This is a genomic window from Streptomyces pseudovenezuelae (genome assembly GCF_029892565.1).
GTDB lineage: Bacteria > Actinomycetota > Actinomycetes > Streptomycetales > Streptomycetaceae > Streptomyces > Streptomyces pseudovenezuelae_A.
The window spans coordinates 1-56680 of the sequence record NZ_JARXVH010000026.1 but is presented as its reverse complement, the minus strand read 5'-3'; the positions used below and the strand labels follow the sequence as shown (position 1 = coordinate 56680).

The 56680-nt window shown below is 68.1% G+C and carries 49 protein-coding genes and 10 pseudogenes (1 of these 59 cut by a window edge); 36 read left to right on the top strand and 23 right to left on the bottom strand.

From position 1 onward, the window contains the following. Positions 1-54 carry the 5' end (the start) of a hypothetical protein gene (locus tag M2283_RS51805; RefSeq protein ID WP_348538982.1) on the bottom strand. 174 nt of this gene lie to the left of the window's left edge, so 54 of the gene's 228 nt are visible here — the first part of the coding sequence; its start codon is at positions 52-54; its stop codon lies beyond the left edge, outside the window. An 881-nt stretch (positions 55-935) separates the two neighbouring features. Here M2283_RS51805 and M2283_RS45670 point away from each other — a divergent pair. Both M2283_RS45670 and M2283_RS45665 read left to right on the top strand, forming a co-directional pair. Further along, positions 936-1784: an MBL fold metallo-hydrolase gene (locus tag M2283_RS45670; RefSeq protein ID WP_280882512.1), complete on the top strand. Its 849-nt coding sequence runs from the start codon at positions 936-938 to the stop codon at positions 1782-1784. 101 nt (positions 1785-1885) lie between these two features. Further along, positions 1886-2718, top strand: a pseudogene (locus tag M2283_RS45665) (IS3 family transposase); the annotation flags it as partial. A 64-nt stretch (positions 2719-2782) separates the two neighbouring features. Here the strand turns inward: M2283_RS45665 and M2283_RS45660 are convergent. After that, positions 2783-3274, bottom strand: coding sequence for a MarR family winged helix-turn-helix transcriptional regulator (locus M2283_RS45660; protein ID WP_280882511.1), 492 nt, complete (start codon positions 3272-3274; stop codon positions 2783-2785). A 229-nt stretch (positions 3275-3503) separates the two neighbouring features. Between M2283_RS45660 and M2283_RS45655 the strand changes: the two genes are divergently transcribed. The 3 genes and pseudogenes from M2283_RS45655 to M2283_RS45645 form a co-directional block, all read left to right on the top strand. Continuing rightward, positions 3504-4103, top strand: coding sequence for an NADPH-dependent F420 reductase (locus M2283_RS45655; RefSeq protein WP_280882510.1), 600 nt, complete (start codon positions 3504-3506; stop codon positions 4101-4103). A 463-nt stretch (positions 4104-4566) separates the two neighbouring features. After that, positions 4567-5652, top strand: coding sequence for an MBL fold metallo-hydrolase (locus tag M2283_RS45650; protein WP_280882509.1), 1086 nt, complete (start codon positions 4567-4569; stop codon positions 5650-5652). 53 nt (positions 5653-5705) lie between these two features. Next, positions 5706-6127, top strand: a pseudogene (locus M2283_RS45645) (IS5 family transposase); the annotation flags it as partial. Between the two features lie 278 nt (positions 6128-6405). On the opposite strand, the gene M2283_RS45640 reads toward M2283_RS45645, so the two are convergent. Then, positions 6406-7314 (bottom strand): LysR family transcriptional regulator, encoded by a 909-nt coding sequence (locus tag M2283_RS45640; RefSeq protein WP_280882508.1) that lies wholly within the window; start codon positions 7312-7314, stop codon positions 6406-6408. Between the two features lie 132 nt (positions 7315-7446). Between M2283_RS45640 and M2283_RS45635 the strand changes: the two genes are divergently transcribed. The 3 genes from M2283_RS45635 to M2283_RS45625 all read left to right on the top strand — a co-directional run bounded on the left by M2283_RS45635 (position 7447) and on the right by M2283_RS45625 (position 11042). Next, positions 7447-8565, top strand: coding sequence for a PrpF domain-containing protein (locus tag M2283_RS45635; protein WP_280882507.1), 1119 nt, complete (start codon positions 7447-7449; stop codon positions 8563-8565). Beyond that, a complete protein-coding gene (gene dctA / locus M2283_RS45630) occupies positions 8562-9995 on the top strand; it encodes a C4-dicarboxylate transporter DctA (protein WP_280882506.1) in 1434 nt (477 codons plus the stop codon). The genes M2283_RS45635 and dctA overlap by 4 nt, the downstream gene beginning before the upstream one ends. 555 nt (positions 9996-10550) lie before the next feature. Next, complete coding sequence (locus M2283_RS45625; RefSeq protein WP_280882505.1) at positions 10551-11042, top strand: nucleotidyltransferase domain-containing protein; 492 nt, start codon at positions 10551-10553, stop codon at positions 11040-11042. Positions 11043-11422: 380 nt separating this feature from the next. On the opposite strand, the gene M2283_RS45620 is transcribed toward M2283_RS45625, so the two are convergent. After that, on the bottom strand, positions 11423-11743 hold the full coding sequence (locus M2283_RS45620) for a hypothetical protein (RefSeq protein WP_280882504.1): 321 nt from the start codon (positions 11741-11743) through the stop codon (positions 11423-11425). A 397-nt stretch (positions 11744-12140) separates the two neighbouring features. Beyond that, positions 12141-13628, bottom strand: coding sequence for an oxidoreductase (locus tag M2283_RS45615; protein ID WP_280882503.1), 1488 nt, complete (start codon positions 13626-13628; stop codon positions 12141-12143). 2 nt (positions 13629-13630) lie between these two features. Here M2283_RS45615 and M2283_RS45610 point away from each other — a divergent pair, with 2 nt between their 5' ends. Then, positions 13631-14461 carry an NB-ARC domain-containing protein gene (locus M2283_RS45610; RefSeq protein ID WP_280882549.1) on the top strand — a complete coding sequence of 277 codons (831 nt, stop codon included), beginning with the start codon at positions 13631-13633 and terminating at the stop codon, positions 14459-14461. Here M2283_RS45610 and M2283_RS45605 read toward each other — a convergent pair. After that, positions 14458-15021: a tyrosine-type recombinase/integrase gene (locus M2283_RS45605; RefSeq protein WP_280882502.1), complete on the bottom strand. Its 564-nt coding sequence runs from the start codon at positions 15019-15021 to the stop codon at positions 14458-14460. The genes M2283_RS45610 and M2283_RS45605 overlap by 4 nt on opposite strands. A 330-nt stretch (positions 15022-15351) precedes the next feature. Between M2283_RS45605 and M2283_RS45600 the strand changes: the two are divergent. Beyond that, positions 15352-15750: pseudogene (locus M2283_RS45600) on the top strand (CocE/NonD family hydrolase); the annotation flags it as partial. Positions 15751-15830: 80 nt separating this feature from the next. On the opposite strand, the gene M2283_RS45595 reads toward M2283_RS45600, so the two are convergent. From M2283_RS45595 to M2283_RS45585, 3 genes are all read right to left on the bottom strand, one after another. Next, positions 15831-16502, bottom strand: a complete 672-nt coding sequence (locus M2283_RS45595) for a response regulator transcription factor (RefSeq protein WP_280882501.1) — start codon at positions 16500-16502, stop codon at positions 15831-15833. After that, positions 16499-17839 carry a sensor histidine kinase gene (locus tag M2283_RS45590; RefSeq protein WP_432423230.1) on the bottom strand — a complete coding sequence of 447 codons (1341 nt, stop codon included), beginning with the start codon at positions 17837-17839 and terminating at the stop codon, positions 16499-16501. The genes M2283_RS45595 and M2283_RS45590 overlap by 4 nt, the downstream gene beginning before the upstream one ends. 124 nt (positions 17840-17963) lie before the next feature. Next, positions 17964-20084 carry an MMPL family transporter gene (locus M2283_RS45585; RefSeq protein ID WP_280882500.1) on the bottom strand — a complete coding sequence of 707 codons (2121 nt, stop codon included), beginning with the start codon at positions 20082-20084 and terminating at the stop codon, positions 17964-17966. A 908-nt stretch (positions 20085-20992) separates the two neighbouring features. Between M2283_RS45585 and M2283_RS52140 the strand changes: the two genes are divergently transcribed. The 3 genes from M2283_RS52140 to M2283_RS45560 all read left to right on the top strand — a co-directional run bounded on the left by M2283_RS52140 (position 20993) and on the right by M2283_RS45560 (position 23483). After that, positions 20993-22062 (top strand): IS630 family transposase gene (locus M2283_RS52140; RefSeq protein ID WP_432423229.1). Its coding sequence is split into 2 segments (ribosomal slippage): positions 20993-21431 and positions 21431-22062, totalling 1071 coding nucleotides; the frame shifts between segments, so codons are not numbered across the junction. Between the two features lie 28 nt (positions 22063-22090). Beyond that, positions 22091-22528 (top strand): nitronate monooxygenase, encoded by a 438-nt coding sequence (locus M2283_RS45565; RefSeq protein WP_280882497.1) that lies wholly within the window; start codon positions 22091-22093, stop codon positions 22526-22528. Positions 22529-22649: 121 nt separating this feature from the next. Continuing rightward, positions 22650-23483 carry an alpha/beta hydrolase gene (locus tag M2283_RS45560; RefSeq protein ID WP_280882547.1) on the top strand — a complete coding sequence of 278 codons (834 nt, stop codon included), beginning with the start codon at positions 22650-22652 and terminating at the stop codon, positions 23481-23483. Positions 23484-23704: 221 nt separating this feature from the next. Here the strand turns inward: M2283_RS45560 and M2283_RS45555 are convergent, their stop codons facing one another. Beyond that, a complete protein-coding gene (locus M2283_RS45555; RefSeq protein ID WP_280882496.1) occupies positions 23705-24358 on the bottom strand; it encodes a 4a-hydroxytetrahydrobiopterin dehydratase in 654 nt (217 codons plus the stop codon). Positions 24359-24536: 178 nt separating this feature from the next. On the opposite strand from M2283_RS45555, the pseudogene M2283_RS45550 reads away from it, so the two are divergent. The 6 genes and pseudogenes from M2283_RS45550 (at position 24537) to M2283_RS45520 (ending at position 28880) form a co-directional block, all read left to right on the top strand. Continuing rightward, positions 24537-25867, top strand: a pseudogene (locus M2283_RS45550) (IS701 family transposase). Positions 25868-25929: 62 nt separating this feature from the next. After that, a pseudogene (locus M2283_RS45545) lies at positions 25930-26679 on the top strand (IS630 family transposase); the annotation flags it as partial. Positions 26680-26756: 77 nt separating this feature from the next. Continuing rightward, entirely contained in the window at positions 26757-27599 is an 843-nt protein-coding gene (locus M2283_RS45540) for a helix-turn-helix domain-containing protein (protein WP_280882495.1), read from the top strand. Between the two features lie 86 nt (positions 27600-27685). Further along, complete coding sequence (locus tag M2283_RS45535) at positions 27686-28147, top strand: hypothetical protein (RefSeq protein WP_280882494.1); 462 nt, start codon at positions 27686-27688, stop codon at positions 28145-28147. Positions 28148-28334: 187 nt separating this feature from the next. Further along, positions 28335-28559 carry a hypothetical protein gene (locus M2283_RS45525; protein ID WP_280882492.1) on the top strand — a complete coding sequence of 75 codons (225 nt, stop codon included), beginning with the start codon at positions 28335-28337 and terminating at the stop codon, positions 28557-28559. 126 nt (positions 28560-28685) lie between these two features. Then, positions 28686-28880 (top strand): hypothetical protein, encoded by a 195-nt coding sequence (locus tag M2283_RS45520; protein ID WP_280882552.1) that lies wholly within the window; start codon positions 28686-28688, stop codon positions 28878-28880. Between the two features lie 181 nt (positions 28881-29061). On the opposite strand, the gene M2283_RS45515 is transcribed toward M2283_RS45520, so the two are convergent. After that, a complete protein-coding gene (locus M2283_RS45515; RefSeq protein WP_280882491.1) occupies positions 29062-29562 on the bottom strand; it encodes a hypothetical protein in 501 nt (166 codons plus the stop codon). Positions 29563-29811: 249 nt separating this feature from the next. On the opposite strand from M2283_RS45515, the gene M2283_RS45510 reads away from it, so the two are divergent. The 3 genes from M2283_RS45510 to M2283_RS45500 all read left to right on the top strand — a co-directional run bounded on the left by M2283_RS45510 (position 29812) and on the right by M2283_RS45500 (position 31788). Continuing rightward, the gene (locus M2283_RS45510) at positions 29812-30792 is read left to right on the top strand and encodes a helix-turn-helix domain-containing protein (RefSeq protein ID WP_280882490.1); all 981 of its coding nucleotides are present in this window, start codon (positions 29812-29814) and stop codon (positions 30790-30792) included. A gap of 90 nt (positions 30793-30882) precedes the next feature. Then, positions 30883-31248, top strand: a complete 366-nt coding sequence (locus M2283_RS45505; protein WP_280882489.1) for a hypothetical protein — start codon at positions 30883-30885, stop codon at positions 31246-31248. A gap of 228 nt (positions 31249-31476) precedes the next feature. After that, entirely contained in the window at positions 31477-31788 is a 312-nt protein-coding gene (locus tag M2283_RS45500; protein WP_280882488.1) for a hypothetical protein, read from the top strand. An 85-nt stretch (positions 31789-31873) separates the two neighbouring features. On the opposite strand, the pseudogene M2283_RS45495 reads toward M2283_RS45500, so the two are convergent. Then, a pseudogene (locus tag M2283_RS45495) lies at positions 31874-32526 on the bottom strand (IS5 family transposase); the annotation flags it as partial. A 114-nt stretch (positions 32527-32640) separates the two neighbouring features. On the opposite strand from M2283_RS45495, the gene M2283_RS45490 reads away from it, so the two are divergent. Beyond that, the gene (locus M2283_RS45490) at positions 32641-32793 is read left to right on the top strand and encodes a hypothetical protein (protein ID WP_280882487.1); all 153 of its coding nucleotides are present in this window, start codon (positions 32641-32643) and stop codon (positions 32791-32793) included. Positions 32794-33129: 336 nt separating this feature from the next. Further along, positions 33130-33651, top strand: a complete 522-nt coding sequence (locus tag M2283_RS45485) for a hypothetical protein (protein ID WP_280882486.1) — start codon at positions 33130-33132, stop codon at positions 33649-33651. Between the two features lie 21 nt (positions 33652-33672). Here the strand turns inward: M2283_RS45485 and M2283_RS45480 are convergent. Continuing rightward, positions 33673-33807: pseudogene (locus M2283_RS45480) on the bottom strand (hypothetical protein); the annotation flags it as partial. A gap of 271 nt (positions 33808-34078) precedes the next feature. On the opposite strand from M2283_RS45480, the gene M2283_RS45475 reads away from it, so the two are divergent. From M2283_RS45475 to M2283_RS45465, 3 genes and pseudogenes are all read left to right on the top strand, one after another. Continuing rightward, positions 34079-34663: a hypothetical protein gene (locus M2283_RS45475; protein WP_280882484.1), complete on the top strand. Its 585-nt coding sequence runs from the start codon at positions 34079-34081 to the stop codon at positions 34661-34663. 354 nt (positions 34664-35017) lie between these two features. Then, positions 35018-35260: pseudogene (locus M2283_RS45470) on the top strand (HNH endonuclease); the annotation flags it as partial. 49 nt (positions 35261-35309) lie between these two features. Further along, positions 35310-35813: pseudogene (locus M2283_RS45465) on the top strand (IS630 family transposase); the annotation flags it as partial. A gap of 29 nt (positions 35814-35842) precedes the next feature. Here the strand turns inward: M2283_RS45465 and M2283_RS45460 are convergent. The 7 genes from M2283_RS45460 to M2283_RS45430 all read right to left on the bottom strand — a co-directional run bounded on the left by M2283_RS45460 (position 35843) and on the right by M2283_RS45430 (position 45729). After that, positions 35843-36940, bottom strand: a complete 1098-nt coding sequence (locus M2283_RS45460; RefSeq protein ID WP_280882483.1) for an integrase core domain-containing protein — start codon at positions 36938-36940, stop codon at positions 35843-35845. 80 nt (positions 36941-37020) lie between these two features. Continuing rightward, complete coding sequence (locus tag M2283_RS45455) at positions 37021-37293, bottom strand: hypothetical protein (RefSeq protein WP_280882482.1); 273 nt, start codon at positions 37291-37293, stop codon at positions 37021-37023. A 231-nt stretch (positions 37294-37524) separates the two neighbouring features. After that, positions 37525-38631 carry a ricin-type beta-trefoil lectin domain protein gene (locus M2283_RS45450; RefSeq protein WP_280882481.1) on the bottom strand — a complete coding sequence of 369 codons (1107 nt, stop codon included), beginning with the start codon at positions 38629-38631 and terminating at the stop codon, positions 37525-37527. Between the two features lie 368 nt (positions 38632-38999). Further along, on the bottom strand, positions 39000-40499 hold the full coding sequence (locus M2283_RS45445) for a non-reducing end alpha-L-arabinofuranosidase family hydrolase (protein ID WP_432423228.1): 1500 nt from the start codon (positions 40497-40499) through the stop codon (positions 39000-39002). 243 nt (positions 40500-40742) lie between these two features. Beyond that, positions 40743-42227, bottom strand: coding sequence for an arabinofuranosidase catalytic domain-containing protein (locus M2283_RS45440; protein ID WP_280882544.1), 1485 nt, complete (start codon positions 42225-42227; stop codon positions 40743-40745). Positions 42228-42444: 217 nt separating this feature from the next. Then, positions 42445-43872: a non-reducing end alpha-L-arabinofuranosidase family hydrolase gene (locus M2283_RS45435; protein WP_280882480.1), complete on the bottom strand. Its 1428-nt coding sequence runs from the start codon at positions 43870-43872 to the stop codon at positions 42445-42447. A gap of 663 nt (positions 43873-44535) precedes the next feature. Then, positions 44536-45729, bottom strand: a complete 1194-nt coding sequence (locus M2283_RS45430; RefSeq protein ID WP_280882479.1) for an RNA-guided endonuclease InsQ/TnpB family protein — start codon at positions 45727-45729, stop codon at positions 44536-44538. Positions 45730-46019: 290 nt separating this feature from the next. Between M2283_RS45430 and M2283_RS45425 the strand changes: the two genes are divergently transcribed. Beyond that, entirely contained in the window at positions 46020-46361 is a 342-nt protein-coding gene (locus M2283_RS45425) for a YrdB family protein (RefSeq protein WP_280882478.1), read from the top strand. Between the two features lie 87 nt (positions 46362-46448). Here M2283_RS45425 and M2283_RS45420 read toward each other — a convergent pair whose 3' ends face one another. Beyond that, positions 46449-46823, bottom strand: coding sequence for a transposase domain-containing protein (locus tag M2283_RS45420; RefSeq protein ID WP_280882477.1), 375 nt, complete (start codon positions 46821-46823; stop codon positions 46449-46451). 421 nt (positions 46824-47244) lie between these two features. On the opposite strand from M2283_RS45420, the gene M2283_RS45415 reads away from it, so the two are divergent. After that, the gene (locus tag M2283_RS45415) at positions 47245-48309 is read left to right on the top strand and encodes a bifunctional class I SAM-dependent methyltransferase/NUDIX hydrolase (protein WP_280882476.1); all 1065 of its coding nucleotides are present in this window, start codon (positions 47245-47247) and stop codon (positions 48307-48309) included. Positions 48310-48364: 55 nt separating this feature from the next. Further along, positions 48365-48739 (top strand): annotated as a pseudogene (locus M2283_RS52135) (helix-turn-helix domain-containing protein); the annotation flags it as partial. 323 nt (positions 48740-49062) lie between these two features. Here the strand turns inward: M2283_RS52135 and M2283_RS45410 are convergent. Next, entirely contained in the window at positions 49063-49890 is an 828-nt protein-coding gene (locus tag M2283_RS45410; RefSeq protein ID WP_280882475.1) for an oxidoreductase, read from the bottom strand. 95 nt (positions 49891-49985) lie between these two features. On the opposite strand from M2283_RS45410, the gene M2283_RS45405 reads away from it, so the two are divergent. After that, positions 49986-50438: a MerR family transcriptional regulator gene (locus tag M2283_RS45405; protein WP_280882474.1), complete on the top strand. Its 453-nt coding sequence runs from the start codon at positions 49986-49988 to the stop codon at positions 50436-50438. 310 nt (positions 50439-50748) lie between these two features. On the opposite strand, the gene M2283_RS45400 is transcribed toward M2283_RS45405, so the two are convergent. After that, positions 50749-51984, bottom strand: coding sequence for an IS110 family transposase (locus M2283_RS45400; RefSeq protein ID WP_432423227.1), 1236 nt, complete (start codon positions 51982-51984; stop codon positions 50749-50751). A gap of 219 nt (positions 51985-52203) precedes the next feature. On the opposite strand from M2283_RS45400, the gene M2283_RS45395 reads away from it, so the two are divergent. The 5 genes from M2283_RS45395 to M2283_RS45375 form a co-directional block, all read left to right on the top strand. Further along, positions 52204-53109 carry an NADP-dependent oxidoreductase gene (locus M2283_RS45395; protein ID WP_280882472.1) on the top strand — a complete coding sequence of 302 codons (906 nt, stop codon included), beginning with the start codon at positions 52204-52206 and terminating at the stop codon, positions 53107-53109. A gap of 83 nt (positions 53110-53192) precedes the next feature. Next, positions 53193-54254 (top strand): alkene reductase, encoded by a 1062-nt coding sequence (locus M2283_RS45390; protein WP_280882471.1) that lies wholly within the window; start codon positions 53193-53195, stop codon positions 54252-54254. 11 nt (positions 54255-54265) lie between these two features. Continuing rightward, positions 54266-54745 carry a MarR family winged helix-turn-helix transcriptional regulator gene (locus M2283_RS45385; RefSeq protein ID WP_280882470.1) on the top strand — a complete coding sequence of 160 codons (480 nt, stop codon included), beginning with the start codon at positions 54266-54268 and terminating at the stop codon, positions 54743-54745. A gap of 258 nt (positions 54746-55003) precedes the next feature. Continuing rightward, positions 55004-55924, top strand: coding sequence for an SDR family oxidoreductase (locus M2283_RS45380; protein WP_280882469.1), 921 nt, complete (start codon positions 55004-55006; stop codon positions 55922-55924). 272 nt (positions 55925-56196) lie between these two features. Then, the coding region (locus M2283_RS45375) for an IS5 family transposase (protein WP_348538981.1) at positions 56197-56680 on the top strand (484 nt) is incomplete at its 3' end.

The window sequence follows — 56680 nt, the reverse complement described above, 5'->3', positions numbered from 1 at the left end:
ACGGTTCACGCTGACACTGCCGACCTTGTCGGCGACCTCGATCTCTTCGGGCATGGCATCCACCACCCACCGCAGGGCCGGGGCACGGCCCCGCGGCCGTGACAAGACCCGGCCTGCTTCTGGGACCGAGAGTCAGACCATAAGTCCTATGATCACAACGAACGACCACAAGTGACCGGAACCTGACCGAAGTTGTAGTTCAGATGCGTTCGCGATGCGGTCACTGTGACCGTTCGCCGAACGTTTCCTTCCGAGCCCGCCAGGCCCTCGTGACGCACCGCCGCGAGCAGTAGACGGCGTTCGAACGCCGCTCCACCCCGGCCACCCAAGTGGTCCCGCATTCGGGGCACTTGGCCTGGCCGACGCCGCTCAGCTCCGCAGTCACACGCTTGCGCAGCCGGCGGTCCCGGCGCCACTGCCTGGAACGACATGCCGCCGAGCAGTACACGGCCGCGGGCCGTGCTTCCAGCCTAAGCCGCTCACCGCAGCCTGCGCACACCCGCTCTCCGGCTTGCCCGGCGCCCTCGGACACCCAGCCAGCCTAGGCCCCAAAGCTACTCAAAACCCGGGATCAGAAACAGGCACCAAGAGCTCGTAACGTCTGGCTCGAACAGCATTCACTTGTTGCCGTGATGGGCGGACATGAGGGCGGCCCGGTCGTGATCCTGACTCTGCGAGGAGATCAAGGAATCGACGACTGGGTGGTGCCGATGACTGTCTGCTCAAAGTGGGTGACGCGGGTCTGCTGCGGGACCTTCTAGTTGAGTTGCCGCTGCCCCGCTTCGAGGAGCGGATCGTGCTCTCGCCTCGGCCGTGGACCACGTCTACGTGGGCGCGGCGATCGCGGCGGAGCTGGTGCTCGCTACAGTTGCGCCGAAGCGCTTCCCTCTCGCCGTGAGGAGCTGGCGGCACTTCGGGCGGAGGCGGGGCGGGCGATGGCAAGCTGGATCGAGGTCGGCGACAGGGTCTACCAGCGGCGGTACGACCCCTGCGACGTGAACGTCTCCGTCGTCGTCGGCTCGGACGGCCTGCTGGTCGCCGACCCCCGCTGCAGCCTCGCCGAGGCGCGGGAGCTACGCGACCACCTGCGCGAGCTGTCCGCGGAACCGGTGCGGTGGGTGGTCAACACCCACATCCACTGGGACCACGTCTGGGGCAACGCGGAGTTCGTCTCCCCCCGGCAAGTGCCTCCGGCGGAGGTGTGGGGCAGCGCGCCGATGGCCGCGATGATGCGCGGCGCAGCAACGAATCCGGAGGCGGCCGAGTTCAAGGAGTGGATGACCGGCCGCAGCCCCGAGTGGGCGGCGAAGATGGCCGAGCTGGAGGAGTACGCCCCCGACCACGAGGTCGACGGCGCCCACGACCTCGACCTCGGCGACGGCCGGGTGGTCGCGCTGCGGCACCTCGGCCGCGGCCACACCGACGGCGACCTGGTCCTGCACATCCCCGACGCGGTCGTGCTGGTACTCGGCGACCTGGTCGAGCAGTCGGCGCCGCCGGCCTTGGGCCCGGACTCCTTCCCCCTCGACTGGGCCCCTACGCTCGACGCCGCGCTGGCCCTCGCCGGACCGGACGCACGGTACGTGCCGGGGCACGGCGAAACGGTGGGCGCGGAGTTCGTGCGGACCCAGGCGGAGGCGATTCGCGCTGTCGCGGAGCAATGCAGAGCGTTGGAAGCGGCGGGCGTCTCGTCGGAGGAGGCCCTGACGGCAGGCGAGTGGCCGTTCTCGCCGGAGGCCCTGACCCACGCCATTCCGAGGGCGTATCAGCAGCTCCAAGGGTGAGTTGCAACATCCAGGGGTGGGGGGAACTGTGCAGGACGAGCCACCTGTACGGATGGCCCTGCTCGTTGGGGACCATCTGCCCGTCGGAGGCTTGTCGCGCAGTCGCCCGCTCCAGCTTTTATTACTGGCGTCGGACGGCCGCGGACCGGGCCACCCGGCAAGCGGCCGACGCCCGCCTCGCCGCCCGGATACAGGCCATGCACCACGAGTCGGACGACACCTACGGCGTCCCCCGGATCACCGCCGAACTCCGCCACGACGGCGAGCGAATCAACCACAAGCGGATCGCGCGGGTGATGCGCAGCATCGCCCTGGCAGGCGTGCGGCTGCGTCGCAGGCACCGCACCACTGTTGCGGATCCGGCCGCGGCGAAGGCCCCGGACCTGATCGGCCGCGACTTCACGGCAAGCGAGCCGAACACGAAGTGCGTCGGGGACATCACTTATCTCCCGCTGGACGGCGGGACGTTCCTGTATCTGGCCACCGTCACCGTCCTCGCCTCACGCCGCCTGGCCGACTGGGCGATCGCGGACCACATGCGCACCACCCTCGTCACCGACGCCCTGGCCGCCGCCGAACGCACCCGCGGCAGCCTCGCCGGGGCGGTCCTGCACACCGACCAGTTGAACTCGCCCAGTACACCAGTCGGGCCTTCGCCGATGCCTGCCGCCTGGCCGGCGTCCGCCAGTCCATGAGCGCGATCGGCTCCAGCGCGGACAACGCACTTGCCGAGTCCTTCAACGCGACGTTCAAACGCGAGACGTTCCGGGGCCGCAAGACCTGGTCCAGCGAACGCGAGGCCCGCCTCGACGCGTTCCGCCGGCTCAACCGCTACAACACCCGACGCCGTCACTCCAGCCTCGGACAACGCAGTCCCATCGCCTACGAGACCGCACTCGACACAACATCAACCACCCTGGCCCAAGCCGCGTAGCCCGTGTCCAAGATTCCGGGTCATTGCCCGGTGGCAGGTGTCCATCGGGTCGCCCGGCGGCCGCTCAGCTTTCGGCGGTGCCGTCATCTTGGGCGGCTTCGTCGACAAGCCGGCGGAGGATGCGTTCGTGGATGGCGGCAAGGGTGTCGAGCTCGTCAGGGGCGAGCAGATCGATGAAGTACCGGCGCACATTGTCCACGTGCTGGGGTGCCGCTTCCTCGATCGCCCGGCGCCCGGCAGGCAGCAGGCGGACGAGGGTGCTACGGGCGTCGGCCGGGTTGGCCTCGCGGGCGACCAGTCCGCGCTGCTGCATGCCCCGAACCTGATGGGAGAGACGGCTCTTCTCCCAGAGAAGCAGGTCGCACAGGTCTCGCGCGGGCAAGCACTCCTCGGGATGCTCCGACAGTACGGCCAGGATCTCGTAGTCGGCCTCACTCAGTGCGGAGTCCTGGAGGAGGCGCCGCTGCAGGCGGACACGAAGCTGGTGGTGCGCGTGCACGAAGGTCCGCCAGGCGTGGTCCTCGCGGGCGTCGAGCCACTTCGGATCCGTTGACATGCGCCCACTCTAGCTGGAGGTTGAGTACTCAACCAAATGGAGTTATTGTTGAGTCCTCAACCGCGTCGGCGGAGAGGGCCGCGCCCCGCCGACGGCTTGGTCGGCGGCCCGGCCCCGGTACTGGTCGGCTGCACCGCAGTACGTCCCCTGACACGCAGGCACCATCGCCGCGGTCATCGCCCGGAGGGCGGCCGATCGTGCGAGCCCACAGCAGTGAAGGAGCACACCGATGAAGTTCGGGATGATCGGTGCGGGAACGCTGTCCCGCGCCATCGCCGGTCACGTCGTGAAGGCCGGACATGACGTGATTTTCAGCAACAGCCGCGGCCCCGAGACGCTGGGTGACGTCGTGGCCGGCTTTGGTCCTCGCGCCTCGGCCGGCAGTGTGGCCGAGGCCGGTGCCGCGGACATCGTCGTCCTCGCGGTCCCCTGGTCGAAGGTCCGCGAGGCGGTGCGCCACCTGCCGGCCAGGGAGGGGCGGATCGTCATCGACGCAACGAACCAGTGGATCAAGCTCACCCCCTCGTTTGTCGCAGAGCACCTCGACATCGGTGGAAGCGAACTGGTCGCCTCGCTGATCCCCGGGGCACATGTCATCAAGGCCTTCGACAATATGTACGGCCGCTACGTCGCAGCGGACCCCGTCACCGAAACCGGCCGCCGGATCCTCTTCTACGCCGGCGACGACCAGGACGCCAAGAGCGTCTTCCGCTCCGTCGTCGAGGGCTTCGGATTCGCTCCCGTCGACCTCGGCCCGCTGGTGATGGGCCGCCTCATGCAAGTGGACGGAGGGCCGCTGACCGGTCTGCACGCCATCCGAGAGGGATGACCACCCCGTACCACCGACCTTACGGCCCTCAGCCCTCCGCCCCCGGCGGGACCACACCCACGCAACAGGAGTTCGCCCAGCGGCCGTTCGTCGCCGGCAGAACCAACCGAACGCCGCCCTCAGCGCCGTGGTGTGGACGGTCAGCCAATTCCCCACCCGGAACGTCACGTAATGGACCAGGGGGACGGTGACCGTGCGTCGGGATCCCAGGGTGCCAGAGGTTCCCGGGCCGCCCGATAGCCAGACCTTCGTTCAGGCCTGTCCAGGGTGGCCGAGAGGCCAGCGCGTAGCGCCGCCGAAGGCGCCCTTGACCGACCGGACCAGCCGCACACTCAGCCGTCCGGCGGCAGCATGCATGACACATCGTCGCCACGAAGCCGCCTTCTCGGTATCCGCAGGCTGCCCGGTACGACTGGCCTCTTTCCCAGGGCAACCCACACACATCTCGCAAAGGAGCAAGGCGTTGACAACGAAGTCACAGCAGTCCGCCGCCCGCCGCGCATTCCTCAAGCGGACGCTGGCCGCCGCCGCAGTACCCGCCGCAGCCACTTTGATCGGCGGCACACTGCCGGGCACCGCCGCCGCGGCGGAGGCTTCCGACCTGCCCGAGTTCGCGCCGGTGCCGAGGAGCGCGCTGGGACCCGCGCTCAACGCCGACGGCTATTTCGTCGGCCGCATCAAGGGCAACCTGTACTGGGTCACCGACTCCTACTACCAGTCCATGTTCCTGAGCACACGCGACGGGGTCGTACTCGTCGACGCACCGCCGAGCATCGGCCGCAACCTGCTGCGCGCCATCGACGACGTCACCAGGGCCAACGGCCGACCCAGCAAGGTGACTCACCAGGTCTACTCCCACTCCCACGCCGATCACATCGCGGCCTCCGCCGTCCTGGGCAAGGATGTCGTCCGCATCGGCCACACCGAGACCCGTCGCCTGCTGCTCATCGACGCGGACCCCAACCGGCCGGCGCCGACGGTGACCTTCGACGATCGCTACACCTTGCGAGTCGGTGGCGAGCGCCTCGAACTCGCCTATCACGGTCCCAACCACACGTACGACAACATCTTCATCCACGCGCCCGACCAGGAAACACTGATGGTTGTGGACGTGTTCTATCCCGGCTGGGTGCCGTTCACCGGCTTGGCCGTCTCCCAAAACATCCGCGGCTGGGTGACCGCGCACGACGAGGCGATGCGCTACCCGTGGAAGACCCTGGTAGGCGGCCACGTAGGCCGCCTCGGCGTCCGCTCCGACGCCGCCCTGCAGCAGCAGTACGTCGCCGACCTCGACGCGAGCACCCGGGCCACCTACGATTCCCTGGACCCCACCCCGTTCTTCGACAGGTACGGGCCCTCGGGGAATGCCTGGGCGATCTTCAAAACCTACCTCGACGCCATTGCCCAGCAGGCGGCCCTTCCCGTCACCGCCAAGTACACCGGAATGCTGGCCGGGGCCGACGTCTACACGACCGACAACGCCTTCGCCATGCTCGAATCGCTACGTGCCGACTACGGCGTGCTCGGGCCCTCCGGTATCCATCCCTAGGGTTTGTCCGACGGATCTTGTGACCGTCTTGGTCTCGGGTCGTTGGCATGGCCATGGAGCGGGGTGATTTAACGCACGTGGAGTGGGCCCGGCTGAAGCTGCATCTGCCGAAGTCCGGGCAGCGTGGCGGCCGTTGGGTCAGCCACCGCAAGGTCATCAACGGCATCCTGTATCGGCTGCGCACCGGAGTGCCGTGGCGGGATCTGCCTGCGCGTTTCGGTCCGTGGAAGACCGTGTACGAGCGGCATCGACGCTGGTCGGCGGATGGCATGTGGGACAGGATCTTCGCGGCCGTCCTGGCCGACGCCGACACGGAAGGCCGGATCGACTGGTCGATGGTGAGCGTCGATTCGACCTCCTGCCGGGCCCACCAGCACGCCGCCGGGGCCCGTAAGACGGCGCCGCGGGTGCCGGGAAAAGACGCACGCCCCGGCTGCATCGTCCCGACGCGGGACTCGGTCGCTCCCGGGGCGGACCGCTACCAGGGCCTCGGAGCCAAACCACTGGCAACAGGACCCCCACCGGGCCAAACGACGGCAGCAACGCCTCATCGCCGAGCTGAGCGCACTCGGAGTCGACACATCCGGCCCAACCTGCCCGAACTTCCCTACTCCCCAGTTCTCCTATCGGGGAAGGTAGGGGCCGATCGCTGGGTGGCGGGCCGTCATGGCGGGTCACCAACGTGGTCATCTCGGCGATGACGTCGGCGGGTGGGACCCTTTCCCTGGTGGACGTACAGCCCGGCATGTCATGTCAGGACGGCGCGCCGACCGCCGCGCTGTCGCGCAGGAAGCCCGCGAAGGCCTGGGCGGCAGGGGTCAGGGCGTGGTCGCTCATGCGGACGAGGAGGATGCGGCGCACCGGGGCAGGGGGTTGGAGCGGCAGGACGCTGACGCCGCCTCGGATGCCTTCCAGGGCGAGGGTGGGGGCGAGGGCGACGCCGATGCCGGCGGCGACCATGGCCTGGGCCTCCTGGTAATCGTGGGCCTCGTAGGCGATCTGCGGCTCGAACCCGGCTGCGCGGCAACTGCGGGCGAGAGCCTCGGCCACCGGGTGGTGGTCGGCACGGGTGATCCAGGAGTCGTTCGCGAAGTCGGCGAGGGTAGCCAAGGGCTGGCCGGCGAGCGGGTGGCCGTTGCTGACGAGGAGCGCCGGGGGGTCGTCGGCGAGTGAGGTGACCACGATGTCTTCGCGATCGATGCGGTTCCAGTCGTAGTCCCACATCAGGGACATCTCGACCTCCCGGTTCTCCAGCATCGCCCACAGGCCCGCGATGCGGGCGCTGCGCACGGTCAGCCGTACGTCCGGATGCGCTTCCCGGAAGGCGATCACGGCCCGCGGGAGGAGGGAGGCTCCGACGGTGGGGAAGGTGCCGACCCGGAGGGTGCCCGCGCGCAGTCCCGCGAAGTCGGCCAGCTCGTTCTCCGCGGCCGTCAGTTCGCGCTCGATCCGCTCCCCGCGTTCGGCCAGCGCGCGACCCGCATCGGTGAGCGTGACGCCCCGCGCGTGGCGCTCCAGCAGGGGCTGCCCGGCTTCTGCTTCCAGGCGGCTGACCTGCTGGGACACCGCTGACGGAGTGTAGTTGAGGGCTCGTGCGGTCGCGGTGACCGAGCCCCGGCGGGCGACCTCGGTGAAGAGCAGGATGCGCCGGACGTCGAGCATCACGTCACCTCCAGCGTTAACTTCACCTTAATACCCGTGCAGATTTCCGAGATTGTACTTCACGCTTCGCGCGCCCACTGTGGATCGCACCCCGCACGGAAGTGCCGTCGGGGTTTCCACGAGGAGACCGTTGTGTTGCGTCTGCAGGGCGAGATGATCCGCGGAGGAACCAGCAAGTGCTGGATCTTTGACCACCATGACGTGGTGGCGACCGGCGTGGACGCCGACACCCTGCTGCTGGCCGCCTACAACGCCGCCGACCCGCGCCAGATCGACGGTGTCGGCGGTGCCTCCTCGACCACCTCCAAGGCGGCGATCGTCCGGACCTCGACGAAACCGGGCATCGACGTCGAGTACGCCTTCGCGCAGGTCGGCATCGGCGACGAGCGCGTGGAATGGGCCAGCAACTGCGGCAACTGCGCGACCGCCGTCGCCCTGTACGCCGTCCATAACGGCCTGGTGCCGATCACGTCGGACTCCACCACGGTGCGGATGCTCAATGTCAACACCCGCGCCCGCCTCACCGGCACCATCCCCACTCCCGGGCGGATGGCCTTCGACGAGGGCACGGCCGCGGTGCCCGGCACCGCCGCGCTCGGGGTTCCGGTCCTGCTCGGTTTCGAGGACCCGGCGGGTTCGACCACGGGTCGCACCCTGCCGACCGGCCACGCCGTGGACACCCTGACCGGCCCGGTTGGCGGGATCGAGGTGTCTCTGGTCGACGCCGGCGCCCCGGCCGCGCTGTTCGAGGCCAAGGCCTTCGGCCTGCAGGGCACCGAGTCCCTGGCCGAGTTCGCCGCGGCAGTGCCCACGCTCACCACGCTGCGCCGTCAGGCCGCCCTTGCCATGGGCCTGGCCAAGGAGAACGATCCCGTCAGCCACGCCGTGCCGAAGGTCGGCGTCGTCGCCCGCCCTGCCGCCTACCGCACCACCGACGGCACCCCGGTCGGACCGGACGACTACGACCTGGCCGTCCGCATGGTCTCGATGCACGCCCCCCACCCGGCGATCGGTCTCACCTCGGCCGTCGCGCTGGCCACCGCAGCCGCGACCCCCGGCACCCTCGCCCACCGCGTCGCCCGGCAGACCGCCGACGGCACGCTGCGCCTGGGCACCCCGGCCGGTGTCATCACCGCCCGAGCCGTCCCCGCAGCGCAGGGCGCGTCCCCCACGGTGCTGCTGCACCGCGCCGCCCGCCGCATCGCCCGAGCCGAACTCCTCGTTCCCGTCCTGGAAGGACGCCCCGCATGAGCCGCAACGACGCCGCCCCGGGCACCGTCACCGCTCCACCCGGCCGCATCCGCCGACTGCTGTCCCTGCTCTACATCCAGTGCCTCATCGGTGTCTTCGCCGGAGCTGCCGTCGGCTGGCTGTGGCCGTCGTTCGGAGCCGACCTGAAACCCTTGGGCGACGGCTTCATCGCGCTCGTACGCATGATGATCGCACCGGTCATCTTCTGTACCGTCGTCCATGGCATCGCCTCCATGGGCAACGCGCGTGCCGTGGGCCGCGTCAGTCTCAAGGCCCTGATCTACTTCGAGGTGCTGACGACCGTCGCCATGGTGATCGGCCTGGTCGTCGTCAACCTCGTCCAGCCCGGCGTCGGACTGCACGTCGAGGTCTCCACCCTCTCCACCGAGGGCCTGCCGCCGGAGGCGACCCAGAGCCACGAGAGTGTCGCCGCATTCGTTCTGTCCACCATTCCGGACACCCTGCCGAGCGCGCTGACCGGCCACGAGATCCTGCCGGTGCTGCTGATCTCGGTCCTGTTCGGCTTCGGGCTGAACGCCGCCGGCGAGGCGGGGGCGGGGATCACCCAGGGCATCGAAAAGCTGTCCAAGGTCCTTTTCACGCTCATCCGCTGGATCATGCGGCTGGCCCCGATCGGCGCCTTCGGCTCCATGGCCTTCACCATCGGCAACTACGGCCTGGACACCCTGCGCCACCTTTTCCTGCTGGTCGGCTCCTTCTGGCTCACTGCCCTGTTCTTCGTCCTGGTCGTCCTCGGGACGGTCATGCGCATCAACGGCCTGCGTCTGCTTCCCTTCCTCCGCTACATCAAGGAGGAGTTGCTGATCGTCCTCGGCACGTCGTCCAGCGAGCCGGTGCTGCCGCGCATGATGGCGAAACTGCATCACGCGGGCGCCTCCAAACCGGTCGTGGGCATCACGCTGCCCGCCGGATACTCCTTCAACCTCGACGGCACCGCGATCTACCTGACCATGGGCTCGGTCTTCCTCGCCCAGGCCCTCGGCATCGACCTCAGCCTCACCCAGCAGCTGTCGATGCTCGCCGTCATGCTGCTCACCTCCAAGGGCGCCGCCGGGGTCACCGGCTCCGGCTTCATCGCCCTGGCCGCCACCCTCAGCGCCGTTCCGCACGTCCCCGTCGCCGCCCTGGCGCTCATCTTCGGCGTCGACCGCTTCATGTCCGAGGCCCGTGCCCTGACCAGCGTGGTCGGCAACGGCGTCGCCACCCTGGCGGTAGCCAAGTGGGAGGGGGAACTGGATGAGGACCGCGCCAGGGCCGTCCTGCGCGGTGAGATTCCGTACACCTCCGGCCCCGAGGCCGATCACACCCCCGCGCCGCACGCCGATCCCGCACCGGGGGAGAAGGCCGGGGACGCCGACGTCAAGGAAGCGGCCGGAACGGACCGTGCCCCCGTGCCGGCCGTCGGCTGACGTACCCACACAGCCGGTCCGGAACTCGGGCTCCGGACCGGCTCTTCTCGTGATCAGCAGCACGGCACTCATGGCACCACCTTGGGTCACGGCAGGGGGTGGGTAGTCGGTGCCGGTGCAGGATGCTCGGTCCGGGACAAAGATAGGTGTGGTTCGTCCGCTCGTCGCCCTCGTGGGGTGGTGGGTGCCCTCGATGTTCGGCGTTGCGCGACAGCCGACAGGTGGGGCGGGTGGGACTCGAACCCACGGCCGACGGATTACGAGTCCTTGGGGGAACTTGGCGGTCTTTGCCGATCAACGTGCATCCTTGACGTTTTCACAGGTCAGATGCGGTTGTCCGTGTTGGGACTCGGCAGCCCTTGCCGGTCTGTTCCTGTCCTTGCGGCCTCAACATCGAGACCGGCACCAACTCCTTCCGCCTCGCCCAGACCCGGGCCAGGGCCGAGCAGGACGGCTGACGACCGCAGCAGAGCTGCCCTGGATGGGGCCTGCCCCGCTTTGTCCGAGAGAAATCGTTCGCTGCCCGACGCCGACGCTTCTAACCTGCGTCGGGTGATGACAGCTGATGACGTGTTGTTCGTCTTGGCCCTGTTGCAGCGGGCGGAGGTCGACGTCTGGGTGGGTGGCGGATGGGGGATCGACGCTCTGATCGGCGAGCAGACCCGAGACCATCGCGACCTGGACTTGATGCATCGGGGAGACCAGGAAGCCGCCGTGCTGGCGGCCCTCTCCGCGGCAGGTTTCGGGGAGAGTCTGAACTGGAGGCCCATCCGATTCGTCATGAAGGCTCCGGACCGCCGGGAGATCGACCTTCATCCGCTGGTCTTCAGTGGTGACGGCTCCGCAGTGCAGACATCCCCCGAACCGCAACGTCCTTTCGCCTACCCCTCCTCCTGCTTTGTGACGGGCGCCGTCCAGGGGACGCCCGTCCCGTGCTTGTCCGCCGAGCAGCAGGTCTACTTCCACCAGGGATACCAACCAACGGAACGCGACCGGCGCGACATGGCACAACTTCGCCGCGTCTTCGGGATCGCCACGCACTTTTAACCCACGTCGAAGCGGTGTGAAAACTCACCGAAATGCCCGCGCTGACGGAGATGGGGCGCAGGAGCGTCATGACACGCGCGACGAACCATGGCCCGCGCGGCCTGCCGTCGATCCCACCGCCGACTACGCGCTATCGCCGCTCCTACCGGCCTGCCCTCCGAGCAGTTGCTCGCCCAACTCCGCATGAACGACGACGGCACCCACATGGTCGGTCCCTTCACCACGCGTTAGTACGGCAAGCCACTTCGCGCAAAGGAGGATCGGTGTCCCCCGTCCGGCGCTCCACCAGCCGTCCCAGCCGCCCAGCAGTCCCGGCGAACGGACACTGCGGCTGCACCAGAACCCGTGCGCCGGGCCAGGACACAAGCCGCTTCAACCCATCACGGACCGGGGATATCCCTGACCCTCTTGAGCACCGAACTGACCCTGTCCACCACGGCGTTGCGCCGCCTGGCATGCGCCGCCCGGTCCGCCGGCACCAATCGCGCAGCGGCCTGCACGGCACAGGCATCCGGATCACCGAAGGCAGTCTGCGGGTCCTCTCCCGTCTTCGCACAGTGCACCATGACCTCCTTGACCGCCTGGAGCACGACCGGACGATCCACGCCCGGCTGCATCGCCAACCGCACCTGGAAACGCGCCAACCACCTCTCGCGGTCCCTCTCCCCCGCCGCATCCGCCGTCTGGTCCTTGTCCGCCACGCGCTCTCCCCGGTGATCAGCAGCCGTCCGTCACGGAATGGGACGCCACGACATCGACATGAGTTGCGGAAGCCAGGAGAATCCCAGGCCACTGCCTGAGGAACCCCACCAGCCCTGCCGCCCGGCCCACCGACAGCCTGCGTGCGGAAACAGGAGCGGCGGCCCGCGCAGGTGTCCCGCTCGGGCCGACCCCAGCGGCACGCAGAGGCGCCGGCAGACGTTCCCGGGCGCTGCAGGCCGGTCTCCGGCCGACCCGGTCAAGGCGGCTCGCCCTCCTGCGCGCCCTGGGCGAAACGCCGTGGTTGGGCAACGTCGTCGGTGGGAGCCGGTGAAGGCGCCGTCGGGGGATGTCGGGAAGCCGTCCGGCGGACCTGTTGATCGAGTCGGCAGAGGGGCGTCAACTCTTGTTTAGTGACCGAGTCACGCCCGCGACGACTGCCGTCGTCAGCAGCCAACCCGCCGCGATCAGAACGTAGGACAGCCACTGCGCGATGGTGCCTCCCGTCCAGTACCACGCGGTTCGTTGGCCGAGGCCGCCGATGGGGATCAGCAGGTCGAGGGTATAGACGAGGGCGTTGAACGGTGGGCCTTGGTCGGTCTGGACCTGCTTCGGCGACTGGCTGCTGAAGACAATGGTGCCGAGGACGGTCAGAGCCATGATCCACACTCCGGCCAGCCAGGGGCGGTAGCCGTAGCCGACCAGGGCGTCGAGCAGGTGCCCCCACACCCGCCCGGCTGGGTGAAGTGTGCTGCGACGGTGGCGTTGCTTGGCCAGAAGCACCTTGCGGGCGTCGTCCTCGTGGCCGACCTGCCGGTACCAGGTCGCCAACTGCTCGTAGGGCTGCGGGGCGTAGCCTGGCTCGCGTCGGATCCACTCCACGCGGCGTATCGCGTCGTAGCCTCGTAGGCCGTCTTTGGACTGGATAGAGGCGTAGCTGAACCCTTGTAGCCGCACGAGCCCCGGCCAGATGTCCTCGCCGTCGTGAAGGACGGTCACGTGGGCTCCTCTGAGGTCCACGCTGCCGGCAGGTGGTGCGGCTGGTGTGAAGTACAAATCGCCCGCCTGCATCCGCGAGCCGTCCAGGGCCACGTCCGCGCCGTTGAGGATGGCGCCCTCAAAGGTGAGCTGATCCGATATCTGCGCGCCAGGCAGACATATGGCCCCCTGCGCGGTGAACCCCTTGGAGAAGACCAGCGTCGAGGCCACGGCGTTGTCCGCGACGAGCGCCGGGCCATCGGGGTTGTCCAGTCGGGCTCCTTCCATGAACAGGCCGCCAAGCAGGTGGGCTCCCACCAGACGTATCCCGCCGTGGGCGGTGAATCCTCTGCGGCAGAAGACCGCGCCTTCCATGACCAGACCGCCGGCGAACAACGCCCACCCGTCCGAGGCCGACAACATCGCCTCGCTCAGGTGCAGTTCGCCTGCGATCCGAGCTCTCATGAGCGCAAGCCTGCCCTGGACGACTGATCGCTGCAGATTGAGGGTGCCTTCTATCCGGGCCAACGTGGCGTCCATGCCGGGCACCTGACTGCCGACGATCCCCACCGTCCGAGTAGCAGCTCCATAAAAGCTCGGACTCTCCTCGAACCAGCAGTCCTCGAACCACAACATGTGCCCGATTTCCGCTCCAGCGAGATCGAAACGACCAGTGATCCGCGCTCCAACCACCCGCAGAGCGGTGACCGCCCCTGGCGGGGCTGCATGTGCTCCCCGCGCCAAGGCTGTCACGACGGCCGCCCGAAGCGTGCGCTCGGGCCCCCAGTCCGCACCTCCGCCCGGATCGTCTCCGTTCACAGTGCCCGCACGCAGGTCCACCTGGCGGCCTTCGGGGAAGGCGTCCCACAACTCACGCTCGGGCGGGGTCATTTCTTCGTACGGCAGCATCGATACAGCGTAGAGAGCCAAGACCCAATTGGCCTCGCCGTCGCCACATCAACCGAAACGCGAGCGTATCCATAGCCGCCAGACCAGCTGAGGCAGTCCCCGATCCAGCGCCTCAATCCAACCGGTCACCGCACGTCACCGGCATAGTCGCGAACCAGATCCTTCGAGACGGGAGGATCTGTCGCCGGGTCCTCGCGGGCAGAGACGGCGGCCCACGACCCGGCGACCGCTTTCAGGGGTCACCTGCCCGAGGCATTGAGCCGCCCGCCCATCGAAACGCTCCCGCAACTCTTCCGACGCCCCGTCAACTCCCACCGGACACAACCGACTTCACCGGCCGCGCGGCAGTTCTCCAACACCTGCGCGAGGTCCGGGATCCGGTGCTGACGATCGCCGACGCCCCCGGCGTGGGCAAGACGGCCCTGATGGTGCACGCCGCCCACCTGCTGCGTCGCCGCTTCCCCGACGGCCAGTTGTTCGCCGAACTGCACGGCACGCGGGACCGGCCCAGGAACCCCGACGAGGTGCTCGGACACTTCCTGCTCGCCCTCGGCGTTGCCGAGCACAGCCTGCCGCGACGTACTGGCGAACGCGTCGACCGCTACCGCACCCTGCTCGCCGACCGCCGTGTGCTCGTCGTCCTCGACGACGCGGCCAACGAGCGCCCGGTACGTCCGCTGGTGCCCAGCGGAGCGCGCTGTGCCTGTCTTGTCACCAGCCGGTCGCGGCTCGCGGCGTTGGAGGGGGCCCGACGGCTGGACCTGCCCGAACTGGACGGCGTGGACTCCCTCCGGCTGCCGGATCCGCCCGGATTGAGGCCGAGCCCGGCCTAGCGCGGGACATCGCAGAACTGTGCAGGCACCTGCCGCTCGCGGTGCGGATCGCCGGAGCCAGCCTGTCCGCCCGCCCCGACCTGACACTGCACAGATTCACGGGCCGGCCGCGCGAGGAGCACCGGCGACTGAACGAACTGGCCATCGGTGATCTGGAGGTGCGCGGCAGCCACGCCCTCAGCTACGCCAGTGTCTCGCCCCTGGCGCGGGCTCGCGGCAGTTGCCGAACGGGACGGCGACCGGCTGGCCTCGTAGTCGGTGGTGCTGGTGAACGGGGCCGGATGACCGGAACGGTCGATGGTGTGCTTCCGCATGGTGCTGATCGCTTCACGCTTCCGCTTCAGGGACACCTGGTAGTACGACATCGTGGTGACGACCGACCGGTGGTCCATGAACTCTTCAAGCACGTCAATAGGGACGCCGGCATCGGCATGGCACTGGGCATAGGCGTGCCGGAGCGCGTAGGGGAAGATCAGCGAGCGGACGAACGGCAGCCTGTTCCCTTGCTCGTCGAGGTCGTCGCTCAGCAGCAACGGGATCGCCGCGACCCATTCCCGCATCTCGTTGGCCGCGCTCGACCCCGTGTGCGAGATCCCGTTGCGGTCGGTAATCGAGGGAACAGGTACTTCCGGCTGCGGGAGGGAACCTCCAGCTGACGTCGACGGGCCTGCCAGGACCTCATAACCGCGGCGGTCTCGCGGGTGATGGGCAGCTTGCGGCCGCAGCGGCGCTTTTGACGTTGTCCCAGATGAGGGCCTGGCCGCCCCCGGGATACGAGCCGCAGCGATTCCACCTCCAGCCCGGCGGAGCCCTGGCATCGACCTGCCCGCCGACTCCACTCCGGACGACTACCACTACGCCCCTCCGATCCCACCCCCGCGGTCGGCGAAGTACGCATGTGGACCCTGCAGAAGCACGGCCGCGTGAACAACGCCAAGCTGGAGGCCCGCCCTGACGTCTTCACCTACACAACTCCCGCTCCGGACAACGCCGTCGAGGTCGTCGGAGAGGTGAGCGCCGAGATCTTCTTCCGCTCCAGCCTGGCGTACGCCGATGTGTTCGTGCGCCTGTGTGATGTGGACGAGAGGGGCACTCCACAAACCGTCTGCGACGGCTTGATCAACCTCACCGACGCCGCCGAGACGACGTGCGCGACGGTCCAACTGTGGCCGACGGCCTACCGCTTCGAGCCCGGCCACCGCATCCGCGTCCAGGTCTCCAGCGACGCCATTCCTCGCTTCAACCGCAATCCCGGCACGGGCGAACCCCCGGCCACCGCCGTCACACTCCTCTCCGCCACCCAGCGGGTCTTCCACGACCCGGAGCATCCGTCCGCGATCTTGCTGAGCAGAAAGACGGTGGCTCGAAGTCAGACAGTCCCAGGTATCACAAGCCCCGACTCGTACGCCACGATCACCAGCTGTGCCCGGTCCCGCGCCCCCAACTTGCCAATGATCCGGCTGACATGGGTCTTCGCGGTCAGCGGGCTGAGCCCCAACGCGTCGGCGATCTCGGAGTTGTTGAGACCGCGCGCGACCAGCGCGAGCACCTGCCGTTCCCGTTCGGACAGCCCGCTCGGCCCGCCCAGCGCGGATGTCGTCGCGGTGTTCGGCGCGCGCAGAAAGCGGGCGATCAGCCGCGAGGTGGGACCGGGCGAGAGGAGGGACTCCCCCGCGGCCACCGTCCGGATGGCGTCGAGGAGTTCGGCCGGCCTGATGTCCTTCACGAGGAAGCCGGACGCCCCGGCCCGCAGTGCCTCGACGATGTGCTCGTCGGTCTCGTACGTCGTCAGGACGAGCACCTTCACTCCCGCGAGATCCTCGTCGGCGGCGATGAGCCGGGTCGCCTCGATCCCGTCGAGGTCGGGCATGCGGATGTCCATCACGATGAGATCGGCCCGCGCCGACCGGGCCAGCGCCACGGCCTCCCGCCCGGTGGCCGCCTCGGCGACGACCTCCATGTCCCCGGCCGACGAAACGAGCATCGCGAAGGAGGCCCGTACGAGGTTCTGGTCGTCGGCCAGCAGTACGCGGATGGTCATCGAACCTCGTCCTCCCGGGACAGCGGCAGTGTGGCGGTCACCTCGAAGCCCCCGGCGGGCCCCGGACCGGCGTCCAGTGTGCCGCCCACGCTACGGGCCCGCTCCCGCATTCCGACGAGCCCGAACCCCGGCCTGCCGTCGGACGGGCCCATCCCGCCGCCCGAGCCGGCGTTCCCGCCCCTCCCGTCGTCCCTGACACTCACCCGCAGTGCGCCGTCCTCGGTCCACAGACCCACCCGCACGGTGAGGTCCTCGCGGCCACCGTGACGTACGGCGTTGGTGAGCGCCTCCTGCACGATCCGGTACGCGGCGGCGCCCACGGAGGGAGGGATGCCGTCCGCGCGGACGGACAGTTCGACCTTGGCCCCGGCCACCCGGCCGGTCTCCGCGAGACCGGCCAGTCCGTCGATCCCGGGCACTGGCCCCCGCATGTCCTCGGCCCCGGAGACGGAACCGGCCCCCGCTGCCACGACCGTGTCATGCGCCCGCAGCACCTCCAGCGTCGTACGCAGTTCCCCCCGGGCGGTCCGGCAGGTCCCCGCGATGTCGTCCAGTGCCTGGGCGACGGCTTTGCGGTCGAGGCGCTCGGGGTCGGCGGTGAGGACGTGGGCCGCCACGGACGTCTGCACGCCGATGAGCGTGATGCTGTGGGCGAGCAGGTCGTGCAGGTCACGGGCGATCCGCAGCCGTTCCTCGGCGACGCGGTACCTGGCCTCCTCCTCCCGGGTGCGTTCGGCCCGTTCGGCCCGCTCGACGATGGAGGCGACGTACCAGCGGTAGTAGCGGACGTCGATACCGATGAACAGGACCGCGATGATCCAGCCGGAGATCTCCAGGGACTCCAGCGCCCCCTTCGAGTTGGTGAGGCCGTTGCCGATCACTGTCGGGCCGAGGACGGCGACACCGGTGAGCAGCGTGCGGCGTACGGCGCCGGTCGCCGCGACGGTGTAGAGCGCCAGGACGGTCGCGGGGATGGGCGGGGCGGGGTTGTAGTCGAGGGCGTAGTACGGAGCCACGCAGGCCACCACCCCGAGCAGGGCCACCACCGGACGGCGGCGCCGCCATACGAGGGGCACGTGCCCGGCGAGCAGCAGCGTCCAGCCGAGATGGTCGGGCGGGATCCCTTCGCCGCCCATCAGAGCGATGGCTAGGGCGAGCACGGCGACGCCCAGCGCGAGGAGCGCGTCGTTGCGGGTGCGGTGCGGTGCGGTCAGCGGTTCGCGGTTGATGGCGGACATGATGTGCTCGACGCGAAGGGACCGCCCGCCGTCACCGGCCGCCGTCTCCGCCGCCGACCGGTCGCGTACCCCTGCTGTGGTCGTTCCCCGTTCTTCCACGGCTCCATCTTCCGGTACTCGTGCGGGAACCCGGGTGCCCCTCCGGAAGGAGAGGCACCCGGGCGGGCCCGCCGGATCAAGGTGCTCAATCGGCGTGCTGGATCAGAGCGTTCGTTCAGCGTGCTCAGGGTGCGCCGACGGTTTCCGCCTGCCGTGGCGGCTCGGTCGGTCCGGCCGGTCCGGTCCGTTCGGCCGGGCCGGGCTCCCGTGAGAGCACGCCCGGCCACCACAGCTTCCGGCCCAGGGCGACGCTGGCGCTGGTCACCAGGTACGTCCGTACGAGGAAGGTGTCGAGCAGGACGCCGACGGCGATCACGAAGCCGAGCTGGACCAGCTGCACCAGGCCCATGTTCGTCAGCACGGCGAAGGTCGCGGCGAGGACCAGTCCGGCGGAGGCGATGACGCCGCCGGTGGTGCGCAGCGCGGTGAGTGCTGCCACGGTCGGTTCCGCTCCCGCCAGGGACTCCTCCCTCATCCGGTGCATGAGGAAGATGCCGTAGTCGACGCCGAGGGCGACCAGGAACACGAAGGACAGCAGTCCGAGCCCCGGATCGGTGCCCTTGAGTCCGAGGAGCGGTTCGAAGACCAGTCCGCCGATCCCGAGGGAGGCGCCCCACACCGCGACGACCGCGACCACCAGGAGCAGCGGTGCGACCAGACTCCGCAGCAGCCCGATCAGGATGAGCATCACGGAGACGAGGACGAGCGGTACGACGATCTTCGTGTCCCGGCCGTTGGTGACCTCCAGGTCGATCTGCTGGGCGCTGTCCCCGCCGACGTAGGAGCCCTTCAGTTTGTCCCGCAGGGACTTGATGGTGGCGGTCTCCCCCGCCGACTGGGGTGCGCTGTTTGCGAAGACGGAGATCTCGGTCCAGCCGTCTCCCGTACGCCCCTTGTCCGCGCTGCCGACGCCCGGTGTGCCGCGGACGGCCGCGAGGGTCTCGTCGGCGCGCCCCTGCGGGGTGATCACGTCGATGGGCTGACTGCCCTGCCCGGGATAGGACTTGGCAACGGTCTCCATCGCGACGACGGCCTCCGGCTTGTTGACGAAGGAGTCCTCCTGCTTGAGCGCTCCCGGCAGGTTGAGCGAGCCCAGGGCGAGGGCGCCGAGCAGTACGGCACCGCTCGCGAGTACGGTCAGCGGCCTGCGTCCGGCAGAGCTGCCCATCGCCGAGAACAGGCTGCGCCGCTGCTTGGGCGTGCCCCCGAAGACGGGCACGAGCGGCCAGAACACACGCCGTCCGACCAGTACGAGGATGGCGGGGAGCAGGGTCATCATCGCGATCAGCGCGCACAGCACACCGACGGCGCCGAGCGGGCCCATGCCCCGGCTGCTGTTGAGGTCGGCGGCGAGCAGGCACAGCAGTCCGGCGGCGACGGTGCCGGAGGAGGCGAGCACGGCGGGCCCGCAGCCGCGCAGGGCGGCGACCATGGCCTTGTACGGTCGTTCGAAGCGCCGCAGCTCCTCCCGGTAGCGCGAGACGAGCAGCAGCGCGTAGTCCGTGCCCGCCCCGAACACGAGGATCGTCATCACACCCGAACTCTGCCCCGAGACGGTCGTACCGAAGGCCTGGTTGAGGCCGTAGGCGACACCCATCGACATGTAGTCGGCGATCCCGGCGACGACGAGGGGCACGAGCCACAGCACGGGGCTGCGGTAGATCAGGATCAGCAGTACGGCGACGACAGCGACGGTGGTGTAGAGCAGCGGTCCGCCGAGCGAGTCGTAGACCGCGCCGGAGTCGGTGGCCAGCGCGCCGGTGCCACCCACATCGACGCTCAACCCACCTTCGCCCTGGGCGACTTCGCGGACGTCGTTGACGAGCTTGTCCCGCTGCTCCTCGTTCGCCCCGGGCTCATTGCTGGCAAGCGCGTACATCAGGGTCGTGCCGTCCTTGGACGGAATCCCCTTGGGAGCACCGCCGATCAGCTCGTGCTGCCGCGTGATCTCCGTGACCTGCCCGGCCGCGGTCTTCCGGTCGGCGGCGCTGAGCCCGCCGTCCCGGTGGTAGACGAGCACCATCTCGGTGGTCTCGCCCCCGGGCAACTTGTCCTCGATCTTCGCCGCTTGCGTCGAGTCCGCGCTCGCCGGCAGGTAGTCGGTGACCTTGTCGTGCTGCACGTCGGCGAGCTTCGCCGCGAACGGCCCGACGAGCGCGATCACGGCGATCCACAGCCCGAGCACCGCCCATGGAACGGCTCGCCTGCGTCCCGTCCTCGTCGTGGTTGTCTCTGCGGCCCTCATTGACCGATCTCCCTCCGGGTGACGTCTGCTTCGGTCCCCAGACTTCCGGTGAGAACCACGGCTTTCGTCGGGCGGGAGGGCGAGGTGACGCGTACTGCCGGGGGCGACGGCGGGTGCGGATTACTCCCTGGGGAGTAATCCGCGGACGGCCCGCCTCCCCGGAAGAGGCGCGGGGAACCGCACGACCAGCCCCCACACTCGGCGACGATCCGGTCCCAGTGACGCATGTTCATCGTCCGGAACTCCACTGCTCGTTGGTGAGGGCGGTCCACTTGCGACTGGTTGAGCGGGGGGAACTCCACGCGGGTACCACGGTCGAGGCAGGCGAGGATCACCCCGGACGGACGGCAGGTCTGGGCTGTCCTGGACTGCACCGTCTGACGCACCGCAGACGCGGTAGAGGGTCGCTTGCGGAGAGGGGCGCACGGGTCGGTACTGCGATGCGTCCGTTGTGCGCCCTGCGTGCCCCTTCTTCCTGTCAGGTTGCGTCCTGCCGGGACGTTGGTGTTCTGGGAATCCTGAGCATCAACCGACATCTGGGGGCGTGATGCACGGAAGACGCAGAGCATTAGGCGTTTTAGCCGCTGTTTTGGCCGTTCTTCTGGCTGACTGTGGCACTAATACGACGAAGTCGCCGGACCGCCATCAGGAACGACTGCGTAAAGCATCGGGAATTGAGGTGTTCTACATCGAACGCAGCCGCGACCTTTGGGATGTGACATCCAAGAGCACTCGGGGAAATGAGGGTGACCGCATGGGTCGAGGTTCGGTGAAAGCTTCGAAAATAACAAAGGAACCAGGTGGCCTTTCCCGGATTCGTCTCACCGGGCATCAGCTCGCCGATTACTGAGGTTGAACTCGTAGGGGTGGGTGCTGACGTTCCATGATCCCTGCGGTATGCCGGGATCATGAGGTATGCGCGGGGAGGCGGGCTGACGACGAAGCAGCAGGCGGCCCGTGAACGGGTGAGGCTGGAGGCGGCGGAGTGGTTCGCGCGGGGCGAGAAGACCACCGATATTGCTGAAGCGTTCCAGGTCGGGGTCGGCCGGGTGGAGAAGTGGCGCAGAACGTGGCGCGAGGGCGGGGTGCAGGCGTTGCGCTCGAAGGGGCCGGTCTGTGCGGAGCGGCTCAGTGCCGGGCAATGGGACTGTCTGGTAAGGGAGTTGGAGCGCGGGACCCTGGCGCACGGTTGGGACGAGGAACAGGGCTGGACCCTGGTGCGGGTCCGGGCGCTGATCATCCGTTTGTTCCGGGTGGAGTACACGGTGCAGGAGGTGTGGAAACTGCTGCGGCGGCACGGCTGGTCCCCGCAGGTGCCGGCGAGACGGGCGCTGGAGCGTGACGACGTGAGTGTCGGGCGGTGGCGGAGCGAGGTGTGGGAACAGCTAAAGCCACCGCGGCGGCCCGGGACGCCTACCTCTGCTTAGAGGACGAGTCGGGGCAGGGCCTGAGGCCGCCGAAGGGGCACACCTGGGCGCCGCGCGGGCAGACACCGACGGTGCGGGTCCGCGGTGCGAACCCGGGGCGGGTCTCGGTGGCCGGCGTGGTCTGCTTCAAGCGTGGCGAACGGTCGCGTCTGTTCTACCGGTTGCACCTGTACCGGGGCCGCAAGGGCGAGGCGAAGAGCTTCTCCTGGCAGGACTACCGGGATCTGATCGTCATGACGCGCATCCAGCTCAGGGCCCCGGTGGTCTGGGTCTGGGACAACCTGAGCGTCCACCTGGTCGACGAGCTCGCCGACTTCTTCGAGGAGAACAAGGGATGGCTGACGGTGTTCCAGCTGCCGTCGTACGCCCCCGAGCTCAATCCGCAGGAAGGCGTCTGGTCACTGATGAAGCGCGGTCTGGCCGACTTCGCCGCCGCTAACCTCGACCACCTCGCGCAGGTCATGAAGCGCAAGCTCAGGAAGATCCAGTACCGACCGCACCTGGTCGACGGCCGCCTGACCGAGACCGGTCTGATCATGGAAGAGATGTGATTGAGCCGAAGCCCAGTACTTGTCACCGGTGAAGCATGATGAGCTGGCCGACAGGACGGGGCGAGGCAGCCTCGTTGGCACAACGAGGCGATCGGCTTGTCACAGGTGCTCATTCGGCAGCCTTTCTGTCACCAGTACCGAAGATCGAGAGTCCGTCCGGCTGCCCCGTCGCCGCCGTCCCCACGCCCTCGCTCTGCCCGTCATCGCCGTGGGCGGAATCGCCACCGCCGCCAACGTGACGGCCACGCTGCGCGCTGGCGCGGTGGCCGTCATGGTCGGCACCGTTCTGCTGTGCACCCAGGAGAGCGGGTCCGACCGGGGCTCGGGCCGCTGCTGCGGCCTTGGCCGCCTCGCCGGACGCAGCCAGGTGGGCTTGGTCACACGGGCCTGGATGAACAGACGGGGCGCTACGGCTGGAGCGTCCATCCCCCCTTCCGTAGTCGGCTCGTTGTTGCCCCTTGCGTGATCAGCGACGAGCCTCCATCATCAGGAATCCTGATACTTTAAAGTTATAGCGATGGGGTCCAGTCATGTCATTCAGGCCAAGAATTCAGGCCAGAGGGGTTCAGCTGTTGCTCGGCCGAATGATGAGCCGCGTACACAAGGATCTGCGCTTCACCGACACCCCGAAGCGCACGGAATCCATCCGGGTGGAGACCGGCGCCGGACCGGTGACGTGCACCGTCTACCGCCCGTCGGCCGCCGCAGCCCCTGCCCCCGTCTACGTCAACTTCCACGGCGGCGGGTTCGTGATCGCCCGCCCCCAGCAGGACGACCACATCTGCCGCTACATAGCCGCCACGGCCGGCTGCGTGGTGATCAACGTGGACTACGCCGTCGCCCCGCAGCGGGCGTACCCCGTACCCGTCACCCAGGCGTACGACGTCACCGCCTGGGTGACTGAGAGCGGCACCGCCAACAACTGGGACGGTTCGCGACTCGCCGTGGGCGGACACAGCGCCGGGGCCAACCTGACCGCCGCGGTGTGCCGCATCGCTCGGGACCGCGGCACCTTCACGCCCCGCCTCCAGATCATCGACTCTGCACCGCTCGACCAGCTCGCCGATCCGGCCACCAAGCAGTCACCCATCGTCAAGCCCCTGCTGACTCCTCAGCTCATGCGGGTCTTCACCGCCGCCTACGTCCCTGATCCCGCCGACCTCGCCCATCCGCTGGTGTCGCCCGGACTGGCCGACGATCTCGCCGGGTTGCCGCCCGCCCTGGTCATCACCGCGGAGAACGACCGCCTGCGCGACGAGGGCGATGCGTACGCCAAGGCCCTGGAAGCTGCGGGCGTTCCGGTCACCCACCGTTGCTTCGAGGGTGTCGACCACTACTTCACGCACACCGGCCCGGCACCAGACGGGAAAGAAGCCATCGATCTGATGGCCACCACCCTGCGCACGGCACTCACCGCCTGACCGCTGACAGGGACCGACAGCCCTTGTGACAACACGCTGCCTTGGTGACACCTATCGTGCTTCGGCTCAGTGATCGCACAGCCCGCCCCTACGAGTTCAACCTCAGTACTGCACCCGGTAACCCCATTTAGGCCTAGTACTCCAGCTGTAGATCGTGATCTTCTCAGCCGAGGCACGGGTTTTGTCGTTGTAGAGCCCGCCTATGCCGGTGCCAGCTGGTCTCAGCCGCGGTCCTGCCAGGTGCACAAGCAGACCCGGTTGCCTTCGGGGTCGGCGAGCACCCAGAAGCTCGGCGCCTCTGCGTCGCTGACCAGGGCGCCGCCGACGGCGAGTGCGGCGTCGATGCGGGACTGGACTTGTGCGGGATCCACCCACACGTCCGGGTGCCAGCGCTGACGGGGTTCCTCGCTTCCGGATGTCTGGAACCAGACGGTCGGCAGAGCGTCGGATGGGTCGCGAAGCTCGTCGCCGAAGTCCGGCCCGGATAGATGCTCCATCGCCAGTACGGCGGCCCAGAAGGGAAGGACCGACTCGGCGGTTGGGGTGTCGAGGGCGAGCTCAAGTCGGGAGACGTTCGCGGACTCCAGCTGCACGCCTGCGTTGGCTGCGATTGAGGAGATGGTGCGGGCCAACCGGATGTCGCGGTCGGTGACTCCGTGCTCGCCGTTGCTTGTCAGCCGTGCGTCGACATGGGTGTAGCGCAAGTTGAGGTCGGGGTGGTGGTTCATCTCCTCTGCCGCGTTGCCGATGGCGTTGACGACCGAGAGCCCGGTCGCGAAGTCCCGGGTGTGGATGCGGGTCTGCAGCCCACCGAGCAGGTAGACCCACCCGTCCAGTCCGGCGTCGGCGATCTGCTGTCCGGTCAGCTTGGTCATGAGGCCATGTTCGCAGGCCGGTGCTTCAGCCGTCGATCGTGATCTTGCTGGTGGAGGCCGGTGCGGGGACGGGTACGGCCACCGTTGATCATCGTGAGTTGTGTGGACAAACGACGAGACGGTGGCCGCAGGTCACAGCATAGATCCCGCCCGTTGGCGGGAGGCATTCGAGGTGGCCATGAGCCGGATCGCGGGCCGCTTCGCCCGGTATGAACCCCGACTGCGGGCCGGGCGGTTGGTCTTGGGTTTGTTGTCTGACCTGCCTCGCAAGAATTGCTGGACGATCGCGGAGTGGGCCGGGGAGACCAGCCCGCACGGCATGCAGCATCTGCTGTGCCGGGCCGTCTGGGATGCCGATGCCGTCCGCGATGACGTGCGTGAATACGTCGTCGAGCACCTCCATGACGAGGCCGCGGTGCTGGTCGTCGACGAGACCGGCGACGTGAAGAAGGGGACTCACACCGTCGCTGTCCAGCGTCAGTACACCGGCACGGCCGGGGGCCGTAGAAGAACAACCCGTCGACGGAAAACGCGCTGACCTGCGAGGTCAAGTCTCAAAACCCGCAAGTTATTTGTCTGCACGCCCCCGGCAGGATCGAGAACTCCCAGGTCGCGGTCTACCTCGTCTACGCGGGCGCGCGAGGGCACGCGGCGGTGGACCGGGAGCTGTACATCCCGCGCTCGTGGACGTGCGACCCGGACCGCTGCCGGGCCGCGGGACTCGGAGAGGACACCGTCTTCGCGACCAAGCCGGAACTGGCCCGCACGATGATCGAACGGTTCCTGGACGCCGGACACCACGTCGGCTGGATCACCGGGGACGAGGTCTACGGCGGCAACCCGAAACTCCGCACGGCTCTGCAGGAACGCGGGATCGGCTACGTCCTGGCGGTGGCCTGCTCGGCCGAAGTCTCCACCGGCGCGGGGAAGTTCCGCGTAGATGCCCTGGCGGCGAAGCTGCCGAAGCGGGCCTGGCAGAAGCTCTCGGCCGGACACGGCGCGAAGGGGCACCGCTTCTACGACTGGGCGGTCATCGACCTAGCCGCCCCCGGCCTGAGCCACCACCAGCTGCTGATCCGCCGCAACCGCGCCACCGGCGAACTCGCCTACTACCGCTGCTTCTCACCCCGGCTGGTGCCGCTGACCGAGCTGGTGCAGGTCGCCGGATCCAGATGGCGGGTGGAGGAAACCTTCCAAAGCGAGAAGGGGCTGGCCGGGCTGGATAAGCACCAGGTCCGCCGCTACCCCTCCTGGACCCGCTGGGTCACCCTCGCCATGCTCGCCCACGCCTTCCTCGCCGTCGTCCGTGCCGACGAACACGCCCGCCGTCCCGGACCTGCCGGCCTGATCCCGCTGTCCTGCAACGAGATCCAGCGCCTATTCATCACGCTCGTCGTCCAGCCAGTCCACGACGCAGCCCACCGGCTCGGCTGGTCCGACTGGCGACGCCGCCACCAAGCCCGGGCCCGCACCAGCCATTACCAGCGGCAGGCCGCAGCCCAGACATGAAGATCACGATCTACAGCTGGAGTACTAGTGTCCTGCGCCGGAGATCCGTCGTTAATTTGTTTATGAGTGCTTTTGCGGATTTTCCGGTGCCCCGTCGCGGTCCGAAGCTGGAACCGTTGTTGTTGTCGCCTGATGAGCGTGTGGTGTTGGAGCGCTGGGCCCGTAGGGCGTCATCTGCTCAGGCAGTGGCTTTACGGGCTCGCATCGTGTTGGCATGTGATGGTGCTGATGTGCCGCCGATTGTTGTGGTGGCACGCGAGTTACACATCGCGGCGGACACGGTCCGCAAGTGGCGTCGCCGGTTTTTGGCCGCACGGTTGGACGGGCTGGTGGACGAGCCGCGGCCGGGCCGGCCACCCACCATCAGCGTCGACCAGGTGGAGGCCGTCGTGGTCAGCACGCTGGAGGAGATTCCGAAGAACGCCACGCACTGGTCGCGTTCGTCGATGGCGGACCGCAGTGGCCTGTCGAAGTCCACGGTGGGCCGGATCTGGCGCAGGTTCCAGCTCAAGCCACACCTGAACGACACGTTCAAGCTGTCGACGGATCCGTTGTTCGTGGAGAAGGTCTACGACGTGGTGGGCCTGTATTTCAATCCGCCAGAGGGTGCGGTGGTCCTGTCCGTGGACGAGAAGTCCCAGATCCAGGCCCTGGACCGCTCACAGCCCGTCCTGCCGATGATGCCCGGCATGCCCGAACGCCGCACTCACGACTATGTCCGTAACGGCCTGACCACCTTGTTCGCGGCCTTCGATGTCGCGACCGGCGAAGTCATCACATCCCTGCACCGCCGGCATCGGGCCGCAGAGTTCGCCTGCCAGGCCCGGGACGCTGCACTGCATTTCGCGGTGCCTACCAGCGAGTTCCAGGCGCGGGTACCGTCAGCCGGGTGAGCACCGATTTCCAGTCCGGCCGCGAGGCCCTCGGTGTGCGGCTACGCGAGCTGCGCACCGAGGCCGGCCTTCAGGGCAAGGACCTTGCGCAGCGGCTGGGCTGGCAGCGGTCGAAGGTGTCGCGGCTGGAGCTCGGGAAGCAGACCACGACCGCAGAGGACCTCGACGCATGGGCGCAGGGCGCCGGCGCCCCTGGCGAAGCCGAGGACCTCAAGAGCCGCCTGCGGGGGCTGGAGTCACAGGCCCGGTCGCGGCGCCGACAGCTCTCCACCGGACACCGCGGCGTGCAGGAGCGGTACGTCGCCGAGTACCGGCGCACGTCCACCGTGCGCGGCTACGAGGCCACCGTCGTCCCCGGGTTGTTCCAGACCCCGGACTACGCGCGGCATCTGCTGCTCCACAATGCGGAGTTGATGCAGTCGCCGCGCGACACAGAGGACGCCGTACGCGCCCGTATGAAGCGCCAGGAGGTCCTGTACGAGGCGGGCAGGGCCTTCTCCGTGCTGATCTGGGAGGGCGCCCTTCACGCGCTCGTCTGCCCGCGCGAGACGATGGCCGGCCAGCTCGACCGGCTCGTCGGGCTGATCGGCATGAGCAGCGTGGCGCTCGGGATCGTGCCGTTCGGGGTGCAGTTGAAGCTCACGCCCAAGCACGGGTTCTGGATCTTCGACGAGGAACGCGTCATCGTCGAGACCATCAACACGGAGTTCACCCTCGAATCCGCTGAGGACGTCGCGCTGTACGGGCGGGTGTGGGATCGCCTCAACGAGGGCGCCGTCACCGGGCCTCAGGCGCACCGGCTCATCGGCCGTGCACGGGCCGCTCTGGACCTCGCGTGAGCAATCCGCCCCAACGCTGGTAGCAGGTCGGCAATCGCGCGCAATCGGCGCGCGAGCCCACAACTGCCTTTCCTAACGTCCTGTTCATGGCCGCACCGACCGCTCGATTCCGCCACCAGGCGGGCCAGGACTGGCTCCTGACCTGCGCCCCGTACCCCGCCGCCGCAGCACACGCATGGGACGTCGAAGAGTTCGGGGAGATCCCGAGCGGACCGTTGTGGCGCGTCGTCGAGGCGCCCCTGGTGGAGAGCCTGTCGGCGATCCAGCGGATCGGGCCTGCCCGTGTGGGGCCGATCCTTGGCAACGTCCGCCTCGACACCGCCTGGTGGCTGCTGCCGCCGGAGCTGGGCGACGACCTCGACGACGTCCGTGGGTTCACGGTCCGCCCGGCCGGCTGGTCGCTGCGCTGTCCGCCCGTCCTGCATTCGGTGCACGGCCGGTGGTGGATAGAGCGGCCGGACGGATCGGGCCGGCTGACCGACCCCGTGTTGCTCGCCGCCGCGTTCGGCCCCGGCGGGTACCGCCACTCTGCGGAGGCCTTGGGATGAGAACGGACATGGAAGCGGCTCCGGCTCTCGGACTCCCGCTGGAGGAACCCGACCCCCCTGCCGGCTGCGACGTGTGCGTGTCGCTGGTTGGACAGCGAGCAGCAGCCACCACGACCGGGGATCTCTCACAGGTCTCGGACTGCAACGTCGAGATCCGCGCGCACACCGATGCGCACCGGCGGCGGCCGTGACTCGTGCCGGGTGGGCGTTCGTGAACGCGGGCAGCGGGGCCGGGCATCTCCAACGCGTCGCCAGCGACCTTCAGTTCACCAGGGTGCAGCGCGCCTATCGGGCGTACATCGACCACTCCAGGGACTGCTCTGCCTGCACCTTCGACACCACCACGTGCAGCACCGCCGAGGAGCTGTGGACCCAGTACGCCGCCGCGAACTCTCCCGAAGCCGGCGGCTGAACCATCCCACGTCCCACCGCGAGGAATCCCCGTGCACGATCCCTGCCCGCAGTTCACCCCCTCCAGCGCACCGCTGTCGACTTCGCTCGTTGCGACCTCATGGCCGCGCGTACCACGGACCTCGCGGTGACAGCCGAAGGTGCCCTCACCCGCGGCCTGGGCCATGTCGACGGCCAGACCGAGGCCCTCCTCCACATCACCCATGCCCGCGCCTACGCCGCCGTCGGTGAGAGGCCCGCAGCGGCCTGCGCCCTGCCCGCCGCCGAAGACCCGCCGCAGGGCAACGACGCTGAGCCCGGGACGACGTGCGGCTCTCGATGAGTTGGGTATGCGCTGGTAGATCACCTGTGCGCGTGGGGCCGACCCGGCGGGCGGGCCGGGTGGATTCGTGGCGGACGGCCAGGCGACGGGCAATCAGCGCAAGGGCTGCCGTCCCCCGAGACGGCAGCCCTTCCCGGTCCGTTCTGGTCCGGGGCGGGCCCGGCTGGAAACGGACCCGGGCCTAGTACCAGGCGGTCTCGGCCAGGCGCTGGTTGTCGCAGAACAGCACTGCCTTGCTCAGCCGGCCGTCGAGATTGTTGATCACCTTGGTGTAGGCGAAGTCGATACCCGGGTCGACCGATTCGAGGACCCACTCAGTGAAGTTGGGAGCGAGGCGGTTGCTGTGAGCGGCGCAGCCCTGGGGCGCGTTGTCTATGCGGGCGAACGAGCCGCAGCCGGGGCTGTAGAAGTACTTCAGGGTGATGGTGCGCCCGGCGTAGACCGCCGTCTTCGTCGCCCCGCCGGGCACATTGGGCTGAGTGAAGCTTCCCGAGCAAGAGGTCTGCTCGGGGTAGAGGCCCTCATTGGCGAAGACGCCGTAGCCGGCGCTCTGCAGGGAAGCTGCCTGGGCCTGGAACGGCGTCAATGCCGCCAGGCCGAACGCGAAGACGACACCGAGCAGCGCACGCCACCCCCAGCGGCCCGTCCCCCGGTCGGTCGCTCTGTTCCCATTCGAGATCACGCTTCTCTTCCTCCTGGAGATCAAGGCCCGAAAGATGGCGCCGCACCGCTTTTCTGGCTGCTGGCACACGCCGTGAGCCGCCAGGAATCGGCAACGCAGCTCGAACCGTAGACCGCGCCGGGAGTGTTACGTCCCCTGACAGATGTCAGGGTGGTAACGCACTGCCGCTGAGTGCACGGCGACGGTGGCGGGGTGCGTTCGGCCTATTCGGGCGATGCTGGCCGATCCTTCTGCGGCAACACTGGGGGCATGGATGTGGTCAGCACGGCCGAGGTCTCGGCGGGGGAACGGTTCGCCTTCTGGCGTGAGGTGTATGCGAAGCTCTGGGCGCCTTACGATCTGCGCTGCGACCTGCAGACGGAGAGCAGATTCCGGGCTCAGGTCGGTATCAGTGAGTTCGGCCCGGTGCAGGCGGTCCTGTTGACCACGATGCCGCACACGGTCGACCGCACCCCCAAGCTCATCCGCCAGTCCGATCCCGAAGTCCTCAAGCTGGTCTGCACCGTGCGCGGCGGCGCCGCGGTGACGAAAGAGGGCCTGCGTGTGAATCGGGGACCCGGGGAACTGACCCTTCATGACAGCTCGCGCCCCTACCTGGTCGAGCTGGCACCGGACATTCCCGTGACCGAGCTGCTGCTCCTGACGTTCCCGCGTTCGCTGCTGCCGCTGCCTGCCCGGGAGCTACGCCGCCTGAGCGCCGCGACCATCCCGGCCACCCACGGCATCGGCGCGCTCTCGTCACAGATCCTGCTGCAACTGGCCCGGCACATGCCCGCACTCAGCCCCTCCGACACCGCCCGGCTGTCCACCCTCACCCTCGACGTACTGACCACGGCGCTCGCCGACGCCCTGGACACCCCGAGCACCGTGCCACCCCACACCCGGCAACGAGCACTCAAAGCCCGCATCCACACCTTCGTCCAGGACAACCTCGCCGACCCCGACCTCACCCCGGACACGATCGCCGCGGCCCACCACATCTCCCTGCGCTACCTGCACAAACTGTTCCAGCAGGAAGGGCACACCGTCGCCGGCTGGATCCGCGAACGCCGCCTGGAACAGTGCCGACGCGACCTCGCCGACACCGGGCTGGCCGGCCGCCCGATCCACGTGATTGCCGCCCGGTGGGGGTTCACCAGTCCCGCGCATTTCAGCCAGGCGTTCCGCGGCGCTTACGGTCTTTCGCCCCGTCAGTTCCGCCGGCAGTGCGCGACAGTGCACGCAGACTAAAGCCCTGTGCGCTCACACGTAATGACAGGCCCAGATGCGGGGTGCAGCCTCCAGTGGAGAGGAAACAGCACCAACCACACTGGAGGAATCGTGGCATTACGCAAGATCGTTGCAGTCGCTCTCGCGTCACTGGCACTCGCCGGCGCCGGTTTGACGACCCCGGCATCCGCCGCGTCGGCGGCCCCCAGCTCACAGGCCGATTGCCCGGCGGGGTACGGGTGCCTGTACAAGGGCGGCAGCTGGAACAGCGTCCCCTTCACCTACTACCACTACGGGTACTACAACCTCACCGGCGTGTCGGGTACTTGGCGCGCCTACAACCACCAGACCGGCGGGGCAACCATGGCGCTCTGCTATGGGCTCAACGGCACCAACTGTCTGATCGTGCTGTCGGAAAACCAGTGGCGGGACCAGCCCTTCATGCAGGACTTCAAGTCGATCGTGCTGGCGAAATAGCAGGTTACTCATGCGAGCAGCTTTCGTGGTTGTGTGGCGATGAGAGCCTGCTGTCTGAACTGCTGGTGCGCGCGACCGCATCCCGTCTGCGGGTGGTGTGTTGGACATGCCATGGGGAAGAAGAAGCCGGGGCAGAGGCGGCTGAGGTGCGGCGTTGCAAGCTGAAGGCCCCGTGATCTGGGATCCAAGGCCGCCAGGGGCCGGAACGGGCAGTGGCCCAACGGCGAGTTGGCCTTGGTCCTCTGTCCCGGCTGCCAGACCTCGCAAGAGTTCGCGGAAGCGGAGGTCAACGCCGCCGAACTGCGTGCCGGCGTTGAGGACGGGGGCCTGTTCGTGCCTGATCCCGTGATCTGCGTGACCGGGGGTTCCGTGAACGAAGGCTGCATCCTGTATGGCCGTGACCACCTGAACCGAATCGTTCTGACCGGCCGGGCTGCGAGCCTTCAGTTGGTCAGGAATCTGCCGGTGGAGACGCAGTGCGTGCCGGCCGTGGGTGGCGGGATGATCTACCTGCCCAGCCAGACAGCTCACCGTCTATGACGGAAACGGTGACGGCAGGTCAGGCGGCTTCCGGCATCACGTAGCCGTGGGCGACGTCACGGCGTTCGGCGGGACGGGCCGTGCGGCGGGTCAGCCGCCGTGTCATCAGGGTTATGCAGGACCAGGTGATGAGTGCTTCGCTCATCTCGGGGAGTCGTTCGTGGTCACGGCAGTGCCGGCGGGCTCGCATGATCCACGACCAAGATCGTTCCACTGCCCAGCGGCGCGGTAAAACGATGAAGCCCTTGGTCTGTAGTGGCCTGCGCACCGTCTTGATGGTGATGTCGAGGTACTTCTTCGCCCAGGGGATGAGGTCGTTCTTGGCGTAGGCGGAATCGGCCCAGACGATGGCGATTTCGGGGTGCATCAGGGCGAGGCGGAACAGCAACTCCCGTGCGACCAGGGAGTCCTGGGCGTCGGCGGGGGTGACCATGACCAGCAGGACGAGACTGCGGTGGTCGCAGATGAGGTGCCGCTTCCGCCCGTTGATTTTTTTCCGCCGTCCCATCCCCGGGTCGCCTGGCTGACGGTCTCGGATGCCTTGATGGACTGGGAGTCGACGATGACCGATGCGGTCTGAGGTGTTTTGCCCGCGGCAAGGCGGATGCGGCGGCGGAGCTGGTCGCGGATGACACCGAGGATGCCGGCGGCTGCCCATCTCCTGGCGAACCCGTAAATCGTGCGCCAGGGAGGGTAGTCGGCGGGCATCGCCCTCCATTTGATGCCGTTATCGCCTACCACGAAATCGCCGGCGAGAAACGGTGGCCGCCGCTGCTGTGGTCGGCTCAGTCCGGCTACCACCTCTGCGAGGACGCAGTCGAGCTGGAGGAGTGGGAGAGGCACTGGGCCGAGGTGAAAGCCACGCAGATCAGCAGCGTGATCAACGGGATCCTGGCCGGGCATGCGCGGCTTTTCCCCAAAAGCCGCTGGGTGGCCTACATCGGCGCCCAGATGAACGCCATCCAGAGCTCCCTCGACATGATCGCCCACCCGCAGAACCAGTAGCCCCGCAAGAGAGGTGGTCCGCATCATGCAAAGGAGGCCAGGAGGCCGGTCCGGTCCGTCCATCCGCACTCCCCACGGGCCGGCCTCCTGGCCTCCTCCCGTGCGTGCTTCCTGCTCAGCACCTATGGCTTATCGCCACGCCAGTTCCGCCAGCGCAGTCACACAGTGCACTGAGACTAAAGAACTGTGCGTTCTCGTGTAAGGACAAGGGCAGCTACGACGCGCATCCTCTCCCAAGGAGCGACACGCCCCCGGCAGGGGGTGATCGGGGCCAAAAGGCGCCCGGCGAAAGTCGGCACATGACCGGTTGGGCGAGTCAATAGAGGAGCGATAGAGATGACTGTTCTCACGGGGAGACACCGTCTTGCGCGAAAGGGGGTGCTGGCGCTAGTCGCTGCGATGCTTCTGCTCGCTGCGATGACGTTGATGGCCCAGCCGTCAACAGCCGCAGGGGCAGAAGCGGCGCCGTCGCCTGCGAGTGGCGTCGGGGCCGCCGCCTGGACACCCACGGTGTCTCCGCTCTTCACCGCCAGCTCGCAGCCCGCAGAATACGTTTTCAGAAATCAGACCGACGCCCAGCGGAGCTACTATCTGAACAACTGTCCGCTCAGATATCTGTGCATCTCGGTTGGACAGGGCGACGGCCTGCACACCGTTTTCCAGCTCTACTATTGCGACGGACGGACGCTGGGTAACTTCATTGACGCTGGCGGTGCTACCAACCACCAGACCGGCGGGGTGCGCGCATTTTTCGTGAGTAATGACGGAAATACGAAGGGATGGATCCCCGCCGACAACCACCCATACAAGTTCAATCCGTACCCGTACGACATTCTTTGGCCGTGCGACCACGTCTGACACGGCAGCTGTAGTTCTTGGTCACGGTTGGTCGTGGCGGTGGTGTCGTTGCTGGTGGCAGGCGGTCGCGACGGCTTGGTGATGGCGTCGCCAGGCGGTCCAGTGCAGGACGTGCTCGCGGTCGCGGACGGGTGGCGGCAGCACGAGGGCTCGCATCCCCCCAACATGACCGCCCGGTCCTGTGGGGAACCTGAAGACCCTTCAGGAACCTTCAGGTTCCCCACAGTTGCTGCGTGCCACTGTCTTCCCAACGGCCCGCTGAAAGATCACGTGAGTCGGGCCCGGAGCGCGTTCGGGGGCCGTCGGGCCGGTCACGGCCCCGGGAGGACACAGGTCACAGGATCTTCCGGGGGCCGCTGCACCAGAGAGATCGACGTCCCGCCCATTCAGCGTGAATGGGCGGGGCACGGCAACGGAAGGGAATCCTATGCGCATCCGAAGAGCTCTGTCCTTACTCGGGGCGATCTTCGCCGCTATCGCCCTGTGCGCGGCAGCGGTCTCACCGGCAGCCGCCGCAACGTCCACCACCTCCCGCTCCCTTTCCCCCGCCTCCGCGCAGGGAGTCGGTGTCGGAACCTGGGTGGACGGCTTCCGGACGCTCTACCAGTGCCCGGCCAACGGCTGTAACCAGGGGCAGGCGTACCCGGGCAACGACCTGGCCGACGTGTGTACCTGGCAGGGCTGGGACCTGGTCTACAACCGCGCCAACGGCCACACCGGCTTCATCGCGCGATCCAACCTCGGTGTCGGCGCCCCCCGTTCCAATCAGGACTGCAACAGCGTCGGGCACAAGGGCGGCGTCTACGTCAACGACACAATCCGTCAGTGCCCAAGCGCTGTGTGCAACGCGGGCCAGGCGTTCGTCGGAAACGACATCGGCGTTATCTGCTACGTCACCAACGCCACGGAAATCTGGTTCTGGGTCCTCAATCACGCCAACGGCCACGAGGGCTTCATCCTCTATCTGACATCCAGAAACCTCCACTGGGAGGGCGCCGTCCCCCCCTGCTAGAACCCCGCAGGATGCTCCAACGACTGCAGCCACGGGCCCCGCTTCTCCCTTCCGAAGGGGCGGGGCTCTTCGCTGCCAGGCCCCGACTGTGATGGCCACCGCAGTACGCATGGTCGGGTCGCCGGCCGCACGATCACCAGCACCTTGCGACAAAGCTCCGGCAGTACCTCGTCCCCCGACCCCCGCGGCCCACTCGACCACCGGCCCGCTCCCCGCCTCACCACCCGCGGCAGGGCCCCGCGATCCGGCCGGACACGAGCTGGCCCGGTGTCGGTCGATGTTCCATGTTCCTCATGTGCCTCTGCACTACTCATGGCCTTGACCTGCAACAGAGCTTGACAGCCCTAGATAACCAACGACCACGGAGACAGCCGCGCGCTGATCGCGGTCTCCGCGGCCAGCAACCGGTCCAAGAGCGACCAGGACCCGGCCACCTGGCAGCCACCCGCCACCGGCTACCGCTGCACCTACGCCACCGACTGGATCGCCGTGAAGACCCGCTGGTCCCTGACGATCGACCCGTCCGAGCAGACCGCGCTCACCGACGTCCTCGACTCCTGCCCCAACAGCCCGATCGAAGTCGCCCTCGCCCGCTGACCGGAAGGCCGGCCCGCCGCTACGGGGGAGAGCGGCGGGCCGGAACCACCCTGACGACGAGGACTTCGTCATCGCGACGGCCACCACCCGCTCGGTCAAGCTCGGCCAGCCGTTCACCCGCTTGTCGCAGCGCAAGCTGGTCGCCTACCTGCGCAAAGTGCACGGCTGGGTGATCCGCATCGGCCGCGAGGCGTTACGTAGTTTGCTCGCCCGCCGCGGTGTCACCTTCCAGCGCACCAAGACCTGGAAGGAATCCCTGGACCCCGAACGGGAGACGAAGCTGGACCGTATTGAGCACGTCCTGGGCCGCTTCCCGGACCGGGTTTTCGCCTTCGACGAGTTCGGCCCGCTGGGGATCCGGCCCACCGCGGGCTCGGGCTGGGCCGAACAACGGCGTCCCGACCGGCTGCCGGCCACCTACCACCGCACCCACGGAGTCCGGTTCTTCCACGGCTGCTACTCGGTGGGCGACGACCGCCTGTGGGAGGTGAACCGGTGCAAGAAGATAGCCGGGGACACGCTTGCCGCGCTGAAATCGATCCGCGCCGCCCGTGCCCCTGCCGAAAACCTCATCCACCCAGTTCACGCGGCGTGTTGGTATTCGTGGAGGATGCCGCCGAGTCGTTTGCGTCGTCGTATGTCGAGGCGGGATATCCGCTCCGGATCAGTGATCGGCACCGGCAGCGGGTACAGCGGTCGGGCGTTGGCGATGCCCTGATGGGGCCGGTGGGAGTTGTAGAAGTCTTCGAACTCCCGTAGTGCGTGGAGCAGGTGCCGTTGGTTCCAGCTCAAGGTGCGGTCCAGGAGTTCGTGTCGGCAGGTCTGCACCCACCGTTCCATGATCGAGTTCATGCGCGGCATCCGTACGCCGCTGAGCACGACCTCGATCCCCGCGTCCTTGAGGACGGCGTCGAACAGGGCGGGGAACTTCCCGTCCCGGTCCCGGATGAGGAACCGCACCCGGCAGTCGGCGTCTTCGAGGTCCATGACGAGGTTCTTCGCGGCTTGTGTCACCCACGTGGCGGTCGGGTGCCCGGTCGCGCCCAGGATTCGGATCCGCCGGCTGGCGTGTTCGATCACCGCGAACACATACAGCCGCGCTCCGGACAAGGTGACCGTCTCCAGGAAGTCACAGGCCAGCAGGGCGTCGGCCTGGGAGCAAAGGAAGTCCGCCCACGTGCTCGAAGCACGTTCCGGCGCGGGGTCGATCCCGGCTTCCCTGAGGATTTCCCAGACGGTGGAGGCGGCCACCTTGATCCTGAGAACGAGGAGTTCGCCGTGGATGCGGCAGTATCCCCAGCTGGGATTCTCCTGGGCGAGCCGCAGCACCAGGCTGCGGATGGAGCGCACGGTCCGCGGCCTTCCTGAGCGTTTGGGCTGGGAGGCGGCAGCATGGCGACGTGCGATCAGGTCGCGGTTCCAGCGCAGCACCGTGTCGGGACGCACCAGCAATCGCACCCTGCGCAGCACCTGGGACGGCAGTCGGTGCAGCAACGCCGCCAGGAACGCCCGGTCGCTCGGGGTGAACCGTACTCTGTCGTTGCCGAGTTGACGCTCCAGCACGGTGATCTGATGACGCAGGGCAAGGATCTCCGTGTCCTTGTCCCGATCGCTCATCGGCATCAAGCGAAGCATGGCGAACGCGTGAGTCGCGGTCAGGTAAGCCAGTCGCAGCAGCACGACCGACCATCATCCTGGACGATTCATCAGCCTCGCGAGAGCACCATTCGGGCGCCCGCCTCCGACACCCCGAGCACCCCTCACGCCACCCGCCACCCGCCACCCGCCACCCGCCACCCGCCACCAGGGCGGATGAGGTTTTCGGCAAGGGCAAGGCCATGGAGGAGCGACGCCAAAAACGCCCGGTCGCTCGCGTGGAACCGGACCTGCTGCCCGTTCAGCTGCCGTTCCAGAACGCCGATCCGGTGGCGCAGAACGAGGATCTCGACATCTTTCTCCCGGTCGCTCATCGGCAGCAGTCGCAGCATCGCGAACGCGTTCGTCACACCCAGGTACGCCAGTCTCAGCAGCACGACCGATCATCATGCCGCGCCAACCGGCGCCGCGCGATACCGGCGACCCGATCGGCCTCGGCCAACGCCCAAACCCGAACCCACCTGCGTGGATGAAGTATTCGGCAAGGGCACGGTCAGCAACGCGTGGGCGGCGGTGACCACGGTGACGTGGTGATGCCAGCCGGTCCAGGAGCGGCCCTCGAATCCCGGGACCGGGGCGGGGAGGGGCTCCGGTCCCGGGAGCGGGGGTCATCCTGCGGTCAAAGTGGTCCACTTCTGGTTGGAGCCGCCGTGGCAGTCCCACAGTTGGAGCTGTGTGCCGTCGGTCGTGGAGAAGCCCGGAACGTCGAGGCAGCGGCCGGAGGCGGGGTTGCGGTAGCCGCCGTTGTAGGGCTGCCAGATCTGGTTGGAGCCGCCGTGGCAGGCCCAGAGCTGCACCTTGGTGCCGTTGGCCGTGCCGAAGCCGGCGGCGTCGAGGCACTTGCCCATGGAGCGCAGGGTGCCATCGGTGTAGGCGGACCAGTACTGGTTGATGCTGTCGCCGCAGCTCCAGATCTGGACGGTGGTCCCGTCGGCGGTGCCGAAGCCGTTGACATCCAGGCACTTGCCGCCCATGTCGGACTGCACGCGTGCGGGGGCGGGGGCGGGGTTCCTCAGCCACCCGGCGCTGTCCGCGGACTGGATGCCGCGGTGGAAGGCATCGGCCATCTTCTGGTAGCCCGCGTCGTTGGGATGCAGGGCGTCGTCCAGGTCGGCCGTGGTCAGGCTGCTCATGTCCACGTATGCGACGTGCTTGCCCGCGGACTGTGCCTCGCTCACGATCTGGGGGATGGCCTGGTTGTACGCGGCACGGTACTGCTCCTCCGAGCCGCTGGTGGACACGATCAGGGAGGCGACGAGGACGGTCGCGTCGGGGACGTCGGCGGTGATCTGGTTGACCAGCGACTTCAGCCGGTCGGCGGCGGTGGAGACCTGATAGCTCCCGGCCAGGTCGTTGGTGCCGATCATCAGCGTCACGACGTTGGGCCGGTAGCGGGTCAGCGAGGCGTCGGCGAGTTCGGCGATCTGATGGATCCTGTATCCCTGGTGACCTTGGTTGTCGGGGTCGGACATCGAACCGCCCCGCAACGTGCCGACGAAGTCCAGCGGATGGCCGTCCGCCGCGAGCATGTCCCACAACGGACCCCGGTAGCCGTTGCCCGTGCTGCTTCCCACGCCCCAGGTTATGGAGTCGCCCAACGGCATGACCCGCAAGGGCGTGTTCGAGGCGGCGGAGGCAGGTGCCACACCTGCTGCCGTCATCCCGAGCGCGGCCATGACCAGCGTGATGAGGGACAGTATCCAAGGCTTTCTCATGCAATCGTCCTCTTCTGCGAGTGAGTGCTGAATCTGGCGGGGGCTGTTGTTCGCCGTTCGTGTCGGCAACTCGGCCGCTGTGTCGTCCCGTTGGCATCGGCGGGCACATGACGTACTGGCGGAACGGCGTGGTGAGGAACCTGTGCGTAGCCAGCTGTCCGCGACCGCTCCCACAGCGGGCGGGCATGCCCGGACCCCTCGCAGTGAAAGCACTGGCCGGCCACGGGTGGGCGTTGTCACGTTGTCGGGTGGGTAGGGCCTGACGGTGTGTCGAGGCATGGTTCAGTCGGGCTCCGGGCCCGGTTCGGCGTGCGTCGTTGCCCGCGAGCGTCAGGAACACCGGAGCCGGACCTGTGTCATGCCACCGGCTAGCGCTGCAGTGTCAGCACTCCCGGCCGGTACGGCAGGAGGCCGTAGTCCATACCGTCGGTGCTGGGGTCGCGCCCCTGGTAGAGGAACTGCAGGTTGCAGAGGTCGATGGTCTTGGTCTGGTCGGGGTTGGTGCGAACCAGATCGCCGTGGCTGATGTCCTTGGTCCAGGCCGTCGCGCCGCTGTTGGCACTGCCGGCGAAGGGGCTGGTCACGGTGTCGGCCTGCGGCTGCGGTGTCCAGGTGCCGTCGAGGCTGGTGGCTGTGAACGAGCGGAAGTAGCGGCCATACCCTGTGTAGTTCTGGGCCTCGACGATCATGAGGTACTGGTTCTGGCCCTGGACCTTGTAAACCTCCGGCGCCTCGAACAGGTTGAGCGGCGTGTCGCTCATGATCTTCGTGAACGAACCGAAGGTGCCCGGGAAGTTGCCGATGGGCATGCTGGCGCGGTAGATGCCGCCCTCATCGTCGGCGAAGAACATGTACATGTTCGTGTCGTCGCCGATGAGGGTCACGTCGAGGGGGCCCCCCTTCGGGAGGGTGCCCGTGAACAGCTCCTGCTGCGGGCCCCAGCCGTTGGGGTTGGTGGGCTCGCTCGACGTGCGGTAGGAGAAGCTGTATGGCCAGCCCCCGTTGTAGGCGAGCACCCAGAGGTTCTTCGGGGCGAAGTAGAACAGCGTCGGCGCGATGCCATCGAAGGGAATCGTGTTCTGGGTGGCGGTGGCCATGTCGGGCCAGTTCGTGAAGGGGCTGAAGCTCGTCAATCCCCAGCGCCCATCGTCACCGGCGAGGGTGTTGTGCGTCGTGGCATAGACGACGTGCTTGCCGTTGTAGACGACGCTGGTGAAGTCCTTGAGCGAGGCCCACCCCGCGCTCGGGGTTGCCAGCGGGCCGGTCGATGTCCAGCGGTACGTCGACGGCAGCGTGCAGGTGCCCTTGTCCACCTGGACGAGTTGCCACTGCTGGTTGGTGCCGCCCCAGTCGCTGTACTGCACGACGTTGGCGCCGTCGTTGGTGGCCGCGTTCTGGACCTCGACCGCCTTGTTGCTGTTGCGGTTGATCAGCCGGACGTAGCCGCTGTCGGAGTCGGCGAGCCGGAACTGCTGGTTGGCGCCGCCGTGGTCGGTCCACTGGTGGATGGCGGCACCGTCGGCTGTCGACCAGCTGGATACGTCGATCACCTTGCCCGAGTGCCGCGCCTTGAGCCGGTAGTAGCCGCCGCCGGAGTCCACGAACTGGAACTGCTGGTTGGTGGCGTTGGTGCGGGTCCACTGGACGACGTTGGCGCCGTCGGAGGTGGAGGAGTTGTAGACGTCGAGGGCTTTGCCGCTGTTGTGGTTCACCAGTACGTACCAGGCGGTGGTGTCCACCGTGGCGGCCGATGCCGGGGTCGTGGCGATCGTGAGCAACGCGCCCACGATCGCCATGGCTGCCGCGGCGGCCGCCCCCGACCGCCACCGACGACGCCACCTCGCGGCGCGCGCTAACCAAACCGACATAGCGTCTTCCTTCCATCATTGGGATCGACGACATGAGACGGGCCGCATCGGCCGCTGTTTCAGCGAAATAACGGCGACGTCCTGGGCCGCGCGGCTGGCGGCGGTGATGGTCGGGCCACCTCCGCATAGGCGCGCCCGGTATGGCCGCTGCGCGGAAGGGGTCAGGCACGTCCGCGCCCGGCCCCTTCCCGTGGTTCAACCTGGGCAGGGGTTTATCAGCACATCTGGGCGGCCGGGTCTGGTTCATCGGTAGCCGGCGGCGGCGATGTTCGCCTGGACCGCATTTTCGGTCGCGTCCGACGGGTAGCCCGAGACCATGGCACCCTCGTAGAACGTGCCCGAGCTGTCGTTGATGTTGCCTACCTCGGGTGAGCAGCAGTCGCCGCCACTGCCCAGGACGATGGCGCCTTGCTTCTTCATCGGGCTGTATACGTTGGGCTCGTTGGGAAGCGCGCCGTCCCATAGGGTGTTCAGGCTTCCGGACTGGGCATTGCTGCCCTTGATCGCGAATCGCGACGTCCCGTTGTTCCTGAGTGTCGCCGTGACGAACTTGCTGGTGAACGCCTGCTGGTTCGGGTTCCACGTGCTGCCGCCACCTGGGAACAGGCCCCATTCGAGGTCGGCCTGCACCCAGGGTCCGGTTCCGGAGCAGCCGCCGAACCAGCAGCTCGTCCCGAAGTAGATGGCGTCCATGGCACCTGGCCCGTCGGCCTTGCGGGTGGTTTCGCTGTTGCCGTAGTCGAAGCAGCAGCCGCTGTTGACATGCGTACCGCTGGTGACCATGTACATGCCCTCGGGTGCGCTGCCCGTCGGGACACCCGTCAGGTGGCCGTCGCGCCAGTAGCTGGTCCCGGGGTTGATGTACAGCGAGTAGGCCTTGCTGCCACCGACCGTCAGCGATTCGGTGGTCGCTACGGCCGGGCGGGTCTGTGGTGAGCCCGGGACCACGCTGGAACCCTGGTACCACAGGTCGTTGCCATGCCCGGACTGGTCGAACAGGACCGTGATGACACACGTGGTGTTTGCGCAAAAGGAGTCCTGGGCCGCCGCGTTGGCGACGCCGCCAGGGGTCAGTACGCCGATGTTGCGGGTTGTGTTGTCTGAGGAGCGTCTGACCTGATACAGGTCTCCGTTGTAGGCGCTGTAGAGGGCGCGCGTTGTGCTGTGCGCCGCCACGCAGGGCGTACCACCTGCGCCGTAGATGTCGCACGGGCCGGAGCCGGTGCCCGCATCCACCTGGACGAGTTGCCACTGCTGGTTGGTGCCGCCCCAGTCGCTGTACTGCACGACGTTGGCGCCGTCGTTGGTGGCCGCGTTCTGGACCTCGACCGCCTTGTTGCTGTTGCGGTTGATCAGCCGGACGTAGCCGCTGTCGGAGTCGGCGAGCCGGAACTGCTGGTTGGCGCCGCCGTGGTCGGTCCACTGGTGGATGGCGGCACCGTCGGCTGTCGACCAGCTGGATACGTCGATCACCTTGCCCGAGTGCCGCGCCTTGAGCCGGTAGTAGCCGCCGCCGGAGTCCACGAACTGGAACTGCTGGTTGGTCCCGTCGTGCCGGGCCCACTGCGTGATCGCGGCGCCGTCCGCGGAGCTCGCGCCCGCCACGTCCAGCGCCTTGCCGCTGTTGCGGTTGACCATGACGTACCAGGCGTTCGTGTCCACAGTGGCCGCTTGCGCCGCCGGCGCTCCGATCACGACCAGAAAACCGGCCATCAGGGCGGTGATCATGCCGATCACCGTTGTTCGACTGCCCATGTTCACCATCTTTCTCATTCGTCGGCCCGAGTGGGCTCAGCGCTGGACGCGCCCGAAATCGTGGCACCGCTTGGTTGCGGTGGTCAGGATGACTCCACTGTGGAGTGCCGGTGGTATCGCCCACGCGGTGAACAGCTCGTCCACGCGTCGGCGGACCGCACCCCATCGCGATCACCGTGGATCAGGCGGGTCAGCGCTGCAGGGTGAGCAGGCCCGGCCGGTACGGCAGTTTCAGGTAGTCGGGTTCCTGTGTGTTGGTGGGGAGGCCCTGGTAGAGGAACTGCAGGTTGCAGGGATCGATGGTCATGGTCTGGTCGGGGTTGTTGCGGACCAGGTCACCGTGGCTGACGCCCTGGGCCCAGGTGGAACCGCTGTTGGCCTGGCCCGCGAAGGGGCTGCTCTCGCTGCCGGCCTGGACGGTCCACGGACCGTTCAGGCTGGAGGCGGTGAACGAGCGGAAGTAGCGGTTCGTCCCCTGCGCCTCAACGATCATGAGGTACTGGTTCTGGCCCTGGACCTTGTAGACCTGCGGCGCCTCGAACAGAAGGTCCCTTGTGTCGCTCATGACCGTCGTGTACGAGGAGCCGAAGTTGCCCGGGAAGTTCCCGATCGGCATGCTCGCCCGGTAGATGTTGCCGTTGTCAGCGGCGAAGAACAGGTACATGTTCTGGTCGTCGGCAATCATGGTCGGGTCGATCGGGGCGTTCTTCTGGTTCGCCCCGGGGCCGTCGGGGAGGCTGCCGGTGAACAGCGGCTGCCGGGCGGACCAGCCGTTGGGGTTGGTGGGGTCGCTGGACGTGCGGTAGTAGAGCGGCCACTGACCCCACTGGTCCACCAGCACCCAGACGTTCTTGGGCGCGAAGTAGAACAGTTGGGGCGCCACCGCGGCCTCGTTCATCTTGGTCTGGCCGGCCGTCGCCATATCCGACCAGTTCGTGAAGGGACTGAACCCCGTCGAGCCCCACGACGTTCCGTTGGAGGTGGTCGCGTAGACCAGGTGCTTGCCGTTGTACATGGTGGTGGTGAAGTCCTTCAGCGCGACCTGCCCGTTCGCCGGCTCCGCCAGCGGGCCGGTCGAGGTCCAGCGGTAGGTCGATGGAAGAGCACACGCGTTGCTCGCCCCGGACAGGCCGGTCCACTTCTGGTTGGCTCCGCCCTGGCACGACCAGAGCCGCACCTCCGTGCCGTTGGCCTTACCCCAGCCCGAGACTTCCAGGCACAGCCCGGACCGCACGCCGACAATCGTGCCGTCGGAGTTCACCCGCCACTGCTGGTTGTCACTGCCGTTGCACGTCCAGATCTGCACCGGGGTCCCGGACGTGGTGCCGCCGCCCCGGGCATCCAGGCACTTGTTGCCGTACACGGTCAGCTGGTTGCTGTCCGTCAACGTCCACTGCTGGTTGATTCCACCGTGGCAGTCCCAGATCTGCACGTTCGCGCCGTCGGTCTGACTGAAGCCCTCCACGTCGAGACACCGGCCGGAATCAACACCACGCACGTCGCTGATGGCCGCCTGAGCCGGGCCGGCCACGAGCAGCGCCGCCAACGCGGCCAGAGCCGCAACCACGGCGGCGAGCACCACCGACGGACGCCTGCGACGGAAACTACGTCTGCGCATAAGGACCTCGTCATCCCTGAGCAAGCGACTCCGGTCCACCCCGCCAGAGGCCGTCCGGACGCCGACGTGGCACACCCACGTTCGACATGTCGAACAAGGGTCGAAGTGTCGAGCAAGGGAATGCTAGACATCCCATGAATGACGTCAATACTCCTCACACGATTCGCGGACAGAAACGTTCGCAGGCTGAAACCAGGCGGCTCCAAGCCCCTTGGTTGCAAGGGACTTTGACGCGAGTGTCCGGTAGCGGTGCGGGCGCGGGCATGGACAGGCGCCGTTGCAGTACTGGTTGCCGCCGCTCCCGAAAAGGTTGCCGCCCGACCCAAGTTGAGGGCGTGAGGAGCCACGGGCAGTGGATGCAGGCGGGTGCGTTCGACCATCTAGCGCGGAGGCCGGTGTCCTGCCTGCCTCGCGGTGGACGCGGGTGCTGACCTACAGCCAGAAGATCGCGCAGGGCCCGCGGAGTTCGGCGAAGCTGCTGCTTCTCCCGCAGGTTCGCGGAGGTCGGGATCAGGTCCGTCTTCGCGATACGGACGGTGGCCTCGCCGCCCCCATTTGGACTCGGGATCGAACGGGACGCCGGCGTGTACTTGCAGGCAGTAGTGGCGTCCTGCGGCCACGACTTGAGGTTGACTTCCTCCCCCTCCTGAAGGAGGGGGATTCCTACGGCTCGCGCTGTAGGGGTTCCTGCTTCGACGCCGGCTGCCCGCCAGGAGAACTCCCTTGAGGTCTTACACCAGCTCCACAGGCCGAGACGGCCAGCCCGGCCGCCTTGATGGTGCGGGCCGCGTTGATGTCGCGGTCATGCACGACACCACAGGTGTCGCACGTCCACGCGCGGACATTCAGCGGCAATTTCGCCGCGACCGTGCCGCAGTTCCCGCACAGCTTGCTGCTGGGGAAGAAGCGGTCGACCACAACGAGTTCACGCCCATACCAAGCGCACTTGTACTCCAGCATCGACCGCAGCTGCCTCCACGACGCATCCGAGATGGCGCGCGCCAGTGTGTGGTTGTTCAGCAGGTTGCGGACGGTGAGGTCCTCGATCACGACCGTTTGGTTCTCACGGACGAGCCGGGTCGACAGTTTGTGCAGGTGGTCGCGGCGCCGGTCAGCGATCCGCGCATGGACCCTGGCAACCTTGCGGCGGGCTTTGTCGCGGTTCGCGGAGCCCTTCGCCTTCCGCGACAGCTCACGCTGCGCACGGGCCAGACGAGCACGGTCACGGCGCTCGTGCCGGGGGTTGGCGACCTTCTCGCCGGTGGACAACGTCACCAGGGAGGTGATGCCGGCGTCGATGCCGACCGCGTTCTTCGTGGCCGGAGCCGGGGTAATGCAGTCCTCGCACAGCAGCGACACGAACCAGCGTCCCGCACTGTCGCGGGACACGGTCGCCGTGGTCGGCTCGCTGCCCTGGGGCAGTGGACGCGACCAGCGGATGTCCAGGGGGCCGGCCATCTTCGCCAGCGTCAGCCGTCCCTCGCGCCACGTGAAGGCCGAGCGGGTGTACTCGGCCGACGCACGGGATTTCTTGCGGGACTTGAAACGCGGATACTTCGCCCGCTTGGCGAAGAAGTTCCCGAACGCCGTCTGCAGATGGCGCAGCGCCTGCTGCAGCGGGACCGAGGACACCTCCGTCAGGAAGGCCAGCTCCCCGGTCTTCTTCCACTGCGTGAGTGCGGCCGACGACTGCACATAGGAGATGCGGCGCTGTTCGCCGTGCCAGGCCCGTGTGCGCTCTTCCAGCGCCTTGTTGTAGACCAGGCGGACGCAGCCGAACGTGCGCGACAGCTCCGCCGCCTGCTCGCCTGTGGGGTAAAAGCGGTACTTGAACGCCCGCTTGACCTGCCGCGCCATAGCTCACACCTTATCGGATTCCGTGTGAGTGGCGGGTGTCGGCCGGTGGATGGCGCACGCCGGTCCGCCCGGGCGGACCGGCTTTCCTGCCCTGCTTCGCAGGAGCTTCGTTTCCTCCCCCGGCTGAAGCCGGGGGTATCCACAAAGGAGAGCCCCGATAAATAAAATCCGATGTCTGATCTGGTGGTTCTTGAACTTCCCGTGCGCCGGTCTGTGATCCTGGAGGGACTACGACGGAGGGAACTGCGCGTATGCCGTCCGGGTATGGCTTTCACCCGTTGTCTCTCGGTGTGAGGTTCGTGTTGGAACTGGTGGCTCTGGTGTGCTTCGGGCTCTGGGCATGGGCTGTCGTGCCTGGTTCCCTGCGGTATGTCTGCGCCGTTGCCGGTCCCCTGATCGTGGCCGTGCTGTGGGGAGTCTTCGCCACCCCAGACGATGCATCCCGCTCCGGGGCGACGGTCATTGCGACACCTGGCCCGCTGCGGTTCCTGCTGGAGCTGGCTGTGTTCTTCGGCGGGGCGGCGGCGCTGTACGCGGCGGGATCCCGTACTCTCGCCGTGATGCTCGCCGGTGTGCTGGTCGTGTACCACCTCCTGTCGTGGGACCGAGTCTTGTGGCTGGTCAGGCATTGAGCCCGCCCCAGCCGTATCAGGTCGGCGGTGCGTTCGGGAACACGCGAGGGTGTCCAAGATCGTTGCGTGACGAATGACCTGGACACTCTACTGACCGCGCTGTACCCGCAGCCCTCGGAACAGCTCGCCATCAGCGCCGAGCGGCCGGGCCACGGACCGGAACCGTTCCCGCATCACCGGCCAGCCGAGCCGCTGCCGGGCCCTGGTCAGCGACGACTTGTTCACCCCGGACCAGGACCACAGCCCCTTGTCGCCGGTCTTCACCAGCCGCAGGACCTCCAGGTAGTCGGCCTGCGGGAACAAGCACATCGCCGGCACGAAGTACACCGTGAACCGGGCAGACAACAGACGCCGACGCTTCTCCGAACGACCCGCCTCACCCATCACCCTGTCTACCAGCTCAGACGGACACGACCGGGTCAGGACTCCCAACCCCAGTCGCTCAAGTCGCGATATCAGCACACGACTTCAACCACTCGACCCTCGCAAAGGCAACGGCATGACTCTGTTGGCGATCTTGCCGGGGTCAGCTGAGGTCGGTGCAGAGGGCGTGGAAGTGGCTGGGTGCCCGCCGGGGACGGGTCGGTTCGGCGATCCAGTCGGCGATCCGCTCGACCACCGCCGGAAGGTCCTCGACCCCGAGCTCCCCGGCTTCAGGAAGGTCCCCCCACGGCCCAGAGGCAGGCACCTACACCACATGCCGCTCACTCACGCTCATAGCCCTCCTGACGTTTGAACACATCCAAGTATCAGGGAAGTGGTGACACCGGAGCTTCGGCGACCGGTACTGCGCGCCGACGACCAGGGCATCTGCCGCCGTGTACGGGCCAGTCGAACTGCCGGGGCAGCCCGCCACCACCCGATGACGTACGAGGAGCGATCTGTGGGATACACCCGGTCCACCTGGTCCGAGCACTACACCAGCGGCCGCGGTTTCCGGCGGCTGGGGGACGAGGAACGGCGCCTGCTCGTCGAGCACGCTCCGGCCCCGGAGAACGGCCGGGCGCTCGATGTCTGCTGCGGGACTGGCGAGTTGGCCGCATATCTGGCCTCGCTCGGATACACCGTCGACGCCGCTGACTTCGCCGACGGCGCCCTGCAACGGGCCCGAACGGAGCATGCCAAAGCAGAGAGAGTGCGCTGGCTGCGCCTGGACATCGAACACGACGACTTGGCCGGCCTCGCCGAGGACGGCTACGACCTGATCACCATCCGGCTGGCCGTCGCCTTCATCCGCGACCGCGCCCGGGTCCTGCGCCGCCTGGCCGCGCGGCTGCGAGAGGGCGGGACACTCGTCGTCATCACCCCAATCGCGGAGCACACACCGGAGGCGCGGCGCCACATCGCACTCGATGAGGACGAACTCGCCGCGCTCACCGACGGGTTCACCCACACTGAGAGGTTCGACGCAGAAGGCCTGGCGGTGCTGCTCGTGCGCCGCGCGCAGGGGTGGTTCAGCACCCAGGAGAAACGGCGGCCAGATCCGCAGGCCGTGTTCGGCGCCGCAGTCGTGGTCATTGACCCTCTCGGCAGAGTCCTGCTGGGCCGCTCGAAGCAGGGTATGTGGGAACTGCCCGGCGGCCGGATCGAGACCGGCGAAAGTGCACCAGCAGCAGCCGTACGAGAATTGGCGGAAGAGACCGGGCTGGCAGCACACGTGGACGACGCCTCCGTCGTCACCATCCTGCACGACGGCCGGATGGACGTGCGCCGCATCACCACTGTCGTCCGCGTCACCAGCTGGAGCGGCGAGCTCGGCCTGCCTGAGCCGGACGGATTCGTGCGCTGGGAATGGCAGGACCTACACACCCTGGCCACCCTCGGGAAGATCTTCGCGCCCACAGCGCAGACACTGGCGGCAGTGTGGCCTGGTGTGCTGCCCGGGCTGACGCCCGTCCACTCCTACCCATGCGACTCGGCCCCGCCTGTGCCCGGTGAGCCAGCCTAAGCGGTCTGGGCGATGTCGGCTGCGGTGTGGGTAGGCGTCCTGCGGGAGGGACGCGATGCCGAAGAACCTCCATCTCGAGCTGACCGATGATCAGCATCGTGACCTGCGTGAGCTATTGGGCCGACGCGACCTGGCCCGGCATACCCGGCTGCGTGCGGGGTGCGTCCGGCTGCTCGACCGGGGAAGGATGGTGACCGAGGTCGCCGACCTGCTGGAGTGCAACCCGGTCACCGTCCGCGCCGCCGTCCACCGCTTCGAGAAGGGCGGGCTGGACGCGCTGCCGGACGCGCCCCGGCCCGGCCGGCCCGCCAGGATCCTGGGTCCCGAGGACCGCGCCGAGCTGGCCGACCTGCTGGACACAACGGCCGCCGCAGGGATCACCTGGACCGCCCCGGCCCTGCGCGACTGGCTCCGCGACGAGCGGGGCGTGGAAATCGCACCAGGCCGATCCCGTCCTCCAGCAGGCCGCCCGGGCCGAGCCCCACAGCAGTCTCAGATCCCGACTGGTATCGCACAAAGATCAATCAGGCCACGGCCGGTCGACCCAGACATGACAGTGCCATGCTCATGCTCACGTCAGTCCGCCGCCTCGGCCATGCGGCCCGCGAAGAGAACTTCCATGGCACAGACTTCGTCCACGATCGCCACCGAGTTCTGCTCTCCGCCCGCCCCTCTTCAACTCCCCTTGCAGGTCTGGCGGCGAACTCGTGGCAACCGCGTTCGACCAGACAGCCCGGTAAAGGGGATGGCTTCTCATATTCCAGTAGAGAGGGCTACGTGGCGCCATTGGGCAAGTTCACGTCGCACCAGATCCAGCTTCGCCTCGACGCGCTCAATGGCGTCCACGCCCAGCTGCAGGCGCAGCGGTGGCTCGGCGACCTCAGTGATGTCAACGATGGCTTTCGCCGCCTTCACCGGATCGCCTGGCTGGCGGCCGTCGTTCGCAGCCAGTGCCTCGCGCATCGACCCCGCACCGGCGACGTAGTCAGCGATGGAGGCCGGTTCGACCTGCATGCTCACGCTGCTGAGGAAGTCGGTGCGAAACCCGCCCGGCTCCACGATCGTGACGTGTACGCCGAGCGGGGCCAGCTCGTCGTGCAGCGCCTCGGATACGCCCTCAAGGGCGAACTTGGACGCGCCGTACAAGCCCGCCGCCGCAACGGTCGCGAAGCCGCCCACGGAGCCGATGTTCAGGATGTGTCCGGAGCGCTGGGCCCGCAATGTCGGCAGTGTCGCCCGCAACGTGTTGAGCACGCCGAAGACGTTGACGTCGAACAACGCCCGGGCAGCCTTGTCGGAGATCTCCTCGACCGCGCCGATGAGGCCGTAGCCGGCGTTGTTGGCCACGATGTCGATCCGGCCGAATCTGGCCAGGCCGGCCTCCACCGCAGTCATCAGCTGCTCTGGTTCGGTCACGTCCGCGGTCACCGCCAGCAGTCCGTCCGGCTCGTGCGGGTACGCCCGGCGCACCGCTGACGCATCCCTCGCCGTAGCGATCACGCTGTGCCCCCGGTCCAGCGCCTCCCGCGTGATTCCCGCGCCGAGTCCACGCGATGCCCCGGTAACAAACCAAACGCTCATGTTCTCCCCTGTTTCAATGGCCCGATGAGCCGACAGCCCGACGGTAGAACCTAGAGTCGGGTCTAGATCAACAGTCATGTGGGGAAGGGGCGTTCATGGGCCTGAGTATCGGCGAGGTGGCACAACGCAGCGGGCTGAGTGTGCACGCGCTGCGGTTCTACGAGCGGGAGGGCCTCTTCGCCAACCCGGTGCGCCGCCTGTCCAACGGCCGCCGGATCTATGACGAAGAAGACCTGGAGTGGCTTGCCATCTGCACGAAGCTCCGCTCCTCCGGCATGCCCCTGGTGGTGATCCGGCAGTACATCGAGCTGGTCCGTCAAGGCCCGGGCAACGAACACGAGCGCCTTGAGCTGCTGCGCCAGCACGAAACCCACGTGGAGACGCAGATCCGCGAGCTGCAGGACACCCTGGCGGTGATGCGGCTCAAGGTGCGGATCTACGAGGACCACATCGCCCGCGGTGAAGCCGACCGGCTCTGGAATCCGTCCCACCCGGCTGCCGCACAGGCCGGCACCCAGCAGGAATGCCACCCGCCGGAAAGCACATGATCACCCGTTCTGAATCCATGCGGCATCGGCCCTGACACGTCAGGCGGCGGCCGCCATCGCGGACGTCGCCCGTAAAGGGGGCCTGCGGGCCGCCTTGCGCCAAGAAGGAGACCGTAGGTGTGGAACGCGGGCTTGAAGCAGTGGCGTACTGACCAAAAGCTCCTCTCCTGTCTCCAGCACGGGCCGGCACCTAGCCTCCCGCTGCCAGGAGGCGGGGGTCCGGTGGGTGATCAGAAACGCGGAGAGTGCTTCTGGTCCGAAAATAATGGGTGAGGTGCAGGTCGAGGGGGTGCTGTGACGCTGGTGGGTGTCAGGCTTCGATGGGGTCGAATCGGACGGTGAAGCCGAGAGCGTTGGCTTGACGGCTCAGTCGGCGCATGGCGCGTTCGGGGTCGAGGCGAGTGAAGTAGTCGCCGCCGAGGTCGTGATAGGAGACGCCGTCGGTGAGCATGTGCCAGACCGCGGTCAGGGCGGTCAGGATGGAGTGCTCGATGGCGACCAGGGCCTTCTTCTTGCCCAGGCGGGGGACGAGGCGGTGGTAGCGGGCGCCGAGGTAGGTGGTTGCGCGGGTGCGGGAGGCGGCCATGGCGGCGGTGCCCAACGCTCCGTTGAGCCAACGGTTGCCGTGGCGTCTGCGGCCGGATTTGTGCTTCCCGGCGGATTCGTGGTGGCCGGGGCAGACGCCGGCCCAGGACGCCAGGTGTCCGGCGGTGCGGAAGCGGGACATGTCGGCGCCGGTCTCGGCGATGATGACTTCGGCGGTGGCCCGGCCGACGCCGGGAATGGTCTCCAACAGCTCAAGCTGCTGGGAGAAAGGGCGCATCTCCTCCTCGATCCTGGCTGACAGCTCGGCGATGGCCGCCTTGAGCTGGTCGATGCGTTCCAGGTGCAGACGGCACAAGAACGCGTGGTGCTCGCCGAAGTTCCCGGTCAGTGCCTCGACCAGGGCCGGGATCTTGGGGCGCATACGGGCCTTGGCCATCTGGGCGAGTGCGTGGACGTCGCGTTCCCCGTCGATGAGCGCGGTCAGCATGGCCCGCCCGGAGACGCCGAGGATGTCGGTAGCCACCGTGGAGAGTTTGATGCCGGCATCCTCGAGTTCCTTCTCCAGCCGCTGGGCCTCGCGGCCGAGTTCCGCGGCGAGGGTGGAGCGGTAGCGGGTCAGATCCCGCAGACGCCGGATCGGCTCCGGCGGGACGAAGGAGGCTTTGAGTAGGCCGCATTCGCCCAGCTGGCACAGCCACGCGGCGTCGGCGACGTCGGTCTTGCGGCCCGGCAGGCCCTTGGCGTGCGCGGCGTTGACCAGGATCACGTTCAGGCAGTCCTCCAGCAGGTAGAACGCCCCGCGCCAGTAATCGCCGGTGGCCTCCATCACCACCAGGGTGACCTGCTCGGCAACCAGCCAGTCCCGCAGTTCCAGCAGAGTGTTGGTCGTGGTGGCAAAGGTGCGGATGTCCTGCCTGCGCGAGCGCCTGCCGCTCGGGCTGGGGGTGCGCACGCACGCCTTGAGGTCGCTAGCCCGTGTTCTTGCCCGAGGCGATGACAAGTTCCTGGGCGATCTGCACGGGCACCCCTTTGGCGGTCGCCGCGTTCGTTTCGCGTGGTCGGCGTGAACGGCCATACAAGTGATCGGCGCACCCCGAAGCGAGCGGAGGGTGGCTAGCTTCGCCCCCACGTCCGCCAATACTTGGCTAGCCACATGATTGCTGTTACCTTGATTGTGTGGCCAGCCACGCTTTTGGTGGTCGAAGGAAATGGAGTCATCATGAAAGCAATCGTTTTCGACCAGTTCGGCGGCCCGGACGTGCTGCACGAGGCGGACATCGAGGTGCCGCAGCCCGGCCCCGGCCAGGTCCGGGTCCGCGTGAAGGCCGCCGGTCTGAACGCGCTGGACGGCAAGATCCGCTCCGGGATTCTGGAGGCCGTCCGCCCGACGACCCTCCCCGCCGTCCCCGGTGGCGAGCTCGCCGGCGTGGTCGACGCCCTGGGTGAGGGTGTGAGCGACGTGCAGGTCGGCGATGAGGTGCTGGGCTGGTCGGACACCGGCTCGTACGCCCAGTACGCGCTGGCCACCACCGTGGCCCCCAAGCCCGCCGGCCTCGACTGGCAGCACGCGGTCGCGCTGCCGGTGGCCAGCGAGACGGCCGAGCGGGTGCTGAACCTGCTGGGGGTCGCCGCCGGGGAGACCGTGCTGATGCACGGCGCGTCCGGAGCGGTCGGCACTGTGGCGGTCCAGCTTGCCACGGCCCGCGGAGCACGCGTGATTGCCACCGCTGGCCCCGCCAACCAGGACTACCTCACCTCGCTCGGCGCCACCGCGACCGTGTACGGCGACGGCCTGGTCGAGCGGGTGCAGGCGCTGGCCCCCGACGGCGTGGACGCGGTGTTCGACCTGGCCGGGAAGGGAGCCCTGGAGGACTCCATCGCCCTGCGGGGCGGCCCCGAGCGCATCGTCACCATCGCCGACTTCGGCGCACGACAGCTGGGCATCACCTTCTCCCAGGGCTCCCAGGAACGCTCGACCGCCCGCCTGGCCGCCCTGGCCCAGGACGCCGCGGCCGGCAAGCTCGTCACCACCGTCACCGCCTACCCGCTCGACCAGGCGGCCACGGCCCAGCAGGTCAGCGACGCCGGGCACGTGCGGGGCAAGCTCGTCCTGAGCGTCGACTGAGCACGCCCGCCCACCGCCTCCCCACGACCACCCGCTGCGTTTACGGTGACCGGCCGGTCACCGCCCTATCGAAGGACCCCCTCATGCTGGATTCCCTGTGGACGCCGACCACTGTTGGCGGCATATCTCTGCCGCACCGCCTGGTCATGGCCCCCATGACCCGTGACCGCTCCACACCTGAAGGCGTACCGACCGAGCTGAACGCCGAGTACTACGCCCAGCGGGCGTCGCACGCGCTCGTCATCACCGAGGGAACCCAGCCCTCCGCCGACGGCCAGGGCTACCTCCTGACCCCCGGCATCCACAATGACGAGCAGATCGCCGGGTGGCGCAAGGTCACCGACGCCGTGCACGCGGCCGACGGCCGGATCGTCATCCAGCTGATGCATACCGGACGCATCGCCCACCCCGACAACACCCCCCACGGGCGCCGGCCGGTCGCCCCTTCGGCGATCCAGGCGCAGGGCGCGATGTTCACCGCCTCGGGGCCCCAGGAGATGCCGACCCCCCGTGCTCTGTCGACGCAGGAGGTCGCGGCGACCGTCGACGACTTCCGGCGCGCCGCAGCGGCTGCCGTCGCGGCAGGCGCCGACGGCGTGGAGATCCACGGCGCCAACGGCTACCTGGTGCACCAGTTCCTGTCCGACAACACCAATCAGCGCACCGATGGCTACGGCGGCTCGATCGAGGGCCGCATCCGCTTCGCCGTCGAGGTCGCCGCCGCGGTGGCCGCCGAGATCGGCGCCGAGCGCACCGGCATCCGTATCTCTCCCGGCAACCCCTTCAACGACATCGCCGAGTCCGACACCGCCGAGCTGTATCCGGCGCTCCTGGACGCCCTGCGCCCCCTGGGCCTGGCCTACCTCCACGTGATGCACGCGGGCGACGAGGAGCTGCTGGGCGCTGTGCGCGCGCTGTGGCCAACCACAATGATCCTGAACCGGGGCGGGACCGACCTGCCCGCCCGTGCCAAGGACATCGACAACGGCACGGCCGACCTCGTCTCCGTCGGCGCCCTCGCGCTCGCCAACCCGGACCTGGTCGAGCGGCTCCGCGCCGGCGCGCCGCTGAACACCCCCGACCCGGGGACCTTCTACGGCGGCGGAGTGGCCGGCTACACCGACTACCCCACCCACACCGGCTGAGGAACCGAACCATGCCCACCCCCGAACCCCGCATCCCCACGACGGCCGGCGCAGGACCGATGAGCTACGCGATCTTCCAACTCGCCCGCGCCCACCGCGCCTACGCCGCCGTCATGCTCCGCAAGATGGACCTGCACCCCGGACAGGAACTGCTGCTCATGCAACTCCTCGACCGGGACGGCCAGACCCAGTCCGAACTGCTCGAAAGCGTCGGCCTGGACCACTCCACCGTCTCCAAGTCCCTGCGCCGCATGCAGGACGCCGGCCTGCTCGTGCGCGAGCCGGCCGCACACGACCGGCGCGTCATGGTCGTCCACCTCACCGACAGGGGCCGGGCCATGCGCGAATCCATCTCGGCCCTGTGGCAGGCCCTGGAGGAGACCACCGCCCGGAATCTGTCCGAGCAGCAGGCGGAGTCCTTCGTCGAGACCGCCTACGCCATCACCGACGCGATCAACAGCCGCGCGCTGCCGGAAGAAGAGTCCGCGTGACCCCCCGGTGTGCACCCCACGCGGACCAGGGTGCACACCGTCCCGCATGCGACGCGACCACCGCCGGGCCGGCCCTGTCACCCATCCCGTAGTGGCTGCCTTCGAACGCGGCACGTTCCGGCGGCCGTGCGCACTGCAGATCCGCCTCCACGGCCCGCCACCATTGGCCCGCCCGGCACACAGGCGCCTATGTCTGCCGCCGCCTCTGCCCCGTCCACCAAGCCCCTCGCTGATGACCTGACGGAAAGTGAGACCCTCATGCCTGCCACCGACCCAACCGCCCTCCCGGTCCTCGTCGTCGGCGCGACCGGCTCCCTCGGCGGCAAGGTCGTCGACGAACTGCTGGGGCGCGGCAAGAACGTCCGCGCCCTGGTCCGGCCGACCATCGACGCGAGCAGGCTCGAAAGCCGGGGCGTTCAGATCGCCCGCGGCGACATGCTCGACGTCGACTCGCTCGTGGCCGCGATGAACGGCGCCGATGCCGTCATCACCACCGCCGCCGGCTACACCCGCGGCGGCAAGAACGCCAACGACATCGACACCATCGGCAACGCCAACCTCGCCGAGGCCGCCCACCGCACCGGCATCCGGCGGTTCGTCCTGACCAGCATCCTCACCAGCGACCAGACGCCCCAAGTCCCGCACTTCTGGCACAAGAAGCTCGCCGAGGACAAGCTCGAACAGCTAGGCGTCCCGTTCGTCGCCCTGCGCCCGGGGGCGTTCCTCGACCAGGTCGCGAGCATGGCGGGCGACCCGCTCGACAAGGGCCGCATGGTGTGGATCGGGAAGGCCACCGTCCCGCTGACCTTCGTCCACACCTCCGATCTCGCGGCGTACCTGGCAGCCGCAGTCGACACCGAGGCCGAGGCCGGTGAGCGGATCGACATCGGCTGGGACCGTCCGGTCAGCATGCGAGAGGTGGCCGACGTGATGGGCCGCCGGGCCGGAAAGAAGATCAAGGTGGTGGCCGTCCCGTCCGCCGTCGCCCGCGCCGCAGGAGCCGTCGTCGGCCGCTTCATGCCCCTGATCAAGGACCTGGCCGCGATGTTCCGCTGGTTCGAGACCGGACGCTACGCCGCCGACCCCCGCCGCCAGGAGCAGCTGTTCGGCCCCGTCCCCACGGCCGAGGACGCCCTCGCCCGGTTCACCGACGAGCTGCGCACCGCACAGCACCGGTGACAGGACCGCGTCCCATTCTCGCCGCCCGGCGCCTGACCAGGACGCCTCCGGCCCATCCCTCCCAGACCAGACCCGAGGAAGGAAGCACTCTTGACTTCCTCCCCCTCCTGAAGGAGGGGGATTCCTACGGCTCGCGCCGTAGGGGTTCCTGCTTCGACGCCGGCTGCCCGCCAGGAGAACTCCCTTGAGGTCTGAGAGGGCAACTGATCTGGCTTGCAGGTGATTTGGGGTGCTCGCTGTGACTGTGGTGACTGTGGGTCGTTGCGTGTCTCGTGAGTTCTCGACGCCCTTATCGCAGCGACGTGTCCGATGCCCGTTGGGCGTTGATCGAGCCGGTGTTCGTGGCCTGGCGGGCTGCCCGGACCGGTCCAGGTACCGCGGCGCGGGTGCATGAGCTGCGGGAGATCGTGAACGCCATCCTCTACGTCAACCGCACGGGTATCCCGTGGGAGTACCTGCCGCACGACTTCCCGCCGTACAAGACCGTCTACGACTACTACGCGAAGTGGGAAGTGGACGGCACCGCCCAGCACGTTCACGATCTGCTGCGCGACAAGTCCCGCCGCGCGCATGGCCGGCCTGCGGCCCCGTCGGCTGCGGTGATTGATGCGCAGAGCGTGAAGACCTCCGCGAACGTCGCTGAGGCGAGTCAGGGCATCGGCGCCGGCAAGAAGATCAAAGGGCGTAAGCGCCATGTGGCCACGGACACGCTTGGCCTGGTCCTGGCTGTCATCGTCACGGCCGCCTCGGTGCACG

What these genes read in the sequence shown, in the direction of transcription:
- M2283_RS45430 (WP_280882479.1), bottom strand. Translation starts at nt 45,729, where the DNA reads ATGGCGCGGCAGGTCAAGCGGGCGTTCAAGTACCGCTTTTACCCCACA.
- M2283_RS45390 (WP_280882471.1), top strand. Translation starts at nt 53,193, where the DNA reads ATGCTGGATTCCCTGTGGACGCCGACCACTGTTGGCGGCATATCTCTG.
- M2283_RS45445 (WP_432423228.1), bottom strand. Translation starts at nt 40,499, where the DNA reads ATGTCGGTTTGGTTAGCGCGCGCCGCGAGGTGGCGTCGTCGGTGGCGG.
- M2283_RS45405 (WP_280882474.1), top strand. Translation starts at nt 49,986, where the DNA reads ATGGGCCTGAGTATCGGCGAGGTGGCACAACGCAGCGGGCTGAGTGTG.
- M2283_RS45660 (WP_280882511.1), bottom strand. Translation starts at nt 3,274, where the DNA reads ATGTCAACGGATCCGAAGTGGCTCGACGCCCGCGAGGACCACGCCTGG.
- M2283_RS45450 (WP_280882481.1), bottom strand. Translation starts at nt 38,631, where the DNA reads ATGAGAAAGCCTTGGATACTGTCCCTCATCACGCTGGTCATGGCCGCG.
- M2283_RS45615 (WP_280882503.1), bottom strand. Translation starts at nt 13,628, where the DNA reads ATGCTGCCGTACGAAGAAATGACCCCGCCCGAGCGTGAGTTGTGGGAC.
- M2283_RS45435 (WP_280882480.1), bottom strand. Translation starts at nt 43,872, where the DNA reads ATGCGCAGACGTAGTTTCCGTCGCAGGCGTCCGTCGGTGGTGCTCGCC.
- M2283_RS45485 (WP_280882486.1), top strand. Translation starts at nt 33,130, where the DNA reads ATGACTGTTCTCACGGGGAGACACCGTCTTGCGCGAAAGGGGGTGCTG.
- M2283_RS45655 (WP_280882510.1), top strand. Translation starts at nt 3,504, where the DNA reads ATGAAGTTCGGGATGATCGGTGCGGGAACGCTGTCCCGCGCCATCGCC.
- M2283_RS45475 (WP_280882484.1), top strand. Translation starts at nt 34,079, where the DNA reads ATGCGCATCCGAAGAGCTCTGTCCTTACTCGGGGCGATCTTCGCCGCT.
- M2283_RS45640 (WP_280882508.1), bottom strand. Translation starts at nt 7,314, where the DNA reads ATGCTCGACGTCCGGCGCATCCTGCTCTTCACCGAGGTCGCCCGCCGG.
- M2283_RS45670 (WP_280882512.1), top strand. Translation starts at nt 936, where the DNA reads ATGGCAAGCTGGATCGAGGTCGGCGACAGGGTCTACCAGCGGCGGTAC.
- M2283_RS45440 (WP_280882544.1), bottom strand. Translation starts at nt 42,227, where the DNA reads ATGATCACCGCCCTGATGGCCGGTTTTCTGGTCGTGATCGGAGCGCCG.
- M2283_RS45380 (WP_280882469.1), top strand. Translation starts at nt 55,004, where the DNA reads ATGCCTGCCACCGACCCAACCGCCCTCCCGGTCCTCGTCGTCGGCGCG.
- M2283_RS45555 (WP_280882496.1), bottom strand. Translation starts at nt 24,358, where the DNA reads ATGACCAAGCTGACCGGACAGCAGATCGCCGACGCCGGACTGGACGGG.
- M2283_RS45585 (WP_280882500.1), bottom strand. Translation starts at nt 20,084, where the DNA reads ATGAGGGCCGCAGAGACAACCACGACGAGGACGGGACGCAGGCGAGCC.
- M2283_RS45625 (WP_280882505.1), top strand. Translation starts at nt 10,551, where the DNA reads ATGACAGCTGATGACGTGTTGTTCGTCTTGGCCCTGTTGCAGCGGGCG.
- M2283_RS45535 (WP_280882494.1), top strand. Translation starts at nt 27,686, where the DNA reads ATGGCCGCACCGACCGCTCGATTCCGCCACCAGGCGGGCCAGGACTGG.
- M2283_RS45510 (WP_280882490.1), top strand. Translation starts at nt 29,812, where the DNA reads ATGGATGTGGTCAGCACGGCCGAGGTCTCGGCGGGGGAACGGTTCGCC.
- M2283_RS45595 (WP_280882501.1), bottom strand. Translation starts at nt 16,502, where the DNA reads ATGACCATCCGCGTACTGCTGGCCGACGACCAGAACCTCGTACGGGCC.
- dctA (WP_280882506.1), top strand. Translation starts at nt 8,562, where the DNA reads ATGAGCCGCAACGACGCCGCCCCGGGCACCGTCACCGCTCCACCCGGC.
- M2283_RS45560 (WP_280882547.1), top strand. Translation starts at nt 22,650, where the DNA reads ATGAGCCGCGTACACAAGGATCTGCGCTTCACCGACACCCCGAAGCGC.
- M2283_RS45605 (WP_280882502.1), bottom strand. Translation starts at nt 15,021, where the DNA reads ATGCGGGAATGGGTCGCGGCGATCCCGTTGCTGCTGAGCGACGACCTC.
- M2283_RS45395 (WP_280882472.1), top strand. Translation starts at nt 52,204, where the DNA reads ATGAAAGCAATCGTTTTCGACCAGTTCGGCGGCCCGGACGTGCTGCAC.
- M2283_RS45385 (WP_280882470.1), top strand. Translation starts at nt 54,266, where the DNA reads ATGCCCACCCCCGAACCCCGCATCCCCACGACGGCCGGCGCAGGACCG.
- M2283_RS45410 (WP_280882475.1), bottom strand. Translation starts at nt 49,890, where the DNA reads ATGAGCGTTTGGTTTGTTACCGGGGCATCGCGTGGACTCGGCGCGGGA.